The following is a 45,217-nucleotide window of genomic DNA, read 5'->3' on the forward strand; positions in this document are numbered from 1 at the left end:
GGCCGGGACTTGAAGGAGTGGCTGGCGTTCTGCAATGAGCGCGACCTGGACCCGCTCTCTGCACGGCGGGGGCATGGTGACGCCTACGGCCGATGCCGCGGGGCCCGGCCGGCCGGACGGCCCCGGGCCCCGGCCCCGGGCCCCGTCCGGCTGCCGCGGCTCAGCCCTGGAGCCTGGCGAGGGCGGCGCGGATCCGGTCCATCGAGCGCTCCCGGCCGAGCGCCTCGACCGACTCGAACAGCGGCAGGCCGACGGTCCGGCCGGTGACGGCCACCCGGACCGGGGCCTGGGCCTTGCCGAGCTTGAGGCCGTGCTCGGCCCCGACCTCCTCCAGCGCGGTCTTGAGCGACTCGGGGTCCATGTTGACCTTCTCCAGCCGGGCGAGGTAGCCGGTGAGGATCTCCGCGGCGGAGGTCTTCATGGCCTTGTCCCACGACGCCTGGTCGAAGACGGGCTCGTCCAGGAAGAGGAAGTCGACGTTCGCCGTGATCTCGGACAGGACCGCGATGCGGGTCTGGGCGAGCTCGGCGACCTTGGCGAAGGTCTCGCGGTCCCAGCTCGGGTCCAGCCACGGCTCGCAGCGGGCGATGAAGGTCGCCAGCGGCAGCGCCCGGATGTATTCGCCGTTGAACGCGCGGAGCTTCTTCTCGTCGAAGAAGGCCGGGGACGGGTTGACGTCCGACAGCTTGAACAGCGGCACCATCTCCGACCAGGGCATGATCTCCCGGTCGTCACCCGGGCCCCAGCCGAGCAGCATCAGGTAGTTGACCATGGCCTCGGCCAGGTAGCCCTCCTCGCGGTAGGACTCCAGGGCGACCTTGTCGCGGCGCTTGGACAGCTTCTGGCGCTTCTCGTTGACGATCACCGGCACGTGCGCCCAGGTGGGCGGGGTGACGCCGAGCGCCTCCCAGAGCAACTGCTGCTTGGGCGTGTTGGACAGGTGCTCCTCGGCGCGGACCACGTGGCTGATCCGCATCTCGATGTCGTCGACCACGTTGGCCAGCACGAACAGCGGGGAGCCGTCGGCGCGGGCGACGACGAAGTCCTCCATCGCGTTGTTGGGGAACTCGACCGTGCCGCGGACCAGGTCCTCGACCACGGTGACGCCGTCGTCGGGGGTGCGGAAGCGGACCGCGCCCTCGGCCAGGCCCCGGTCACGGCAGAAGCCGTCGTAGCCCTTGTGCTCCGAGCCGGTGCGGGCCTTCACCTCGTCGCGGGTGCAGGTGCAGAAGTAGGCGCGGCCGCCGGCGACCAGCTTGGCGACCGCCTCGCGGTGCTGCTCCTCGTAGGCCGACTGGAAGTAGGGGCCCTCGAAGAACGGGCTGTCGCCGTTGATGCCGATCCACGCCAGCGCGGAGATGATGCCCTCGGTCCACTCGGGCCGGTTGCGGGCGGCGTCGGTGTCCTCGATGCGGAGCACGAACGTGCCGCCGGACTGCTCGGCCAGCGCCCAGTTGAACAGCGCCGAACGGGCGCCGCCCACGTGGAACATGCCGGTGGGGGAGGGAGCGAAACGAACCCTAATCACGGGAGACCACCCGGTTGGTGAGAGTGCCGATTCCTTCGATGCCGACGCTGACCTCGTCGCCGATGTCCAGCGGACCGACCCCCTCGGGAGTCCCGGTGAGGATGACGTCGCCGGGGATCAGGGTCATGACCGCGCTCACGTGGGCGATCAGCGTCGGGATGTCGTACATGAGCTTGGAGGTGCGCGAGCTCTGCTTGATCTCGCCGTTCACCGTCGTGGTGATGCCCAGGTCGCCCGGGTCGAGCTCGGTCTGGATCCACGGGCCGAGCGGGCAGAAGGTGTCGAAGCCCTTGGCGCGGGTGAACTGGACGTCCTTCTTCTGCAGGTCCCGGGCCGTGACGTCGTTGGCACAGGTGTAGCCGAAGATGACCTCGTGGGCCCGCTCCGCGGGGACCTCCCGGCAGAGCCTGCCGATGACCACCGCCAGCTCGCCCTCGAAGTCGACCCGCCGCGACAGCCCCGTCGGGTAGGCGATGGCCTCCCCCGAACCGATCACCGAGGTGGACGGCTTCAGGAAGACCAGCGGCTCGTCGGGGACGTCGCCGCCCATCTCGCGGGCGTGGTCGGCGTAGTTTCTGCCGATCGCGACGACCTTGCTGGGCAGCATGGGCGCGACCAGCTTGACCTGCGAGAGCGAGTGACGCTCACCGGTGAACTGGATCGGGCCGAAGGGATGGCCGGAGATCGCGGAGACGAACTCCTCGCCGGGCCCGCCCTCGACCACGCCGAATCCGACACCCTCACCTGTGGAGAACCTCGCTATACGCACACGACAAGGCTAGTCGGGCCCGAGGTCCCGCCGGACCGCCGCCCGGCGCCGGGCCGCGGCGTGTCCGCCGTACGGCGCGCAGGCCGTCGTCCACCTTCACGGGTAACCCTGGGGCGGGTCAGCCTCGGTACACCTCATCAAACGGACTTCTCGCACATATCCATGATTCCCCCAGAAAAAGGTATGTCCTGGTTGCTGTTCTTATGGGGGGTATTACGCCCAGTAAGCAACTTCGGGGAAGAACTCGATCTTCCCCCGGGGGAAGGAATCGACGTGACCGAAGCCAACCCGGTGAGCACGCCGTCAAGGGGCGACGAGAGCACGGTGCCGCGGGCCCGGACCGACAGTCCTGGGGGCCGAGGGGATCTGATGACCCCCAGGGGCAACACGAGCATCGACAGCGGGGTCGTCGCGAAGATCGCGGGCATGGCCGCCCGCGAGGTCGCGGGTGTCTACGACATGGGCGCCGGCACCGCACGGGCGCTCGGCGCGGTCCGCGGCATCGTGGGCGGCGACAGGAGCGTCACACAGGGCGTGTCGGTCGAGGTGGGCGAGCGGCAGGCGGCGGTCGACCTCGACCTGGTGGTCGAGTACGGCGTGGCCATCCCCGACGTCGCCGCCGCCGTACGCCGCAACGTGATCACGGCTGTCGAGCGCATGACGGGTCTTGAGGTGACCGAGGTCAACATCAGGGTCGACGACGTCCACATGCCCGGCCAGGAGAAGGAAGGTGACAAGGGCAGGGCGGAGGAGGCCGAGCCGGGACCGCGCGTCCAGTGAGCGACCTCGCCCACGAGATAGCCGACGCCGTACGGCGCTGCCCCGACGTCGCCGACCTGTCGAGCGGCCCGTTCGGGACCGTGGCGACCTACCTGCCCGGCGAGCGGGTGTCCGGCGTCGCCGTACGCGACCACGAGGTGGAGGTCGCCATCGTCGTCCAGATGGGACGGCCCCTCCCGGAGATCGCACAAGAGGTGCGGACGGCGCTCGCCCCTCTGGTGGGCGACCGTCCGGTGAACGTCTATATCGGAGGTATTCGATGAACCGGTTCCCCATGTGGAGCATGGTCGGCATGCTCGTCGGCGTCGCCCTGGGCTTCGCGGCGGCCTTCGGCGGTCTCGGCGCGTTTCTCCTGGTGCTCGTCCTGGGCGCCGTCGGACTCCTCATCGGCCGCATCGTCGAGAGCGGCGAGATCGACCTGTCCCGGCTGGGCATGAGGCGGCAATGACCACCCCGGTCGGACACCGCGCCGCGCCCTCCGAGGCCCCCGCCGACGTGCGCGGTCTCCCCGCGCAGCGGCCGGGCGGCACCTCGCCCGGCGACGCGGCCCGGTCCGCCGCGCCGGCCCGGCGGGTCCGGCCGACCGTACCGGCCGAGCGGCGCGGCAGGACAGACATCCCGGAGCGGGTAGTCTCGCGCATCGCGGCCCGCGCGGCCGGGGAGGTGGCGCGGGTGCGCGAGGTCCGCGAGCGGGGGCCGCTGACCTTCACCGGACGCACCCGCGCCACCGTGGACGGGGACCTCACGGTGCTGAGGCTGGAGGTGTCGGTGGAGTACCCCGCGCCGCTCCGGCAGATCACCGAGGCGGTCCGGCGGCACGTCGCCGACCGGGTCGCCCTGCTGACCGGCCTGCACATCGGCCACATCGACATCGCCGTGACCGGCGTGGTGCCGCCTCCTCCGGAGGACGGCCCGTGACGGCCACCCCCGGTGCGCCCGGACCCGCCTCCGGGCCGGGCCCCGCACCGCGGCCACCTGCCGCACCCGGCGCGGAGCTCACGGAACAGGCCCCACCGCCCCCGCCCGCCGGGATCCAGCGGAACCGGGCGGCCGACCGGGCGGCGAGCCGCGCCTTCCGTCCGCGCCGGGTGGTCCCCGCCGTGATCACCGCGGCCCTGATGACCGTGGTCGGCGTCCTGGTCGCGGTGGAGACGGTCTCCGCGCTCCTCGGCCGCCCGGTGCGCTGGGTGCCCTACGACAGGATGCTGAGCTGGGCGTCCTCGACACCGTGGAACGACCCGCGGGTGATGGTGGGGGCGAGCGTGGTCACCGCGCTGGGGCTGCTGCTGGTGCTGCTCGCGCTCGTGCCCGGACAGCCCAGGCTCATCCCCGCCCGGACCGGCGACCCCGACCTGATCATCGGCATGCGGCGCCACGGCTTCACCCGCGCCCTGGCCCACGCGGCCCGGCGGGTGCAGGGGATCGATCGCGCCCACGTGAGACTGCGCGGCCGGACCGCGCAGGTGACGGTGGACAGTCACATGTGGGACGTCACCGGGCTGGCGGAGGCCGTACGGCTGGCCGTCACCGAGCGGATCACCGCGCTCGCCCCGGTCGACGACTACGCCGTACGCGTGAACCTGCGAGGAAAGTGACCGCCATGGACAGGAAGACCGCGAGGGGCAACCGGCTGGGACTGCTCGTCATGGGGCTGCTGCTGACGGCCCTCGGCGCCCTCACGGTCGCCCGCGGCGCGGGCGCGCTCCCGCGGTCCCTGGCGGCCGCCCGCGAGCCGCTCCTCGGCGCCCCGGTGCGCGAGGCGTTCACCCGCCACGGCCCGTGGCCGTGGTGGGCGCTCGCCGCCGGTGGGATCGTGCTCGCCCTCCTCGGCCTGCGCTGGCTGCTGGTCCAGGGCCGGCACACCAGGCTGGGCGGCATCCGCCTGGCCAGCGGTCCCGGGGGTGTCACCGACATAGACGCCGGCAGCGTGTCCGACGCGCTGGCCGCCGACGTCAGCGCCCACCCCGCGATCCTCGGCGCCAGCGCCACCATGGTCGGCACGCAGGCGAACCCGGCGGTAAGGCTGCGCGTGGTGGCCGACGAGAACCTCCCGATGAGCGCGATCCGCGAACAGTTGGACGGGGTGGCCGTCCCGCGCATGCGCCAGGCGCTGGAGACCGAGCACATCCCGGCCGTCGCCCAGGTGAGCCTGGAGGAACCGCCGCGGGCCCGCAGGACCGTCGCCTGACCGGACGGCGCCCTCCCCGAAGTCTCCGGCGGCGCTCACGGTGCGCCTCCGGCCGGTGGGGCAGGATGGTCTCATGAGCGTTGTCAAGATCAATGTGCTGACCGTCCCCGCCGAGCAGCGCGAGGAGCTCGAACGCCGCTTCTCCGGGCGGGCCGGGATGGTGGAGTCGGCCGACGGCTTCGAGTGGTTCGAACTGCTCCGGCCGGTGGAGGGCACCGAGCAGTATCTCGTCTACACCCGCTGGAGGTCCGAGGAGGACTTCACCCGGTGGACGGAGAGCCAGGCCTTCCAGCGGGGTCACACCCAGGCCGCCGCGGCCCCGGGCGCGCAGGGCCACGGCCACGCCGAGGCCCAGGCTCAGGGTCACGGCCAGGAGCCCGGCCAGGGTCACGGCCACGGCCAGGGCCCGGCCGCGACCGCGGCCACGCTCTGGTCGTTCGAGGTGGTGCAGAGCACCGGCCCCAAGGACGGCTCCTGACCAGGTGATCCGCCCCGGCCCACCCGGGGCGCCACCGTCTCCACGGCGGTCGTCACGAGGGGGGTGACGGCCGGCTTGGACAGGGCGGGCGTCAGCGGTCCAGCACGTTCGCCCGGATGCGGTCGGCGACGCCGCTGCGGACGAACCCGCCGGCCAGGCTGTCCGGCTTGCGCGCGGCCTGGTCCCTGAAGCACGCGATGAACTCCTCGCCGAGCCCCAGCCGCGGGTAGCGCTCCAGCACCTCGGCCCGGAGCTCGGCCGGGAAGTCCTCCGGCCGGCGGCCGGAGATGTCCAGCGCGGTCGACAGCTCCAGCAGGTGGCCCTCGGGGTCCTGGGAGACATCCACCTTGTCCCACATGTGCCGCACGATCACCTCGGAGGCGCGCACCCGCCGCTCGACGGGCCATCCGGCCCCGGCGCCGAAGACCCACGCGAGGTGCCCACCGGCCTCCTCGAACGGCACGGTGTGGCTGTCGAACTCCTTGACCAGTCCGATGTCGTGCAGCATCGACGAGACGTACAGCAGCTCGGTGTCGAATGCGATGTCGTTCATCGCCGCGTAGGCCGCCGCCCACAGGTAGGACCGCACCGAGTGGTTCAGCAGGGCCGGCGAGCAGTAGGCGGTGGCGACCTCCAGCGCGCCGCGGGTGGCGGAGGTGTCGGGGATCACGATGTCGGCGAATCTCATGGGTCCAGCCTGCACCACCGCGGGCACGGCCCGTGAGTGGCCGGAAAGCCAGCCGTCGATAGGATCGCGCCATGGGGTTCAGGACGATCGCGGTGCTGCTGTTCGACGAGATTCCGCTGTTCGAGGCGTCGGTGCCGATCGCGGTCTTCGGGGAGCGGCGGGTCTCGCTGCCGGAGTTCGACGTGCGCGCGGTGTCCGCCGAGGGCGGTCCGGTCCGCTCCGACATCGGCATCGCCCTCGCCGCTCCCCACGGCCTGGAGGCCGTGGACGAGGCGGATCTGGTGGTCGTGCCGACCTGGCGGCGCCCGCTCGGCCGTCCGCCCGCGCAGGAGGCGCTGGAGGCGCTGCGCCGGGCCCACGGGCGCGGGGCGACGGTGGTCGGGCTCTGCCTCGGCACGTTCGTCCTGGCCGCCGCCGGCCTGCTGGACGGGCGCACGGCCACGACGCACTGGCGCTACGCCCCGCTGCTCGCCTCGGCCCATCCGCGGATCCGGGTCAAGCCCGATGTGCTCTACGTGGACGAGGGCGACATCCTGACCTCCGCGGGCAGCGCGGGCGGCATCGATCTCTGCCTGCACCTCGTCCGCCGGACGTACGGCTCGCGGACGGCCAACGACATCGCCCGGAGCCTGGTGGTGCCGCCGCACCGGGCCGGCGGCCAGGCACAGTACATCGACCACCCGGTGCCGCCGCCCTCCGACGGCGACCCGCTCGGCGAGACCCTCGACTGGGCCCTGCGCCACCTGGACCAGGAGCTCACCGTGGACGCGCTGTCCGCCCGGGCCCTGATGAGCCGCCGCACCTTCGACCGGCGCTTCCGCCAGGTCACCGGGACCACGCCCACCCAGTGGCTGCTGCACCAGCGGGTCCTGCACGCCCAGCGGCTGCTGGAGACGACGCGGGAGCCGGTCGAGCGGGTGGCCCGCAGTGTGGGGTTCGCCTCGGCGGTGGCCCTGCGGCCCCACTTCCGCCGCCAGGTCGGGGTCTCCCCCACCGCCTATCGGGAGACCTTCGGCGACCCCGGCACGGCGCCCGCGGCGGCGCCCGCGGAGGAGCGACGGGCCGCCCGCGGACTGGCCTGATCGTCGCGGTGGATGGCCGGAAGGGCTATCACCCCGGCACGGCCCGCCCGGCCATGATGAGGGACATGAAGCGAGCACTGATCGTCATCGACGTCCAGAACGAATATTTCACCGGCAACCTGCCCATCGCCTACCCTCCGCGTGAGGAGAGCCTGGCCAACATCCTCACCGCCATGGACACCGCGCGCGAGCACGGCGTCCCGGTGATCGTGGTCAGGCACTCCGCGCCCGCCGAGTCCCCGCTGTTCGCCACCGGCAGCCACTCCTGGGAGCTGCACGAGGAGGTGGCGCGCAAGCCGTACGACCACCTGATGGACAAGACGATGGCCTCGTCCTTCGCCAGGACCGACCTGGCCGGGTGGCTGGACGCCCAGGGAGTCGACACGCTGACCGTCGCCGGATACATGACCCAGAACTGCGACGAGTCGACCGCCCGCGACGCCTTCCACCGGGGCATGGCCGTGGAGTTCCTGTCGGACGCGACCGGCACGCTCGCCCTGTCGAACCGGGCCGGCCGCGTGACGGCCGAGGATCTGCACAACAACGTGCTGGTGGTGATGGGCTCCAACTTCGCCTCGGTGGCCACCACCGCCGAATGGGCCGACGCGGTCAAGTCCGACACCCCCCTGCCCCGCCCGAGCATCTGGGCCAGCACCCGGCCCACAGCGGAGTGACCGTACCCGCGAGGGTGCGCCGGTGGCTGGACCGAGGAGCGAGGGAAGCCACCGGTCACCAGCACCCGAGCCGCGACGCGCAGCGTCGCGAACGGGCAGGCGTCGCCGTCGAAGACGCCTTAAACGCCGGGCTCGCATCTAGTTGCTAACGATGTGCCGGAAGAGGCTCACCCAGCTTGACCGGTTTGGTGGGATTCGGTCAGCATGATCCGCCCTCTTCGTCTGGCCTGGAAGGAACTGGCGTGCGCCGCCGCACCAAAGCACTCACTCTCTCCCTCGCCCTTCTCATGATCTGCGGCGCGGTGGCCGGCACAGCCGAGGCCTCGGACAAGGTCAAACGCACGAGCGAGTGCCAGGGCGACTGGTTACCGGCGACCCCGACGGCGCCGGACATCATGAACGGCGAGCTGGAGTTCCTGAACCTGTCCCCGGTGAAGGTGGGCAAGGACGTCAACTGGCGTACCGACCCCTACCGCAACCGCTCGTGGAGCATGGTCTTCCACTCGCTGCGCTGGATGGGCCGCCTGGTCGCCGACTACGAGACGACCGGGCAGACGGCCTATCTGACCCGCGCCACGGAGATCGCCAAGGACTGGGTGGCGGACAACCCCCGCCGGGGCGGCGCCAAGGCCAGCCCGTACGCCTGGCAGGAGCACCCGATCGCGCTGCGCGCCCCCGCGCTGGTCTGCCTCAGCAAGCACGTCAGCGCGTCCTGGCTGACCAGGAGCCTGGCCGAGCACGCCAAGATGCTGTCCGACCCGAGCCTGTACGAGAAGGGCCACAACCACGGCATCGACCAGGACATCGCGCTGCTGGGCATCGGCTGCCGCTACGGCAACAGGGCGTGGTCCGGTCTGGCCGTCAGGCGGCTGACCGAGACGGTGAAGCTGGACGTCGACTCCCAGGGGGCGCTGCGCGAGCAGGCCCCGCGCTACGCGATCTACGTCCACGAGCGCCTCAAGGTCGCGATGGACGGGATCAAGGAGTGCGGCCGGAAGGTGCCCGCCGAGATCAGCCGGCGCTGGGAGTCGCTGGAGGACTTCATCTCCCACTCGACCCAGCCCAACGGGTTCATGGTCCCGATCGGGGACGGCGGCGCGGATGTGCGGCCGGTCGGGTACGACCACTCGAAGAAGACCGTGCGGGTGTTCGGCAACGGCTACGTCTACGGGCGCACCGCCTGGGACAAGCCCGAGTCGGCGTTCTACTCCATCCGCTTCGGCCCCGGCCTGAAGTATCACGGCCACGAGGACCACCTCGGCGTGACCTACTACGCCCAGGGCCGTGACGTCCTGGTCGACGTCGGCTTCCACTCCTACGAGAACAGCGGCTACCGCCGCTGGACGATGTCCCCGGAGGCGCACAACACGCCGTCCGTCGTCGGCGCCCGGTTCCGGGGCAGGACTGCCACCGCTCTGAGCAGGTCCTCGATCGGGGAGGACCGGCAGAGCTACCGGCTGACCGACAGGGCCTACGGCGTGCCCAGGACCCGCTCGGTGCTGGTCAACCACGGAGACGACGTGATGGCCGTGCTGGACACGGTCCCCAAGGGCTCCCGGGTCCGCAACCTCTGGCACTTCGCCCCCGGGCTGTCCACCGTGTCGGACACCGGCGGCCGGATCGTGTTCAAGGACAAGAGCGGCTGGAAGGCGACGCTGGTCCAGGTGTCGATGCCGTCCTGCAAGCCGGTGAGCGGGCTGCAGGTCGTCCGCGGCCAGCAGAACCCCTACCAGGGCTGGGTCTCCCCCGCCTACCTGCAGAAGCAGGCCGCCCCGGCGGTCGTCTCCCCCGCCTCCGCGGGCGCGCTGCTCACCGTCGTGGTGCCGGGCACCGACAAGCCCTCGCTCTCCTGCTCCGGCGGCAAGGTGAGCCTGAAGACGTCCGAGGGCTCGGTCAGCTTCAAGGTCAGCGGCGCCGACCTCTCCTGAGCGCCGCTCCGTCGGGCCCCGGGCCCGACGGAGCCCGAGGCGGGGCCGGGCCGTCCCGGCTCCGCATCTGCTCGGCACCTGCTCGGCGCAGACCCGCCCCGCCGGGGTAGGGCCGGGCCCGCCCTGCGGGGCGCCGGCCGGGCCGGGCCGTACCCCACAGGGCCCGGATCAGTCCGCGGCGTGGCCGGCCCGGACCAGGCCGTAGGTGACGGCCTGCTCCAGGGCCTGCCAGGACGCCTCGATGATGTTCTCGTCGACGCCGACGGTGGCCCACTCGCCGGTCGCGTCGCTGGAGGTGATGAGCACGCGCGTTATCGCGTCGGTGCCGTGGGTGCCCTCCAGGATCCGCACCTTGAAGTCGATCAGCTCGACCTCGGCCAGCTCGGGGTAGAGCTTCTCCAGCCCCAGCCGCACGGCCTTGTCCAGGGCGTTGACCGGGCCGTTGCCCTCTCCGGTGGCCACGATGCGCTCGCCCTTGGCGTGCAGCTTGACCGTGGCCTCGCTGACCAGCTCGCCGCCGCGGGTCCGCTCGACGATCACCCGCCAGGACTCCACCGTGAAGTGGCGCCGGCGCTCGCCCGCCACGGTGTCGCGCAGCAGCAGCTCGAAGGAGGCGTCGGCGGCCTCGAAGGTGTAGCCCTTGGACTCCATGTCCTTGACCCGCTCCACCAGGTCGCGCGAGATCTCCGGCGACAGCTCGTAGCCCAGCTCGCGGCCCTTGAGCTCGACGGAGGCGCGGCCGGCCATGTCGGAGACGAGCATGCGCATGTCGTTGCCGACCCGGGCCGGGTCGATGTGCTGGTAGAGGTTGGGGTCCACCTTGATGGCGCTGGCGTGCAGCCCCGCCTTGTGCGCGAAGGCGGAGACGCCCACGTAGGGGGCGTGGGAGTTCGGGGTGACGTTGGTGACCTCGGTGATCGCGTGCGCGATCCGGGTCATGTCGGCCAGCGCCTCCTGCGGGACGAGGTCGAAGCCCCGCTTGAGCTGGAGGTTGGCCACGACGGTGAAGAGGTTGGCGTTGCCGGACCGCTCGCCGTAGCCGTTGGCGCAGCCCTGCACGTGGGTGGCGCCCGCCTTCACCGCGGCCAGGGTGTTGGCCACCGCGCAGCCGGTGTCGTCGTGGCAGTGGATGCCGACCCGGGCGGAGGTCTGCACGGCCGCGTGGACGACCTCGGCGAGCTCGTCGGGGAGCATGCCGCCGTTGGTGTCGCACAGGGCGATGACCGAGGCCCCCGCCTCGGCGGCGGTGCGCAGGACCTCCAGCGCGTAGGCTGGGTTGGACTTGTAGCCGTCGAAGAAGTGCTCGGCGTCGAGGAAGACCCGCTGTCCCTCCGCACGGAGGTGGGAGACCGTGTCGCGGATCATCGCGAGGTTCTCCTGGAGAGTCGTGCGGAGGGCCAGCTCCACGTGCCGGTCGTGGCTCTTGGCGACAAGGGTCACGACCGGCGCGCCGGATTCGCGCAGAGCGGCCACCAACGGGTCGTCGGCTGCCTTCACACCGGCCCGGCGGGTCGCGCCGAACGCGGCGAGCTGCGCGTGCTTCAGGTCGAGCTCTGTTTGGGCCCGCCTGAAGAACTCTGTGTCCTTGGGGTTGGCGCCCGGCCAGCCCCCTTCGATGAAGCCGACGCCCAGGCCGTCCAGGTGGCGGGCGATGGCCAGCTTGTCGACCACCGTGAGGTTGAGCCCCTCCTGCTGGGCGCCGTCACGGAGTGTGGTGTCGTACACGTGGAAGCGGTCGTCGGCCATGTCAGTCTCCTTCGCGGTTCGATGATTCGCCGCGCGCTCATCCGGCTCCGAAAAACAAAAAAACCCCTCACGGACGTGAGAGGTCTGCGCGCTGGCGGTGTCCCTTTTCAGCCAGCGCGCCTGCCGATAATGAGCAGACCGTAGAACATGATGCTCTGGAGTCTGCCACACGCTGACACCATTTGACACATCGATCTCACGATCCGAGATGCACGGTCCGCCGACACGGGCTCGGACCTCAGCCGCGAACCGGCCGCCGGTGGCGACAATGGCCCCATGAAGGCGACTTATCTCGACCCTGCCGTCGGGCAGTATCTGCTCGCGCACACCACCCGGCCCGACGACGTTCTCGACGCGCTCGCCGTGGAGACCCGCGAGGCCACCGGCGACAGCGCGGTCATGCAGCTCTCCCCCGACCAGGGGCCGTTCCTCACCATGATCACCCAGCTCAGCCGCGCCGGGAACGTGGTGGAGGTGGGCACCTTCACCGGCTACTCGTCCATCTGCCTGGCCCGGGGCCTGGCTCCGGGCGGCAGGTTGACCTGCTTCGACCTCAGCGAGGAGTGGACGGCGATCGCCCAGCGCTACTGGGACAAGGCCGGGGTCGCCGACCGCGTGGAGCTGAGGATCGGCCCGGCCGCCGAGCGCCTGGAGGAGCTGCCCGGCGGGCAGAGCGTGGACCTGGCGTTCATCGACGCCGACAAGGCCGGCTACCCCGTCTACTACGAGATCCTGCTGTCCCGCCTCGCCCCGGGCGGCCTGATCCTCGCCGACAACACCCTGTGGAGCGGGAGGGTCGCCGACCCCACCGCCGACGACGACGACACCCGGGCCATCCGCGAGTTCAACGACATGGTCATGGCCGACGGCCGGGTGACCTCGCTGATGCTCCCCATCGCCGACGGGCTCACCATGATTCGAAAGCACTGACGAGGAGTTCCCCGAATCCCGGGCGGGCGCAAATCTTTACGGTTACTTTGAGTCGCGTGTCAAACACGTTGCGCCCACCCGCGCGGAGGGGAAGATTGAGACCATGGGACTGCTCATGGACAGACCTGTCACATACCAGATCACCGATCAGACGGAGGTCGAACGCCTCTATCTCGAACTCGTCGATCGATTCGAGAAGCATCGGATCGAGATCATCGACGGCCGGATCGTGGTGAGGGAGTTGCCTACGCTCACCCACGCCCGAATCATCTACCGGCTGCTGCTCCAGCTCATCTCGGTCGCCACCGAGCAGGGGCTGGAGCTCCTTCAGGAAGCCAAGATCTTCCTGAACGCCCAGGCGGATCGCTATGAGCCGGATCTCATCGCCGTTCCGGCCAAGGCACGGCAGTGGGATCCCAACCACGTATACGCGGACTCCACTTTCCTGGTCGTCGAGGTGGTGTCTCCGAGCAGCGTCAAAGATGATCACGTCATCAAGCCTCGGAACTGCGCCCGGGCGGGGGTTCCGCTCTACCTGGTCATCGACGCACTCGACGACAAGGTCAGATTGCTCAGCCGTCCGAGCGAGGACGGATACACCCACGAGGTCTCCGTGAAACTCGGCGACCCGTTCGACCTGCCCGCGCCGTGGAACCTCACGATCGACACGGGCAGGCTGATCGAGATGTGAGTCACGCGAGGAGAGCCCGGCCAGGTGGGAGGCCGGGCTCTTCTCGTGTCCGGGTCAGCAGATCTTGTGGACCCAGCCGTGGGCGTCGGGGCGGGAACCGTACTGGATGCCGACCAGCTCCTCGCGGATCCTGGCGGTGACGGGGCCCTGGGTGCCGTCGCCGACCGTCCAGGCGCGGTCGGCGCCCTTGACCGAGCCGACGGGGGTCACGACCGCCGCGGTGCCGCAGGCGAAGACCTCGGTGAGCTCGCCGGACTCGCAGCCCGCCTGCCACTCCTCGATCGACAGGCGCCCCTCCTCGGCGGTCAGGCCCAGCTCGGAGGCGAGGGCGAGGATCGAGTCGCGGGTGATGCCGGGCAGGAGCGTGCCGGTGAGGGCCGGGGTGAGCAGGCGGTCGCCGTAGACGAAGAACAGGTTCATCCCGCCCATCTCCTCGACGTAGCGGTGCTCGGCCGCGTCGAGCCAGACCACCTGGTCACAGCCCTGCTCGACGGCCTGACGCTGGGCGACGAAGGCCGCCGCGTAGTTGCCGCCGCACTTGGCGAAGCCGGTGCCGCCGGGGGCGGCGCGGGTGTATTCGGTGGACAGCCAGACCGAGACGGCCTTGCTGCCGCCGAAGTAGGCGGCCGCCGGGGAGGCGATCACCATGTAGCGGTAGGACCGGGACGGGTAGTTGACGCCGAGCGCGGCCTGCGTGGCGATCATGAAGGGGCGCAGGTAGAGGCTGTGCCCCGGGGTGGTGGGGACCCACTCGCGATCGGTCTGGACGAGGAGCTCCAGCGACTCGACGAACGCCTCCTCGGGCAGCTCCGGCATGGCCATCCGCACCGCCGACTGGTTGAAGCGGGCGGCGTTGGCGTAGGGCCGGAAGGACGCGATCGCGCCGCTCTCCTGGCGGTAGGCCTTCAGGCCCTCGAAGAGCTCCTGGGCGTAGTGGAAGACCGCGGTCGCCGGGTCCAGGCTCAGCGGGCCGTACGGCGTGAGCCGCGCGTCGTGCCAGCCCTCCCCCTCGGTGTAGTCGATCGAGATCATGTGATCGGTGAATGCCTGCCCGAACCCGGGGCTCGCCAGTACCTGCTCACGCTCGGCTGCGGTGCGAGCGTGGTCGGAGAGCTGCACGTCGAAGCTGAGCTTCTGAGCGGTGGTCATGGCGGAGATCCTTCTCTTGAGGCGGTCTGCCCTTGGATCCATTCTGCGATGGACCCAGGTAACGGGAAACTACTGCATCTGTGTCGAAAACCGGCACTGCCGGGATAAACAAAGACGCGCCTGACAGCTCTTGTGAGCCGCCAGACGCGTCTGGGTGGGGGAGGCGGCTCTGTCAGCCGGCTACTCGGGCGGTGATGTCGTCACCGATCTCGTGAGTGGTCCGGCCGGTCCAGCCGGTGAGCCGCTCGACCAGGTCGTCGGCGACGGCCTGCTCGACCTTGGCGGCCTCGTCGGCCAGCCCGAGGTGGTCCAGGAGCATGGCGACCGACAGGATCGTGGCGGTCGGGTCGGCCTTGCCCTGGCCCGCGATGTCGGGGGCGCTGCCGTGGACCGGCTCGAACATGCTCGGCGCGGTCCGGTCGGGGTTGATGTTGCCGCTGGCCGCCAGGCCGATGCCGCCGGCGACGGCGGCGCCGATGTCGGTGATGATGTCGCCGAAGAGGTTGTCGGTGACGATCACGTCGAACCGCTCCGGCTGGGTGACGAAGAACATCGAGGCCGCGTCGACGTGGCAGTAGTCGGTCTGGACGTCGGGGTATTCCAGGCCGACCCGGTCGAACGTGCGGGCCCAGAGGTCACCGGCGTAGGTGAGCACGTTGGTCTTGTGGACCAGCGTCAGCTTCTTGCGGGGACGACCGAGCGCCTTGTCGAAGGCGTAGCGGACGACGCGCTCGACGCCGAAGGCGGTGTTCAGCGACTCCTGGGTGGCGACCTCGTGCGGGGTGCCGCGGCGCAGCACGCCGCCCGCGCCCGCGTAGAGGCTCTCGGTGCCCTCACGGACGACGACCATGTCGATGTCCTCGGGGCGGGCCTTGCCCAGCGGGGTCTCGACGCCGGGGAAGAGCTTGACCGGACGGAGGTTGACGTAGTGGTCGAGCTCGAAGCGGAGCCTGAGCAGCAGGTCGCGCTCCAGGATGCCCGGCGGCACGCTGGGGTCGCCGATCGCGCCGAGCAGGATCGCGTCGTATCCGCGCAGCTCGTCCAGGACCGCGTCGGGAAGGGTCTCACCGGTCCGGTGGTAGCGCTTGGCGCCGAGATCGTAGGTGACGGTCTCCACCTTCGTGCCGACCGCTTCGAGCACCTTCAGGCCCTCGGTGACGACCTCGACTCCGATCCCGTCCCCGGGGATGACTGCCAGACGAATGTTGCGCGAATCCATGCAGGCACCTTACCGGTCCGTCTCGGTAATCGAACACCGATCTCACCCATCGGACATTTTCGCGCGTACGGGACCTCATGATCCACAGCTGTCCTGGCTCTTATGATCCCTTTGTCCGCTTTTGCGACGTATTGACCCTTTCGTTAAGTTTCGTTATGGTCCTCTGCATTCGAACCGATGCCTAATCCGCCGGGCCGTCCCCCCTTCGGCCTGCGCGGAGCCGGGGAACCACTTCCGGGACCCACGGCCGCCCAGGACTCCGCGCTTCGCCTGGCGGAGCCATGTCCTGAGCCGCCTTCACGGATCCCTTGGGGCGAATCAGCGCTTCGCGCGCCGTAGGGCGGCCTCCACGCCCGAGCCCGACAGCTAACCCGGCCGGCCCTATGGAAGGAACCATCCTGTCCGGCAAGATTCACCCCCGCGTCCTGTCCCTGCTCGTCGCCGGCGCCGCCGTGCTCGCGACCCCGTCCCTCGCGCTGGCCGACTCCCCCAAGGCCGACTCTCCCAAGGCCGACGCCCCCGCCCCCGTCACCGCCACCGCGCCGCTCACCGGGCCCAAGCTCAAGGAGATCGTCACCAAGGATGCTCCCGTGCCCGCCTGGAAGAAGGCCGTGAAGTGGGCCATGTCCAAGCGCGGCACGCCTTACGTCTGGGGCGGCACCGGCAACGGCGGCTTCGACTGCTCCGGCCTGATGCTCCGCGCCTACGGCGCCGCCGGGATCAAGCTGCCCCGCGTGGCCGCCGACCAGTACGCGGCGTTCTCCAAGAAGGTCTCCTGGAAGAACCTCAAGCCCGGCGACCTCGTCTTCTTCCACAATCTCGGGCACGTCGGCATGATCACCAAGCCGGGTTACATGGTCCACGCCCCGCAGACCGGCGACGTGGTCAAGGAGGAGAAGCTCAACTCCTGGCGTCGCAGCACGTTCGTCGGCGGCGTCCGCCCCGACCGCGCGGGCGTGAAGCTCGCCGCCGAACAGGCCAAGCTCGCGGCCCAGCCCGCCCCCACGATGCTCCAGGCCACCCCCTGATCCCCGGAGGGCGCCGGTCACCCGGACCGGCGCCCCGCGGGTCGGGATGAGAGCCCTACCCGGCTAGCGGGTGGGAGCGCCCCCGTTGTCGCGGCGGTCCAGGGCGGTCTGGAGCGCGTCGGCGGCCTCGTCTTCGGCGTCTTCGGGACGGTTCCAGGGATACATGTCGTACATGGCGATTCTCATCTCGGTCGCATGCGGGCAGGGAGAGATGGTCCGGACTCCGGTCACGGATCGGACCGGGCCTGAGTGCCGCGGGTCCGGATCGCGGACCGGCGGCGCGGGGCCGGCGTGCGCCGCCACACCGCGGCGGGCTGCCGGCCTGCCCTGTCAGGCCCCGCCGCGGCAGGTAATGAGTGCGAGAACCTGGCGCATTTCCTGCCAGGTTACCTGCCCGTACGGACACCGTCCCGCACTCCGTACACACTTCTCACATGCTGAGACGCACAACGGCTGCCGCCCCCGGCTTCCCGGGGACGGCAGCCGTCGCCGTGCGCGCTAGTCGGCCAGGTCGACCGAGCGACCGCTGTCGGCGCCGATCTCGGCGCCGATCACGTCGAGCACGTCGGCCGGGATGGCGGAGTCGACGGTCAGCGCGATGAGGGCCTTGCCGCCCTTCGCGTCCCGGGCCACCTGCATCGAGGCGATGTTGATGCTGTGGTCGCCGAGGATGCGGCCGACGACGCCGACGATGCCGGGGCGGTCGGTGTAGGTGAAGAACGACAGGTGGTCGGTCGGCTCGATCTCCATCTGGTAGCCGTTGACCTCGACGATCTTGGTGATCTGACGCGGGCCCGACAGGGTGCCCGAGACCGAGACCGTGCGGCCGTCGGCCAGCACGCCGCGGACGGTGACGACGTTGCGCCAGTCGGGGCTCTCGGAGCTGGTGACCAGCTCGACGGTCACGCCGCGGTCCTTGGCCAGGAGCGGGGCGTTGACGTAGGTGACCGAGTCTTCGACCACGTCGGTGAAGATGCCCTTGAGCGCCGCCAGCTCCAGCACGCGGACGTCCTGGGAGGCGATCTCACCGCGGACCTCGACGTCAAGCCTGGTGGCGACCTCGCCCGCGAGGGCGGTGAAGACCCGGCCGAGCTTCTCGGCCAGCGGCAGGCCCGGCTTGACGTCCTCGGCGACGACGCCGCCCTGGACGTTGACCGCGTCCGGCACGAACTCCCCGGCGAGGGCGAGCTTCACGCTGCGCGCGACCTGGGTGCCGGCCTTCTCCTGGGCCTCGTGGGTGGAGGCGCCCAGGTGCGGGGTGACGACGACCTGGTCCAGCTCGAACAGCGGGCTGTCGGTGACCGGCTCCTTGGGGAAGACGTCGATGCCGGCGCCGGCGACGCGGCCTTCCTTGATCGCCGAGTAGAGCGCGTTCTCGTCGATGATGCCGCCGCGGGCGACGTTGATCAGGCGCACCGACGGCTTGACCGTGTGGAGCTCCTTGTCACCGATGAGCCCGATCGTCTCCTTGGACTTGGGCAGGTGCACGGTGATGAAGTCGGCCTCGCGCAGGGCCTCCTCCAGCGAGACCAGGCGGACGCCCATCTGCGCGGCGCGGGCCGGCTGCAGGTAGGGGTCGTAGGCGATCAGCTCGACGCCGAACGGCTGCAGGCGCTGGGCGACGAGCTGGCCGATCTTGCCGAGGCCCAGGATGGCGACGACCTTCTCGTCGAGCTCCACACCGGTGTACTTCGAGCGCTTCCACTCGCCGCCCTTGAGCGCCAGGTGCGCCTGGGCGACGTTGCGGGCGGAGGCGAGGATCAACGCGACGGTGTGCTCGGCGGCGCTGGTGATGTTGGAGGTGGGCGCGTTGACGACCATGACGCCGGCCTTGGTGGCGGCCTCCACGTCCACGTTGTCCAGGCCGACGCCGGCCCGGGCGACGACCCGGAGCTTGGGGGCGGCCGCGATGGCCTCGGCGTCTACCTGCGTGGCACTGCGCACGATGAGCGCGTCCACGTCGGCGAGGGCGGGCAGGAACTGGGCGCGGTCGGCGCCGTCGGTGTGGCGGACTTCGAAGTCCGCGCCCAGGACCGCGAGACCGGCCTCGGAGAGTTCCTCTGCGACCAGTACGACGGGCTTGTTCACAGGCTAGATCCTTAGAGACGTGGCGGCTGCTGCACGGACCTCACGTATTCTATCGGCGCTTGTGAACGCGTTCACGAGTGTCCCGCGATCCGAGACGGTCACCTGGGGTACCCACCCCCGGAGCATCCATGCGTGGAAAATTCAACTTGGTATTGCTCCAGAGAAAAGTTCACGATTACCCTCATAAGCCGTGGTCCCCTACCTATCGTTCCTCATATGAGCATCGGGAACCCCGCCCTCGGCGATGTGCTCGCGCAGCACGGCGGCCCGCACCGGCTGCTGGCGGCGCTTGCCGAATGGGGACTCCTGGTTGCCGTGCGGCCGGACCGCTCCGTCGTGCTCGGCACGACGCAGGCGGGTGACCGGGTGCTGCTCGGATACACCTCGGCGAGCACCTACGCACGGCACCGTGGCAACCACTCGCTGTCGGCCTGCGACGCCGACACCATCCTCGACATCCAGCGCGTCACCGGTGTGCGGGAAATCGTGATCGACGCCGCGGGCCCGGCGGCCGCCGCCGTGCCCATCGAGGATCTCCAGCGCTACCTGCAGTCGACCCGCACCGGCCCCACGCCGGCGCTGTCGGGCGTGGCCCTGACGGCATACGCGACCGGGGCGATGGCCACGGTCTCGCGCCCGCAGAACCCCCCGGCGGCCCGCCGGCCGGAGTACCCGGTGGCACGCCCGCCGGAGACCCCGGTCGCCCGCCAGCCGGAGTATCCGGTCGCGCGCCCGCCGGAGGCCCCGGTGGCACGCCCGCAGCGGGCCTCCGTGCCGGCCGCGCCCGCCCAGCCGTGGATCCCCGCGCCCCGCCCCCACCTGTCGGGGCCGATGCAGATGGTGGACCCCGGCTACCGGCGGTGCGAGCACCCGATCCTGCCCGCGCTGCGCGTGGCGATCTCGCACGTGCTCGCCGACTACCCGCTCGTCCACCACGTGTGGATCTCCGAGGCCCGCACCTCCTCCGGCGCCCCGGGGATCATGCTGCACGTCAAGGTGCACATGTCGGCCGCCGAGGACGTGGTCCGGGACATCCACCGCGGGGTCCGCGCCCGGCTGCCGCAGCTCGCGGCGAGCGAGGCGCCGATCCTCATGGCCCGGGTCGCCGACGCGCGCAGCGAGCAGCGGATGGTCGAGATCGGCGCCCACGTGGTCTGCGCCGACGTCACCGGCTGACAGAACCTCCGCGCGGGGACGGCCGTCCCACGACGGTGTGTCGGGAACGGCCGTGCGGACGGCCCGCCGTCCCCGACGGGGACCACCTCCGCCGCGGCGCCGGCCGGACGGGCCCGCCCGGGTCCGGCCGGCCGCGGCGACCGGCGGCCTTGCGCCGCCGCTATCCGGTACGGCGGGCCGGCGTCATCCTCGTCCGGGTGAACGCCCCCGCCAACAGCCCCGCCAGCATCGGCAGGCCGAGCACCACCGCGGCGAGGAAGAGCCAGGGGACCTCGATCGTCGGTCCCCCGCCCGACACGGGCAGGATGGCGGCGGTTCCCGTGAGGAGGCCGGCCGGCGTGCCGATCAGCACGCCGAGCCCCGCGATGAACCCGGCCTGCCCGGCGACGACCAGCCTGCGCGTCCCCGGCGGGGCTCCGACGGCGGCCATCGTCGCCAGGTCGGGCCGCATGTCGGCCGCCGCGAGCCCGGTGGCGGCGAACGTGCCGCCCAGCACCAGGACGAGCGCCGCCGCCAGGAGCAGCCACATCGTGAGGGTGTTGTCCTCCCGGAAGCCTTCACGAACATAAACACGGAAGTCGGCGATCCTCGCCCCGAGATCCCACTCCAGGCCCATCGCCTGTTGAGGCGTGAGCAGGCGGGAGGCCGGATCGATGTACAGGGCGCGGTGCTCCGTCTTCAGCCCGGCGGCCTGGACGGCGGCGACCGGCACCACCCCGACGGCATAGCGGGGATTCTCGGCCCTGGCCACGACGGCGGGGACCGTGAACCCACGGATCACCGGCTCCTTCCCGTAGTCCGGTTTCACGCTCAGGCGCAACCTACCGTCCCGCACCAGGCTCGCATCGAATACCACGGCCTTTCCCGAGACGAGCGCGGCCGACGCCACCGGATCCCGCCGCCCCTGGATGAGGGCGAGCAGCCGCTCGTCACCGATCGGCAGGTCCTGGAAGTCGAAACGCCATTCGTTATCGCGAACGGGCTGGGGGCTCAATCTGAGGGCAACGTCCTTGGCGTCTCTGGCCTGGAGACCCTCGATCAGCGGCACCCCCGGCAGCTTCCGTTCAGCGGCGGCCCGCAGCCTGGCCCATCCCGCGTCGTCGAGGTGTCGGGCCTCGATCGTCGTGGTCCCGGCGGGAACGGTCACCTGGAAGGCGTCCCGGCGCTCGGCGAACCGGCTGGTGCTCGCCATACCGGCGGCAGCGACCGCGGCCACGACGGTCATGACGGCGGCGACGGCGCAGGCCGTACGACCACGGTGACGGGAGGCGTCACGGGCTGCCAGCCGGAACGGGAGCGGAAGCCGGGCTGCCGCCCGGGCGGCCACCCTGACCAGCATGGGCGCCAGTGCGACCAGTCCGAGCTGGGCGAGGACGGCGGCGGCGAGCACCCAGACGTAGCTGACTCTGACGGCGAACACGGCGGCCGCGACCCCGGCGACGAGCAGGACCAGGCCAAGCAGGGGAAGGCCGGCCCGGTCGCGCACCGCGCCCGCACGCCCGCCGAGCACCGCCGCCACGTCCTGCCGGGCCGCCTGTACGGCGGGCACCACCGCGGCGGCGGTCCCGCTGGCCGCGCCGAGGAGCGCGACGGCCACGACGGGCGTCCAGGGGATCTCCAAAGGGCCGACCCCGCCGATCAGCCGGCCCGCCTCCAGCGCCGCCGACAGTGACGCCAGGCCGACGCCGAGGGCCAGGCCGAGCACCGCCGCACCACCGCCGAGGACGACGCCGTCGGCGAGGACGATCATACGTAGGTGTCCCGCGGAGCCTCCTTGCGCGGCGACGAGCGCGAGCTCGCGGCGGCGGCGGCGCAGGCCGACCGCGAAGGCGGGGCCGGCGAGCAGCACCACCTCCAGAACGATCATGACCACGGCGAGCCCGACCAGCACCGTCTCGTCCACGTCGAACGATGGGGCGTAGGCATCGCGGCTCTCGGTATGGGAGGGGGGATTCTCGATGACGGCACGGGACTGGACCAGCAGTCCGACGGCGTTCAACCGCCGGACGCCGTCCCACGTGACCGGCCCTGCGGTGTCGGCCAGCCAGCCGGAGCCGGAGCCGTCCCGCTTGTCGAACAGCAGGGTGCCGGGCAGACCCACGATCTCCGCGCTGTCGGTCTGGTGCGGATGCTCGATCACTCCGACGACCCGCAGCGGCCTCCCCTCCCGCGTGATGGCCAACGGCGCACCGAGGAGAGCTCCCCTCTCCAGCATCGCGGGGGTCACCGCGATCTCCTGGACCGAGGCCGGGAAACGGCCTTCCACCAGGTGATACATACCCGTCGTCAAGGGATCTCGCAGGTCTAGTTCGTGCGCTTCCACGCGGTTGCGCATGACCGGGCTACGGAAGTCGACGGTGCCGTCGTTCGCCGGGAGGAGCCGGGCTCCGGGGCCGAGAAGCTTCGCCAGCTCGGCCGGTGTCCACGGTTGCGTGGAGGCGGGGCCGGCGCCGGATTGGCAGCATTGGCCCTGGAGGTCCTGGTGCAGCCTGCCGCGGGTCGGTGTCGTCCGGAGACGGGCGTCGGCCGCCCCGATGTCCGCCGTGAGGCGCTCCCGCGGAGTGAGGTCCTCGGTCGCGGAAAAGGTCAGCAGTGCGGTGATGACAAGGACGGGCAGGCCGACCATCACCATGATCAGGGTGCTGCGGCCCCTGGCGCGCCAGGCGTCCCTGCGGGAGATCCGCAGCGCGGCGAGGAGGGCGCTCATGCCGTCCTCCCGTCCCGCGGACCGCGGGTCGCCGCCGTGTCCCGCGCGTCCGTCCGCTCGCTCATCGGGCGCTCTCCAGGGGGACGGCGGTGGAGTCGGTGATCTCGCCGTCGCGCAGGAAGACCACCCGGTCGGCCCAGGCGGCGTAGCGCGGCTCGTGGGTGACCAGCAGCGCGGTGGCCCCCGCGTCGCAGCGGGTGCGCAGGAGCTGGAGGATGTCGTCGCCGGTCGGGGTGTCCAGCGCGCCGGTGGGCTCGTCGGCCAGGATCAGCCGGCGCTCGCCGACCAGGGCGCGGGCGATGGCGACCCGCTGGCGCTGACCGCCGGACAGCTCGTCGGGGAAGCGGTCGGCGACGTCGGCGAGACCGACCTCGGCGAGTGCCTCCGTCGCCTCGCGGCGGGCCTGCCCGGCCCTGATGCCGTCCAGCTCGCGCGGGAGCATGACGTTCTCCACAGCGGTCAGTGACGGGATCAGGTTGAGGTCTTGAAAGACGTAGCCGACATGACGGCGGCGGAGCCCGGCGATTTCCTTGACCGCCAGGCTGGACAGCGGCGTGCCCTCCAGGACGACTTCGCCCGAGGTGGGCAGGTCGAGCCCGCCGGCGAGGTTGAGCAGGGTGGACTTGCCGGAGCCGGAGGGCCCCATCACCGCCACCAGCTCTCCGGCGGCGACGTCCAGGCTGACGTCTCGCAGCGCCGTCACGGCCTGCGGTCCGTCACCGTGCACGCGGCTGACGCCCGCGAGCCGTACGACCGGGTCGAAACTCATCTCTGCTTCTCCTGCGTCTGGGGGGAGGCCGTGAGCACGGCCTCGCAGTGGTCGAGCCAGCGCTGCTCGGCCTCGGCTTGGAAGATCATCGAGTCGAGCACCAGCCGCTGCGCGGCTCCCTCGGCGCTCGCGCGCTTGGCGCGGGTGAGCTCCTGCAGCGTGCGCATGGTGGCACCGCGCTGGGCCTGGATGACGGGCCGCACGTCGGCGGCGGCGGTGACCGCCATCGCGAGCTTGATGACCAGCTCGTCCCGGGGCCGGTCGGCCTGGGCGACGGGGGTGCTGAACCATCGCTCCATCTCGGTCCGACCGGCCTCGGTGATCGTGTAGACGACCCGACCCTGGTCGTCCTGCTCGCCAGGGGTCACCAGACCGTCGCGTTCCATGCGCGAGAGCGTCGTATAGACCTGGCCGATGTTGAGCGGCCAGGTCGCCCCTGTGGACGCCTCGAACTCGGCACGCAACTGGTAGCCGTAGCGGGGCCCCTGGCTCAGCAGGGCGAGCAGCCCTTGTCGGATCGCCATGAATACTGAGTATGCATACTCAGTATGGTCACGGCAAGCGAGGCAAGAGATCCGCATATTCTGGACAGGCTCCGCTCCTGGGGCTGATACTCGGGAGATGAGCTCGCCGACGCCCCCGTCCCGCGCGTCCGATGGGGACCGCGACCGTGCGATCAACGAGCTCCGCGACCGCGCCGTCGAGGGCCATCTCTCGCACGAGACCTTCCTCGGCCGTGTCGACATGGCACTGCGCGCGCGCAGCCAGGGGGAGCTCGACAGCCTGGTGGCCGACCTGCCACAGCGGGGCCGGTTCCGCCGCATGGTGACCGAGATCGTCTCCTCGGCCTCCGACTTCACCAAACGCGTGGAGTCGGCCTGGCGGCGTCCCCGGCTGCCCCGGCTCGCGCTGCCCGGCGACAGCCGCACCCGCTACGTGGTCGGCCGTGGCTCGGCCTGCGACCTGGTCCTGGCCGACCTGACCGTCTCGCGGGTGCACGCCGAGCTCCGCCGCGACGACGACGGCTGGATCGTCGTCGACCTCGGCTCGCTCAACGGCACCCGGCTGAACGACTGGCGCCTGGTCGGGCCGGCGAAGGTCCGCCCGGGAGACGTCCTCTCCTTCGGCGACTGCATGTTCCTGGTGATCACACCCCAGCTGATCTGAGCGTCTCCGCGGTGAGGGAGTAGCGCGCCGTCAGCAGGACGCTGGCCCCGGCCGCGAGCGCGGGCAGCAGCGTGCCACCGTACAGCGCGGCCATGACCGCCGCCTCGGGCTGCGCCACCGGCGTGCCGGGGTCCGACTCCACGAACCCGGCCGCGCCGAGCAGCCAGCCGAGCACCAGGGCACCGAGCGCGAAGACCACGGTCTCGCAGGCCGTCCAGAGGCCGGTGAACACCCCGGCGCGGCGCTTGCCGGTGGCCAGCGCGTCATGGGCGATCACGTCCGACAGCATGGAGAACTGCAGCAGCTGGAGCCCCGCGTAGCCGACGCCCACGACGAGCACGCACACGTGCGCGTAGACCGGCCCGAGCTCCCCGGCGAACGCCATCCCGACCGTGCCCGCCGTGAACAGCGCCGCCGCGAGGATCATCGCCCCGCGCTTGTCGTAGCGCCTGGACAGCCGGACCCACGCCGGCATCGTGACCAGCAGCGGCCCGACGACGCACAGGAAGAGCGTGGTGGTCGCCCCGGGATCGCCCAGGACGTAGGTGGCCAGGTACGGCGCGCCCGCCAGCAGGGTGCCCGCGGCGAACATCTGGGCGCAGCTCAGGCCGAGCAGCACCATGAACGGCCGACTGGAGCGGGCCGCCGCGAACTGGGCGCGGATGGACGCCTCCGCCTCCATCCTGGCGACCATCGGCGCGCGGGCCGTGCCCGCGAAGGAGGTGAGCATGGAGACCATCAGCACCGCCCCGACGACCAGGCCCATGAGCCGGTAGCCGGCGGCCTCGGTGCCGGCGATCGCCGGCGCGACGGCCCCGGACAGCAGGATCGCCAGGCCGACGAAGACCATCTTCCACTGCAGCAGCGCCGAGCGCTCGTGGTAGTCGTCGGTCATCTCGGCGGCCATCGCCTTGTAGGGCACCTCGTAGAAGGCGTAGGCCGTCGCGGTGAGGAAGTAGCAGACGGCGACGTACAGCGCGGCCGGAGTGCCGGTGAGCGGCGGGCCGGCGAACGTCAGCGCGAACGCCACGGGCAGGGTGAGCGCGCCCAGGAGCATCCACGGGCGGCGCGCGCCCATCCGGGAGACCGTCCGGTCGGAGCGCTGGCCCACCCAGGGATTGATGAGCATGTCCCACACCTTGGGGAGGAAGACCACGATGCCGGCCAGCCACGCGGGGACCGCCAGCACGTTGGTCATGTAGAACAACAGCAGCAATCCCGGGACCGTGGAGAACGTCGCGGTGGAGACTGAGCCGATGCCGTAGCCGATGCGGACCCCGCGCGACACGGTGACGACGGCGGGAGCGGGCTCCGATGTGACCATGGCCACATTCAATCGCAGCAAGCGACCGCTCGGCAGTCCGAAAGATACGAATATTTCCGTATTGTCACCCAGCCCGCGATTCCCGATGATCTCCGCAAACCCCCTTAGGCCCCGGGAGAAACCGTGCGCCCCTCACGACGGACCACAATCTCTGTCTCCACCCTCCTTCTCGCCAGTCTCGCCTGGGCCTCGGCCCCGGCGAGCGCGCTCGAACCCGCCTCCGGCGTCACCGATCTGGTCAAGGACATCGACCAGATCCTCAGCGACGCCCGGCTGACCCCCGCACGGGCGGGAGTGGTGGTCAAGAGCGCCGCCTCCGGCGAGGAGCTCTACGCCCTGGACTCGGGCAAGATCCTCACCCCCGCCTCCAACGCCAAGCTGGTGACCTCGGCCGCCGCGGTCGAGACCCTCGGCCTGGACTACCGCTTCACCACGAGCGTGCTGTCCAGCGGCCGCCGGGCCGGCTCGGCCCTCGCCGGGAACCTCTACCTCCGGGGCACCGGCGATCCGACCCTCCTGGCCGCCGACTACGACGCGCTGGCCGCCCGCGTCGCCGCCTCGGGGATCAAGGTGGTCACCGGCAAGCTGGTCGCCGACGACACCTGGTTCGACTCGGTACGGCTCGGCACCGACTGGGCCTGGGACGACGAGCCGTACTACTACGCGGCGCAGATCTCCGCGCTGACCGCCTCGCCGAACACCGACTACGACGCCGGGAGCGTCATCGTCTCGGTCGCCCCCGGGGACGCCGCGGGCGGGCCCGCCAAGGTCTCCACCACTCCCGAGACCGACTACCTGAAGATCGACAACCGGGCGACGACCGGGACCGAGACCGACGTGCTGGTCGAGCGGCAGCACAGCACCAACACCGTGGTGATCACCGGGACCGTCGCGGAGAAGTACGACGAGTGGGTCGCCGTCGACGACCCCACCGGATACGCCGCCTCGCTCTTCCGCAAGGCACTGGCCAAGCACGGCGTGCGGGTGCTGGGATCCACCGCCCGCGAGGCGGCTCCGCAGGGAGCCGCCACCGTGGTCTCGCACGAGTCGATGCCGCTCAGCGAGCTGCTCGTGCCGTTCATGAAGCTCAGCAACAACATGCACGCCGAGATCCTGACCAAGGCCATCGGCCGCAAGGTCTCCGGGGCCGGCACCTGGAGCGCCGGGCTCGCCGCCATCACCTCCTTCGCCCGGGCCAACGGCATGCCGACGCTGCGCATGCGGGACGGCTCCGGCCTGTCCCGGGTGGACGGTCTCACCCCCGGCGGCGTCACCGGCCTGCTGATCGCGCTGCGCGCCAAGCCCTGGTTCTCCACCTGGTACGGCTCGCTGCCGATCGCCGGTGACCCCGACCGGATGGTCGGCGGCACGCTCCGGAGCCGGATGCGCGGCACCCCGGCCGCTGGCAACGTCCACGCCAAGACCGGTTCGCTGACCGGTGTCACGTCCCTGTCCGGCTACGTGACCAGCGCGGACAACGAGCCCCTGGTCTTCTCCGTCATGCTCAACCAGTTCCTGTCCGGCTCCCCCAAGGACATCGAGGACAAGATCGCCATCCGCCTCGCCCAGTTCAGTCGGACCGCCCCGGCCGACGTGGCGAGCGTTCAGCTCCGCCAGGCTCCGCAGGAGTCGGCCGACGTCGAGTGCTCCTGGCTCAAGCCCGTCGGCTGCTGAGCCGCCGGCCGCCTCCCCGCCGCCGCGTGGCGGCGGGGAGGCGGTAGGTGGGAACGGCCCCAGACGCTTCTCATGCCACTCCGGTTTACCTGGAACTCACAATTAATATCCGGAATTTAGTGACAAGGGGGATGTGTCACCGACAGAATGCGGAGCCATCCAGCGTCCACCCCACTGGAGGAACCGATATGCGCAGACCGCTAGGGGTACTCGCGTGCCTCGGGAGCCTGGCGGCACTCAGCACGCCGGTCACGGCCCACGCCGCGACGGCGTCGCAGACCGCATGCCGCGTGTACGCGGCCGCTCCCTACGTCACAGCCGCCGGGAAGATCCAGGCGTCGGCCGCGCGGCTCGGCTGCGGCGACACCGCACTGGTCCGCATCCGCGTCAAGCGCGCCGAGGCCGGCCCCGACCCGGTCGTCAGAAGCGCCTCCCGCAGGGGCGGCAACGGACGGGTCACCGTCGCGCTGCCGTGCGCCCCCGGCGTCTACTACGCGGTCGTCACCGACTACCGCGGCCACTCGGGCACCTCCAAGGCCGCCAGGCTGTCCTGCTCCCCCACGGTCACGCCGTCCCCCACGGTCACCCCCACCCCCATCCCCACGGCGACCTCCTCGCCCAAGCCTTCGGCGACCCCCACCCCCACGACTCCCCCGCCGGCCGGCACCGTGGGGACGGCCGAGGAGAACGAGGTCGTGCGGCTGACCAACGCCGAGCGGGCGAAGGGCGGCTGCCAGCCGCTCAAGCACGACGCGCAGCTCCGCAAGGCCGCCTACGGCCACTCGGCCGACATGGCGGAGCAGGGCTACTTCAGCCACACCTCCAAGGACGGCCGCAGCTTCATGGACCGCATCCGAGGGGCCGGCTTCACCGGCGGGTCGGGCTGGGCGGAGAACATCGCCATGGGCCAGCCGACCCCGGCCGCCGTGGTCGGCTCCTGGATGAACAGCTCAGGCCACAAGGCCAACATCATGAACTGCAAGTACACCCTCATCGGTGTCGGCGCGGCCAAGAACGCCAAGGGCCAGATCTACTGGACCCAGGTCTTCGCCGCCGAGTAGGGCCCCGGCCCCCGCCGGAGACGGCAGCGACAGCGACAGCGACAGCGACAGCGACGAGAACGGCGACGCCCCCGTGACGGATGACCGTCACGGGGGCGTCGCCGTACGGGCGGGCCCGTTCACCCACGGGCCGCCGGCGGCTCGGTGCTACTTGAGCCAGCTCATCATCGGGCGGAGCTTGGCGCCGGTCTTCTCGATCGGGTGCTGGGCCAGCTCGTCGCGGTAGGCGGTGAACTTCTTCTGGCCGCCGTCGAACTCGTCCACCAGCTCCTTGGCGAACTCGCCGGACTGGATCTCGGCGAGGATGCGCTGCATCTCCTTCTTGGTCTCCGGCGTCACGACGCGCGGGCCACGGGAGTAGCCGCCGTACTCGGCGGTGTCGGAGACCGACCAGTACATCTTGTGGATGCCGCCCTCGTACATCAGGTCGACGATCAGCTTCATCTCGTGGAGGCACTCGAAGTAGGCGACCTCGGGCTGGTAGCCGGCCTCGATCAGGGTCTCGAAACCGGCCTTGATCAGCTCGGACACGCCACCGCAGAGGACGGCCTGCTCACCGAACAGGTCGGTCTCGGTCTCCTCGGTGAAGGTCGTCTTCAGCGCGCCGGCGCGGGTGCCGCCGATGCCCTTGGCGTAGGACAGCGCGAGGTCCCAGGCGCTGCCGCTGGCGTCCTTCTCCACCGCGACGAGACACGGCACGCCGCGGCCCGCGGTGTACTGGCGGCGGACGAGGTGGCCGGGGCCCTTGGGGGCGACCATCGCGACGTCGACGCCCTCGGGGGCCTCGATGAGGCCGTAGCGGATGTTGAGGCCGTGGCCGAAGAAGAGGGCGTCGCCCTCGACGAGGTTCGGGGCCACGTGCTCGGCGTAGAGGTGCCGCTGGATGTGGTCCGGCGCCAGGATCATGGTCAGGTCGGCCTCTTCGACGGCCTCCGACGGGGTGACCACCCGCAGGCCGTCGGCCTCGGCCTTCTCCCGGCTCTTGGAGCCCTCCGGCAGGCCGACCCGGACGTCGACGCCGGAGTCGCGCAGGGACAGGGCGTGGGCGTGGCCCTGGCTGCCGTACCCCAGGACGGCCACGTGCCTACCCTGGATGATCGACAGGTCGGCCTGGTCGTCGTAGAAGATCTCAGTCACTTGCTTAACCTTTCAGGTTTCTCTGCTTACGCGGTCCGGTCCAGGGCCCGGAGCGAACGGTCGGTTATGGAACGGGCTCCGCGGCCGATGGCCACCATGCCCGACTGGACGAGCTCCTTGATGCCGAACGGCTCCAGGAGCTTGATGAAGGCCTGCAGCTTGTCCGGCGTGCCGGTGACCTCTATGGTCACCGCGTCAGGGGCGACGTCAACACACCGCGCGCGGAAGAGGTTGACCAGTTCCAGCACGCTGGAGCGGGTCTCGGAGTCGGCCCGCACCTTGATCAGCGTGAGCTCGCGCTGCACGGCCTGCGCCGGGTCGAGCTCCACGATCTTCAGCACGTTGATCAGCTTGTTGAGCTGCTTGGTGACCTGCTCCAACGGCAGGTCCTCGACGTTGACCACGATGGTCATCCGCGAGATGTCCTCGTGCTCGGTCGGCCCGACCGCCAGCGAGTCGATGTTGAACCCCCGGCGGCTGAACAGCGACGCGACGCGCGCGAGCACGCCGGGCTTGTTCTCCACCAGCACGGAGAGCGTGTGCCTGCTCATGCCTTCCTCCTCGCCTGACGGCCCGCCCGCGCGTCCGCCGGGCAGCCGCGCCCGCCTGCCGGTCCGCTTCGATCACTCACCGCTAGTCCTCGCTGTCCCAGACCGGCGCCATGTCGCGCGCGAACTTGATGTCGTCGTTGCTGGTCCCGGCCGCCACCATCGGCCAGACCATGGCGTCCTGGTGGACCACGAAGTCGACCACGACGGGCACGTCGTTGATCTCCATCGCCTTCTTGATGGTCGCGTCCACGTCCTCCGGCCGCTCGCACCGCAGGCCGACGCAGCCGTAGGCCTCGGCCAGCTTCACGAAGTCGGGGATCCGGCGGACCGTCTGCAGGTCGGTGTTGGAGTAGCGCTGGTTGTAGAACAGCGTCTGCCACTGCCGGACCATGCCGAGGTTGCCGTTGTTGATGATCGCGACCTTGATCGGCACGCCCTCGATGGTGCAGGTGGCCAGCTCCTGGTTGGTCATCTGGAAGCAGCCGTCGCCGTCGATGGCCCAGACCGTGGTGTCGGGGCTGCCCATCTTTGCACCCATCGCCGCCGGGAGCGAGAAGCCCATCGTGCCGGCGCCGCCGGAGTTGATGAAGGTGCCCGGGTTCTCGTAGCCGATGAACTGGGCGGCCCACATCTGGTGCTGGCCGACGCCCGCGGTGTAGATGGCGTCCGGCCCGACGATCGCGCTCAGCCGCTCCATGACGTATTGCGGGGCCAGGGAGCCGTCCTCGAACTCGTCATAGCCCAGCGGGTAGGTCTCCCGGTAGGCGTCGAGCTGGGTCCACCACTCGCTGTAGTCGCCCTTGCGGTCCTCGTTGCGCACCGCGGTGATCAGCTCGGAGAGGACCTCCTTGCAGTCGCCCACGATCGGGACGTCCGCGTGCCGGTTCTTGGAGATCTCCGCCGGGTCGATGTCGGCGTGCACGATCTTGGCGTGCGGGGCGAAGGTGGACAGCTCACCGGTGACGCGGTCGTCGAAGCGGACGCCGAGCCCGATGATCAGGTCGGAGCGCTGCAGCGCCCCGACCGCCGGCACCGAGCCGTGCATGCCCGGCATGCCCAGGTGCTGGCGGTGGCTGTCGGGGAAGGTGCCGCGCGCCATGAGCGTGGTGACCACGGGGATGCCGGTCAGCTCGGCGAACTCCATCAGCTCCGCCGCCGCCCGCGCCTTGTGGACGCCGCCGCCGACGTAGAGCACGGGCCGCCTGGCGTCGGCGATCAGCTTGGCCGCCTCCCGGATCTGCTTGGAGTGCGGCCGGGTCACCGGGCGGTAGCCCGGCAGCTGCATCACCGGCGGCCACTGGAAGACCGTCTTGGAGGTGAGCGCGTCCTTGGAGATGTCGACCAGCACCGGTCCCGGGCGCCCCGTCGCGGCGATGTGGAACGCCTCGGCGATGGTCCTGGCGATGTCGGCCGGGTCGGTGACCAGGAAGTTGTGCTTGGTGATCGGCATGGTGATGCCGGAGATGTCGGCTTCCTGGAACGCGTCGGTGCCGATGGCGTTACTGGGCACCTGGCCGGTGATCGCGACGATCGGGACCGAGTCCATGTAGGCGTCGGCGATCGGGGTGACCAGGTTGGTCGCGCCCGGGCCGCTGGTGGCCATGCAGACCCCGACCCTGCCGGTGGCCTGCGCGTAGCCCTGCGCCGCGTGGCCGGCCCCCTGCTCGTGCCGGACGAGCACGTGCCGGACCTTGGCCGAGTCGTAAAGGGGATCGTAGGCGGGGAGAATCGCGCCGCCCGGGATCCCGAACACGGTGTCGACCCCGACGTGCTCCAGCGCTCTGACGAGGGCCTGGGCTCCTGTCATCTGTTCGGTCATCGGCTCGTTCCTTGTATGGCTCAGCAAGTTTGGCGGCATAAAAAATGCCCCATTCCGCCTGGAACGGCGGAGCTGGGGCGGCGCGCAGGTCGAAGTGCTTCGCTATCGGCCTGCGCGCCGGCGAAGTACTACGAGAATCCCACTGTGATGCATGGCTCCACCATGGCCGACAGAGTGTGTCTGCGTCAAATTCATGGGACAGGAGTCTCAAAGTCCGAGATGGCGGACACGGGGCGGACGCCCTCCTCGCCGGGCTCCGCAGTGGCGGGACGGCCGGGGGGTGAGCAAGGACACACCCGTCACCGGCCGCGCCACGCGGCCGGACACCCTGCGGGGACCGGCCGGGAGCGCCGCGCGGGAACAGCCCGACGCCGCGCGAAACCAGCCGGCCGGGCCACGTGGGACGGCCCTGGCCGGTCAGACGCCGCTGTGCAGGCTGGACAGGCTGGTGCGCATGAGCGAGTCGACCCCGCGGGCGGCCATCGGCCGCGCCACCAGGAAGCCCTGCCCCCGGGTGCAGCCCATCTCGCGCAGCAGCTCCAGCTGCTCGGGGCGCTCGATGCCCTCGGCGACCACGATCAGCCCCAGATCGTGGCCGAGCCGTACGATCGTGCGGGTCAGCAGCGTCAGCGTCTCGTCGCGGCCGAGCCCGGACACGAACGACGGATCGATCTTGATCATGTCCACCGGGAGCTGCCTCAGGAACGCCAGTGAGGCGTAGCCGGTGCCGAAGTCGTCGATGGCCAGCCGTACTCCGAGCCGGCGCAGCTCCGACAGCCGGGTGATGGTCTCCTCGGCGTCTTCGACCAGCATCTCCTCGATGACCTCAAGGGTCAGCGCGCTGGGCGGCAGGCCGCTCTCGGCTAGCGCCGACTCGACGGTCTCCACGAAGCGCGGCGCCATGATCTGCCGGGCCGACAGGTTGAGCGACAGCCCGATGTCCCAGGAGGACGCGCGCCAGGCGGCCACCTCCCGGCAGGCCTCACGCAGGATCCACTCGCTCAGCGGGACGATCAGGCCGGTGTCCTCGGCCGGGCCGAGGAACTGCTCGGGCGGCACGAACGCGCTCCCCCGCCACCAGCGCACCAGCGCCTCGACGGCGGTGACGCGCGAGGTGGCCAGGTCCACCACCGGCTGGTACTCGATGGCGAACTGGTTCTCCAGCAGCGCCCGCTGCAGGTCGGCGGCGAGCTCCAGGCGGCGCACCACGTCGGCGTGCATGTGCGCGGCGAACACCTCGACCCGGCGTCCGCCGAGGTCCTTGGCCCTGGCCATCGCCACGTCGGCGTTGCGGATCAGGTCGGCCGAGGACACGTCGTCGTCGGCGAAGGCCACCCCGACGCTCGCGGTCAGCGCCACGTCGCGGTCGGCGACCCGGAACGGTTCGGAGGAGACCGTGCGGACCAGCCGCTCGGCCAGGTCCACCGCCGTCTGGGCGTCCACCGCGGCCTCCAGCAGCACCGCGAACTCGTCGCCGCCCCAGCGGGCCAGGGTGTCGTCGGCCCGTACGGCGGCGCGGAGCCTGCGGGCGGCCTGACCGAGCAGGTAGTCGCCGCTGGCGTGGCCGACCGAGTCGTTGACCGCCGTGAAGCCGTCCAGGTCCAGGAACACCACGACGGCGCTGCTCGCGCCGGGACGGACCAGCACCTCGCGGGTGCGCTCCTCGAAGTAGGCCCGGTTCGGCAGGCCGGTGACGCCGTCGTGGAAGGTCAGGTGGGCGACCTGGTTGCGCAGCGCCTCCTGGTCGCTGACGTCACGGGTGGTGACCAGCAGCAGGTCCTCGCCGCGCACGTGCCGGGTGGCGACCGACTCGGTGGGCCGCCAGGTGCCGTCGGCGGCCCGGACCCGGCAGGCGATCATGCAGGTGCCCGGCGCCTCGACCGGCTCCTCGTCCAGGCTCATCGCGCGCAGCGCCACCTGGATGCCGGGCGCGTCCTCGGGGTGGATGTAGTCGAAGACCGTCCGGCCGACCAGCTCCTCCGGGCGGTAGCCGTAGGTGATCTCGACGCCCTCGCCGATCTCCCGCACCACGCCGTCGTAGTCGCACAGCAGGACCACGTCGCCGGTGCTCTCGGCCAGGTCCTGGAGCTGCCGCTCGCCGAGGTCCACCAGGCGCCGCATCCGGCCCGTCTCCAGCAGCACCACGAACATGCGCACCACCAGGACGCCGACGATCGACGCCGCCACGACGGCCAGGACCACGACCGGCCCCTGCACCCGGCCGCCGAGCACGCGCAGGAGCACAACCACGGTGGCCAGCGCGACGAGGATCAGCGGCAGGGCCGCGATCAGCGAGGAGGCGGCGGGGCCGACGGACGGCCGCCGGTCGTTGTCGGGGTCCATGGCGCGTGCCGTGCGCCGGCTCCACGGGACCGCCGCGAGCAGCAGGAAGGCCGCCGGCGCCGGCCACACCCCGAGCGGCGACGGGGCGTCGCCCACCCGGGCCAGCGCGGTGACCGTCTCGGCCGCCGTGATGGCCCCCAGCACGGCCAGCGCCGCCAGGCCCATCGGCCAGGCCGAGCGCCGGACCGGCACCACCACCGGGCCCACGGCACAGGCGAGGATCAGGCACACCAGCGGCGGGGCGACGGTGACCGCGAAGGTGCCCGCGTCGTCGGCGTGGCGGTAGGCCGGGCCCAGCAGGAGGACCCAGCCGATCACGAAGAGCGAGGCGGCGCACATGTAGGAGTCGGCGAGGTCGCGCAGCAGCGCGCGCCCGTGCGACGGCCGGGTGGCCGACAGGCCGGTGCCGACGGTGAGCATCGCCGTGCCGACGAGGACCACCAGGTCGGCGAAGGTCACGACGAAGGGCGTGCCGTCCGCGAGCGGCCGCACCCCGATCCCGACCAGCCAGGTGACCGAGCCACCGGCCAGCCAGCGCCAGGCCGGCGCCCTGCGCCGGTCGGCGCCCCGCACGACCGCGACGGACAGCGAGACGGCGGCGATCGCGGCGGCGACGACACCCGCCACCGCGCCGACGATCACGGCCGGAGCACCACTGAGAAGGGCGGCAACGAGCCCCACCGCGCCGGTCGCGGCGGCGGCGGTCAGCGCTACCCGGGGGTCACGCCAGCGGATCAATGTCGTCTGCCCATCAGTGTCGGTTCGTCTCGCTTCCGCGACGGCACACGGCCAGTGTGTGCTCTCCGGCCGGTACGGGTGGTGACAACGCCGCAGTCGTCACCGATCTGATAACCATGCGAGCGATCAGGATCGCAGTTAATCACCGTACGCACCGGAGGTCACGAGGCAGCCACGGTCCGGATTCCTTTCCCGGTCGGTACGGACAGCGGTCAGTAAATACCTGGTAGGAACGGGCCAAGAACGTTACAGATCACAGTCAGTATGAGCCGGTAATCAGGTTTTTGAGCGGTTCGCCCGCCAGATATCGCAGGAGCTGGGAGCGGAGGAGCCTCAGCAGGCGCCGCCCGGACGCCGGGGTGCTGCCCGCGACGTGCGGGGTGATGAACACCCCCGGCGCCGTCCACAGCGGATGCCCCGGGGGCAGCGGCTCGGGATCGGTGACGTCGAGCGCGGCCATGATCCGGCCCTTCTCCAGCTCGGTGACGAGCGCGCCGGTGTCCACCACCCCGCCCCTGGCCGCGTTCACCAGCACGGCGCCGTCCTTCATCGCCGCCAGGAAGTCCGCGTCCACCAGCCCGGCGGTCGCGGGGGTGGAGGGGACCAGCAGCACCACCACGTCCGCCCGGGGCAGCAGCTCCGGCAGCTCGTCCTGGCCGTGCACCTGCCCCCGCGCGGTCCTCGCCACCCGGATGACGTCCACCTCGAAACCGTCCAGCCGCCGCTCCAGCGCCTCGCCGATCGAGCCGTAGCCGACGATCAGCACCGTGGAGTCGGCCAGCACGCCGGTGTGGCGGTAGGTCCACTCGCCCTCCCGCTGGGCGGCGGCGAAGCCGGGGAACTCCCGCAGCACGGCGATCATGGCTCCCACCGCCCACTCCGCCGTCCCGGCGTCGTGCACGCCCCGCGCGTTGCACAGCACCGTGCCCTCCGGCAGGTGCGGCCGGTAGGCGTCCACCCCCGCCGTGACGGTCTGCAGCAGACGCAGCCGGGACATCCGGCCGAGCAGCTCCGGCACCCGCGCCACCGTCAGCAGCGGCGGGATCCAGACCTCCACCTCCTCGGCCCCGTCGGGGACCGGCCCGGTGCCGTCGTAGACGACGCACTCCACATCGGGTAGATCGCTCAGGACGTCGGCGGCGGCTTCGGAGGGCACCCAGATCTTCATGGCTGCATTATCCAAGGGAAAGTCCTGGAACCTCCCGCCGTACACAGCGGTATGAATGAAGGAGGAGGTTCGCATGTCCCGGATGGCACAGCTGGCTCCCATCCCGGCCTCGGCCCTGGTGGCGGCTCTGGTGGCGGCGCTGTCGGCAGGATGCTCGGCGCCCTCTGCCGGGTCCGCCGACACGGCGCGGGCCCCGGCCGCCACCGTGACCGGCGCTCCCCCCGGCCGGCCGCGCACCCTGGTGGAGGATCTGGCCGTGCCCTGGGGGGTGGCGTTCCTGCCCGGCGGCGACGCCCTGGTGGCCGAGCGCGACACCGCCCGGCTGCTGCGGGTCACCGCGGCCGGGAGGACCACCGAGGTCGGCACGGTCGACGGCGTCCGCCCCGACGGCGAGGGCGGCCTGCTGGGCGTGGCGGTCTCCCCCACCTTCGAGAAGGACCGCCTGGTCTTCCTCTACTTCACCTCCGCCCGGGACAACCGGATCGTGCGCTACCGCTACGACCGGGGCCTGACCGGCGCCACCGTGATCCTCGACGGCATCCCCAAGGGCGCCATCCACAACGGCGGCCGGCTGGCCTTCGGCCCCGACGGATATCTCTACGCCACCACCGGCGAGACCGGGGACAGGGCCCTGGCCCAGGCCCTCGGCTCGCTGGCCGGCAAGGTCCTGCGCATGACACCGGACGGCAGGCCCGCCCCCGGCAACCCGTTCGGGAACGTCATCTGGAGCTACGGTCACCGCAACGTCCAGGGCCTGGCCTGGGACCCGTCCGGCCGCCTGTACGCCAGCGAGTTCGGGTCCGACGCGTTCGACGAGATCAACCTCATCAGGAAGGGCGGCAACTACGGCTGGCCGGAGGTCGAGGGCGTCGGCGGCGGCTCCCGCTACGTCGACCCGGTCGTCACCTGGAGCACCGACGAGGCGTCCCCCTCCGGCATGGCCTACGCGGACGGCTCCCTCTGGGTCGGCGCCCTGCGCGGCGCCAGGCTCTGGCAGGTCCCCCTCGCCGCCGACGGCACGGCCGGGACCCCCGTAGCCAGGTTCGAGGGCCGGTACGGCAGGCTCCGCGCGGTCGCCGCCGCACCCGGCGGCCTTCTGTGGATCGGCACCAGCAACAAGGACGGCCGCGGCACCCCCCGCCCGGGAGACGACCGCCTTCTCGTCGTGACGCCGTAGCGTCCGCGGGGCCGGGCCGCGCGTGCCCGCACGCACGGCCGGCGGGCCCCGGGAGCGCGTGCGTGAACCGCCGCGCGCGGCCGGCGGGCCGCGGGACTACTCGTCCTGGCCGTCCTGGGCGGGGGTGTCGGCCTGGTCGTCCTGGGTGGGGGTGGCGGCGGGGACGCACTTGAGGTCGGTCTCGGGCTTGTAGACGGTCTTCTCCGTCTCCCGCTTGACCTCCTTGCCGTCCTGCTTGAAGATCCGGGTCACGTCGATCGTGAAGCCCTGCTGGCCGGCCATCGGGATGCACCCGGGGCCGCTGTCGGTCGCGCTCTTGAACGGGGTGAGGTCGTAGCGCTCGGAGGAGATCGACTCGATGTCGTAGCGCTTGGTGCTCCAGAAGGCGACCGTGACCCCGGTGTCGGTGTAGGAGGTCTTCACCAGCACGCCGTACTTGGAGTCGTTCTTCCAGCGGAAGTCCGGCGCGGGCCAGGAGACCGTGGACTCGCGGCCGGCCGGGTAGCGGGAGATGTAGAACTCGTGCGCCACGTGCTGGACGTCTTCGAAACCGCCGAAGAACACCGCGTTGTACATGGTGGTGACGAACTGGGAGATGCCGCCGCCCACCGAGTCGACCAGCCGGCCGCCCTGGATCATCGGCGCCGGGACGAAGCCCCGGGCCGTGTCGCGCTGGCCGATGACGCCGTTGAGCGAGAAGGTCTCGCCGGGCTTGACCAGGTAGCCGTCCAGGAGCTTGGCGATCGTGCGGATGTTGGTCACCCGGGGCAGGCAGCAGTCGTACGGGGTGGTGAACTCGCTGACCTTCTCCTTGATGCCGAGCTTGCGCGCCTCGGCCTCGGAGATGCGGGGCTGGACGGTCGTGAGGGTGACGGGGACGGTCCGGCTGCCGCCCTCGGCGACCAGCCGCGCCACGTCCTCGGCGAGCCTGCCGTCGTCGATCCCCTTGCCGCTGCGGCCGGGGACCAGCTCGGGCCTGGCGCCGACGATCCGGAAGGTGGGCTCCCGGGGGGCCAGGGCCGGGTCGACGAGCTTGCCCTCCACGGTCGCGACCGCGTTCGTGGCGTCGAACACCGGCCGCATGCCGCCGGAGTTGTCGGGCTCGAAGGACAGGTGGGCGGCGAGGGTCTCCACCGGGAGCTGGGCCCGCCTGCCCGCGTGGGTCAGGGTGAGCGGGCCGGACAGGGCCTTGTCCGCGTCGGCGGCGGTCTCCTTGACGACCTCGGCCGTCACCCTGGGCTTGATCACCGAGACGGGCAGCTCGACCTCGCCGGCCGGCCCCAGGAAGGCTTTCCCGATGGCCCGGGCCGCGGCCTCCCGCTCCAGCTCACGGCCGTCGCGGGGGGTCACCGCGACCGGTTTGACGCCCTCGAAGGTGACCGCGCCCTCGCGGACCTTGAGGTCGATCTTCTTGGCCAGGGCCGTGACGGTGCTCTGCATCCGCTCGGGGTCGACGGAGACCTTGGGGCTCAGCTCGGTGGTGCCGGTCAGTGCCCGCCAGACCTCCATCGGGGTGGGGAAGCCGCTGGAGACCTGGTCGATGGTGGCGACGACGTCGAACTCCAGCCCGGCCTTCCCGGGATCGATGGAGTATTTCCTGCCCGCCGCCCGCAGGATCATCTGCTCGCCCGCCTCGCCGGGCAGCCGGTCCCTGAGCTTGTCGGCCGCCTCGGTCGCGGTCAGGCCGCCGATGTCGACGCCGTGGACGCGGGTGCCGGGCAGCATCTTGCCGGACATCACGACGGCGGGCACGGCGTAGGCGAGGCCGGCCAGCAGCAGCAGGAGCGTGACGGCGACGGCGATTCTGCGGCCCCGGCGACGGCGTGGCGGATCCTCGTAACGGGGCGAATCCGGCTGCCGGGCCTCTCCGTCACCGCCGGGCGGGGGCTCCTCGCGCGGGGACCGCTGCGGGAGGGGCCGCTCGGGCGGGGTGGCCATCTGCCAGGGCTGGGGCGGCGCGGCCGCGGGCGGCAGCCCGGCCGGCCCGGTGCCGGGCCCGGGGGGCCGGCCGAACCCGGAGGGTCCCCCGGGCCGGTCGCCTCCGGAGGGGCCGAAGATGTCGGGCGAGACGCCCGGCGGGAGCCGCGACCCGCCCTTGGGCCGCTCGCCGGGAGGCTGGCCGGGATCGCGGGCGCCCGGCCGGACCGGGCGCGAGGGGAGGGGCACCGCCGCGAACGGGTCCGTCGGTGGGTCTATCGACGCTCCGGCGTTCCGCACGGCCTCCGGTACCTCCTGCTGCTCTGCGATTTTTACCGGTGTCAACCCTAAACCAGATCCATCGGCCGAGGCCCGAAAAGCAGTAACGAATCAGCCCGTCCACCGGTAACGGTGCTCGGGCCGCCCGGCGGTGCCGTATTTCGGCCTCAGCTCGGCCTGGCCCGCCGCGCACAGATACTCCAGGTAGCGGCGGGCGCTGACCCTGGACAGCCCGGTGAGCGCCGCCGCCTCGGCCGCCGACACGTCGGTGCCGGTCTCCCTGAGCGCGTCGGCGACCAGACCGCAGGTGGTGGCCGACAGTCCCTTGGGCAGCGGCGGCGGCCCTCCCCTGGCCGCGCCGAAGAACCGGTCCACCTCGTCCTGGCGGACCTCGGACCCGACGGCGGCCAGTTGCCTGCGGGTGACGGCGTACTGGCCGAGGCGCTCGGTGAGCGCCCCGGCGGTGAAGGGCTTGATCAGGTAGTTCACCGCGCCGCCGCGCATGGCCGCGCGGACCGTGTCCACGTCGCGCGCGGCGGTGATCACCAGGACGTCGACCGGGTGGGACACGCCCCTGAGCGTCGTGAGGACGTCGAGTCCGGACATGTCCGGCAGGTAGATGTCCAGCAGCACCAGGTCGGGGCGGTGCTCGGCGACCGCCGCGACCGCCGCCCTGCCGGTGTGCACGGCGTCGACCACCGTGAACCCGGGCACCCGGGCCACGTAGCCGCTGTGGATCCTGGCCACCATGAAGTCGTCGTCCACGACGAGCACGCGGATCATCGCGGCGCCCCCCGGTCCGCGGTCCCACCGGGCCCACCGGTCCGCCCGGTCGGCCCGGTCGGCCCGGCCCGCCCGTTGTCCCCCCGCCCGGCCGCCCGCGGCGGGGTCCCGGCCGGCCCGTCGTCCCCCCGCCCGGTCCGCCCGTCGCCTCCCCGCCCAACCGGTCCGGCCGCCCGCGGCGGGGCCCCGGCCGGGTCCTCGCGCCGGGGCAGCAGGGCCGTGAAGACGGCGCCGTCGGCGTTGTGCACCCGCACCCAGCCGCCCCGGCGCGAACACGCCTGGCGGGTCAGGGCCAGGCCGAGACCGCGCGGGCCCGCGTGTGCGATTTTGGTGGTGAAGCCCTCGCGGAAGACCTCCTCGGCCAGGCCGGGAGTGATCCCCGGCCCGGAGTCGCCGACCCGGACGTGCAGGCCGTCGGTCTCGGCGCGGACCGAGACCTCGACCGTGCCGCCGACCTCCTCCAGCGCGTCGAGGGCGTTGGCCACCAGGTTGCCCACCACCAGCACCGCGTCGTGGGGGTCGCCGAGCATGCCCTCCTCCACCCGGGAGTCCTCGGCGAGCACCAGGGACGCGCCCCGCTCGGCCGCCTCGGCCGACTTGGCCAGCAGCAGCGCGGCCAGGGTCGGGTCGGCGACCTTCTCCCGGATGCCGGACGCGTACCGGCCGTAGGCCTCGGAGGTCTGGGTGATGTAGTTGACGGCCGTCTCGTGCTCGCCGAGCTCCAGCAGGCCGACCACGGTGTGCATCCGGTTGGCGAACTCGTGGGCCTGGGCGCGCAGCGCGTCGGTCGTGCTGCTGGCCTGGTCGAGCTCGCGCGCCAGCCGTACCAGCTCGGTCCGGTCGCGCAGGGTGACCACCCAGCCGCTGGGCTGCTCGCGGACCGCCACCGGGGTCCGGTTGAGCACGAGCACCCGGTCGCGGTGGAGCACCACCCGGTCGTCGCCGGGGTCCGCGCCGTCCAGCACGTCCCGCATCCGGTCCGACAGGGGCATCTCGCGCAGCTCCCGCCCGACGTCGTGGGCCGAGAGACCGAGCAGGTCGCGGGCCGCGTCGTTGACCAGCGTCACCCTGCCCTGGAGGTCGAGGGCCAGCACACCCTCCTTCACGCCGTGCAGCACGCCCTCGCGCTGTTCGAGCAGGGCGGCGATCTCCCGGGGCTCCAGTCCGAAGGTCTGGCGGCGGACCCGCCGGGCGATCAGCCCCGCGGCCGCCGATCCGGCGAGGAGCACGGCGAGCACGGTCCACAGCAGCGGCGGCAGCGCCGAGCCGAGCTCCTCGGCGACGGTGTCCTGGAGCACCCCGACCGAGGCCAGGCCGATGACCCGGCCGGAGGAGTCGAAGATCGGCGCCTTGCCGCGCACGGAGCGGCCGAGGGTGCCGGTCTGGATGCCGGTCCAGGTCCGGCCGCTGGTCAGGATCTCCGAGCCGTCGGTGGACAGCCGCTTGCCGATCAGGGCCGTGTTGGGGTGCGCGTAGCGGATCTGCTCCCGGTTGGCGATCACCACGTAGTCGGCGCCGGTGGCCGCCTGCACCCCCGCCGCGATCGGCTGCAGGCTCACCTCCGGCCGGGGCCGGGTGAACGCCTCGCGGACCTGGGGCAGCCCGGCGACGGACTCGGCGATCGCCAGCGCGCGCTGCTGGTACTGCCGGTCGAGCTGGCTGCGGGTGTGTTCCATCCAGACGCCCGCCGTTCCGCCCACCGCGAGGAAAACGATCACCGTCTGCAGCATGAACAGCTGGGTGCCGAGGGAGGCGTTGAGAATGCGTCGCACGAGTGAACTCCCTGGTCAGGGACCATGAAAGCAGCTGGAGATAACAGCGCGGTCGCGGCGGCCGTGACCGGCGCGACCAATACGACCGATACGACGGCAAGCTCGCAAAGGATCGACACCGTTATCTGGGACGCTCAGCATCCTCACCACGCTTTTCTTCAAGCTGTTTGGAGTTGACCATGCGTCTTCGGAGACTCGCCGCCCTGGCGGCCCTGTCCCTCGCCGCCCTCACCGCGTGCGGCTCGGGGGCGGGCTCGGGCTCCAGCGTCGGCACGCTGAAAATCATGGCCCCGGCCTCGCCCGGCGGCGGCTGGGACCAGACCTCCCGCACCGCGGAGCAGGCCATCACCTCGGCGGACCCGTCCCGCAAGGTGGAGGTCTACAACGTCCCCGGGGCGGGCGGCACCATCGGCCTGGCCCAGCTCGCCGGGGAGAAGGGCAACGGCAACCTGCTGATGACCATGGGCCTGGTCATGCTCGGCGCGGTGGAGCAGAACAGGTCGAAGGTCACGCTGGCCGAGACCACGCCCATCGCGAAGCTGACCGAGGAGTACGAGATCATCGTGGTCCCGGCCGCCTCGCCGTACAAGTCGCTGGCCGACCTGGTGACGGCGTGGAAGGCCGGACCGGCGAAGATCGCGATCGCGGGCGGCTCCGCCGGCGGCACCGACCACATCGTGGCGGGCCTGATGGCCAAGGCCGCCGGGATCGACCCCAAGCAGGTCAACTACATCGCCCACTCCGGCGGCGGCGAGGCGCTCAACGCGCTGCTGGGCAACAAGGTCGCGATGGGCGTCTCCGGCATCGGCGAGTTCGCCGAACACGTGAAGTCCGGCAAGCTCCGGGCCCTCGGCGTGACCTCGCCGGCCCGCCTCGACAGCGTCGACGCGCCCACCCTGAAGGAGGGCGGCCTGGACGTCGAGCTGGCCAACTGGCGCGGGTTCGTGGCCCCGCCCGGACTGGACGACGCCGCCAAGAAGACCCTGACCGACCTGGTCACCAAGATGCACGACTCGCAGGCGTGGAAGGACGCGGTGGCCAAGAACGGCTGGATCGACTCCTTCCAGACCGGCCGGCAGTTCGCCGACTACCTCGCGGCCGAGCAGGCCAAGGTCAAGACCATCATCGCGGAAATGGGACTCGTCTCCTGATGTACTCCACCGAAGATCCGGCCGGCGCCACCGAGCGTGGCGCCGCCCCGGCGCACTCATGGCGGCGGCCCGAGCTCGTCCTGGCGCTGATCGTCCTCGGGCTGGGCGCGTTCGTGATCCTGGGGACCGCGGACGTCAGCGCCGCGGGCTCCTCGCTCGGGCTGGGGCCCCGGTTCTTCCCGGTCCTCGTCGGCTCGGCGCTGCTGCTGATCGGGCTGTGCTACGTGATCGACGTGATCCGGGGCGGCCACGGCGACCCCGAGGAGAGCGAGGACGTCGACGCCGGCGCCCGGGCGGACTGGCGGACGGTCGCGCTGGTGAGCGTGATCTTCCTGGCCTTCGCCGGGCTGCTGGACCTGCTCGGCTGGATCATCGCGGGGGCGCTGCTCTTCTTCGGCCTCTCCGTGGTGCTCGGGGCCACCCGGCGCCTGCACGCGGGTGTGATCGCGATCGTGCTGTCCACGGTCACCTACCTGGCCTTCGTCAAGGGCCTGGGCGTGACGCTGCCCGCGGGGCTGCTGTCGGGGGTGGTCTAGGTGGAGTCGTTCCAGCTCCTGATGGAGGGGTTCGCGACCGCGCTGACCCCGGTCAACCTGCTCTACGCGCTGGTCGGGGTCACCCTCGGCACGCTGGTCGGCGTGCTCCCCGGCATCGGCCCGGCCATGACGGTGGCGCTGCTGCTGCCGATCACCTTCACCGTCCCCCCGGCCAGCGCGTTCATCATGTTCGCCGGCATCTACTACGGCGGCATGTACGGCGGGTCGACCACCTCGATCCTGCTCAACACGCCCGGTGAGAGCTCCTCGATGATCACCGCGCTCGAGGGCAACAAGATGGCCAAGCGCGGCCGGGCCGCCCAGGCGCTGGCCACCGCCGCGATCGGCTCCTTCGTCGCGGGCACGATCGCCACCGGGCTGCTGGTCGTCGCGGCCCCGCTGGTGGTGGACTTCGCGATCTCCTTCGGCCCCGAGGACTACTTCGCGCTGGCCGTCCTGGCCTTCACCGCGGTGTCGTCGGTGCTGTCGCGCTCGGTCGTGCGCGGGCTGGCCTCGCTGGGGCTCGGCCTGGTCATCGGGCTGATCGGCATCGACCAGCAGACCGGTCAGGCGCGGCTGACCCTGGGCGTGCCGCAGCTGCTCGACGGCATCGACGTGGTGATCGTCGCGGTCGGCCTGTTCGCGCTGGGCGAGGTGCTCTACGTCGCCTCCCGGCTGCGGCACAGCGAGCCGGAGGTCATCCCGGTGGGCCGGGCCTTCCTCGGCCGCTCCGACTGGTCGAGGTCCTGGCGGCCGTGGCTGCGCGGCACCGCGCTCGGCTTCCCCTTCGGGGCGCTGCCGGGCGGCGGCGCGGAGATCCCCACCTTCCTGTCGTACTCGATCGAGAAGCGCCTGGCCCGCGGGACCGCCCGCGAGGAGTACGGCAAGGGCGCCATCGAGGGCGTCGCACGAGTCGCCCGGCCCAATGGACGAGCGCCTCCTTCGGGGAGCCTTGGGAGAGGATCGTGGTGACCGAGCGCAGGAGCTCGCCGGTCGTCGGGT

40 protein-coding genes, 1 pseudogene and 1 riboswitch are annotated in these 45,217 nt (G+C 71.5%); of the genes and pseudogenes, 21 read left to right on the forward strand and 20 right to left on the reverse strand.

Features of this window, described 5'->3' with window-relative positions; all coding sequences use genetic code 11:
* Positions 1–160 precede the first annotated feature (160 nt).
* Both gltX and ACWDS7_RS12245 read right to left on the reverse strand, forming a co-directional pair.
* Positions 161–1,492, reverse strand: a complete 1,332-nt coding sequence (gene gltX / locus ACWDS7_RS12240) for a glutamate--tRNA ligase (RefSeq protein WP_306875548.1) — start codon at positions 1,490–1,492, stop codon at positions 161–163.
* A gap of 28 nt (positions 1,493–1,520) precedes the next feature.
* Positions 1,521–2,297 carry a fumarylacetoacetate hydrolase family protein gene (locus tag ACWDS7_RS12245; protein ID WP_306864987.1) on the reverse strand — a complete coding sequence of 259 codons (777 nt, stop codon included), beginning with the start codon at positions 2,295–2,297 and terminating at the stop codon, positions 1,521–1,523.
* A gap of 369 nt (positions 2,298–2,666) precedes the next feature.
* Between ACWDS7_RS12245 and ACWDS7_RS12250 the strand changes: the two genes are divergently transcribed.
* The 7 genes from ACWDS7_RS12250 (at position 2,667) to ACWDS7_RS12280 (ending at position 5,743) form a co-directional block, all read left to right on the forward strand.
* A complete protein-coding gene (locus ACWDS7_RS12250; protein WP_306875545.1) occupies positions 2,667–3,077 on the forward strand; it encodes an Asp23/Gls24 family envelope stress response protein in 411 nt (136 codons plus the stop codon).
* A complete protein-coding gene (locus tag ACWDS7_RS12255; RefSeq protein WP_306864984.1) occupies positions 3,074–3,340 on the forward strand; it encodes an Asp23/Gls24 family envelope stress response protein in 267 nt (88 codons plus the stop codon). The genes ACWDS7_RS12250 and ACWDS7_RS12255 overlap by 4 nt, the downstream gene beginning before the upstream one ends.
* Positions 3,337–3,525: a hypothetical protein gene (locus ACWDS7_RS12260; protein ID WP_451929313.1), complete on the forward strand. Its 189-nt coding sequence runs from the start codon at positions 3,337–3,339 to the stop codon at positions 3,523–3,525. Before ACWDS7_RS12255 ends, ACWDS7_RS12260 begins: the two co-directional genes overlap by 4 nt.
* Positions 3,522–3,995 (forward strand): Asp23/Gls24 family envelope stress response protein, encoded by a 474-nt coding sequence (locus ACWDS7_RS12265; RefSeq protein WP_451929314.1) that lies wholly within the window; start codon positions 3,522–3,524, stop codon positions 3,993–3,995. Before ACWDS7_RS12260 ends, ACWDS7_RS12265 begins: the two co-directional genes overlap by 4 nt.
* Positions 3,992–4,672: a DUF6286 domain-containing protein gene (locus ACWDS7_RS12270; RefSeq protein ID WP_451929315.1), complete on the forward strand. Its 681-nt coding sequence runs from the start codon at positions 3,992–3,994 to the stop codon at positions 4,670–4,672. Before ACWDS7_RS12265 ends, ACWDS7_RS12270 begins: the two co-directional genes overlap by 4 nt.
* Before the next feature lie 5 nt (positions 4,673–4,677).
* A complete protein-coding gene (locus ACWDS7_RS12275; protein ID WP_451929316.1) occupies positions 4,678–5,265 on the forward strand; it encodes a hypothetical protein in 588 nt (195 codons plus the stop codon).
* A gap of 73 nt (positions 5,266–5,338) precedes the next feature.
* Positions 5,339–5,743: an antibiotic biosynthesis monooxygenase family protein gene (locus ACWDS7_RS12280; RefSeq protein WP_451929317.1), complete on the forward strand. Its 405-nt coding sequence runs from the start codon at positions 5,339–5,341 to the stop codon at positions 5,741–5,743.
* A gap of 91 nt (positions 5,744–5,834) precedes the next feature.
* Here the strand turns inward: ACWDS7_RS12280 and ACWDS7_RS12285 are convergent, their stop codons facing one another.
* Entirely contained in the window at positions 5,835–6,431 is a 597-nt protein-coding gene (locus tag ACWDS7_RS12285) for a cyanamide hydratase (RefSeq protein ID WP_451929318.1), read from the reverse strand.
* Between the two features lie 71 nt (positions 6,432–6,502).
* On the opposite strand from ACWDS7_RS12285, the gene ACWDS7_RS12290 reads away from it, so the two are divergent.
* From ACWDS7_RS12290 to ACWDS7_RS12300, 3 genes are all read left to right on the forward strand, one after another.
* Entirely contained in the window at positions 6,503–7,513 is a 1,011-nt protein-coding gene (locus ACWDS7_RS12290) for a helix-turn-helix domain-containing protein (RefSeq protein ID WP_451929319.1), read from the forward strand.
* Between the two features lie 65 nt (positions 7,514–7,578).
* Complete coding sequence (locus ACWDS7_RS12295) at positions 7,579–8,187, forward strand: cysteine hydrolase family protein (RefSeq protein WP_451929320.1); 609 nt, start codon at positions 7,579–7,581, stop codon at positions 8,185–8,187.
* A 242-nt stretch (positions 8,188–8,429) separates the two neighbouring features.
* Positions 8,430–10,115 carry a heparinase II/III domain-containing protein gene (locus ACWDS7_RS12300; protein WP_451929321.1) on the forward strand — a complete coding sequence of 562 codons (1,686 nt, stop codon included), beginning with the start codon at positions 8,430–8,432 and terminating at the stop codon, positions 10,113–10,115.
* A 168-nt stretch (positions 10,116–10,283) separates the two neighbouring features.
* On the opposite strand, the gene cimA is transcribed toward ACWDS7_RS12300, so the two are convergent.
* Positions 10,284–11,861, reverse strand: coding sequence for a citramalate synthase (gene cimA / locus ACWDS7_RS12305; RefSeq protein WP_451929322.1), 1,578 nt, complete (start codon positions 11,859–11,861; stop codon positions 10,284–10,286).
* Positions 11,862–12,137: 276 nt separating this feature from the next.
* Here cimA and ACWDS7_RS12310 point away from each other — a divergent pair, with 276 nt between their 5' ends.
* Positions 12,138–12,791, forward strand: a complete 654-nt coding sequence (locus ACWDS7_RS12310; protein ID WP_306864958.1) for an O-methyltransferase — start codon at positions 12,138–12,140, stop codon at positions 12,789–12,791.
* 115 nt (positions 12,792–12,906) lie between these two features.
* Entirely contained in the window at positions 12,907–13,482 is a 576-nt protein-coding gene (locus tag ACWDS7_RS12315) for a Uma2 family endonuclease (protein WP_451929323.1), read from the forward strand.
* Positions 13,483–13,536: 54 nt separating this feature from the next.
* On the opposite strand, the gene ACWDS7_RS12320 is transcribed toward ACWDS7_RS12315, so the two are convergent.
* Positions 13,537–14,631: a branched-chain amino acid aminotransferase gene (locus ACWDS7_RS12320; RefSeq protein WP_306864953.1), complete on the reverse strand. Its 1,095-nt coding sequence runs from the start codon at positions 14,629–14,631 to the stop codon at positions 13,537–13,539.
* 172 nt (positions 14,632–14,803) lie between these two features.
* Positions 14,804–15,850, reverse strand: coding sequence for a 3-isopropylmalate dehydrogenase (locus ACWDS7_RS12325; RefSeq protein ID WP_451929324.1), 1,047 nt, complete (start codon positions 15,848–15,850; stop codon positions 14,804–14,806).
* A gap of 168 nt (positions 15,851–16,018) precedes the next feature.
* Positions 16,019–16,246, forward strand: a riboswitch (cyclic di-AMP (ydaO/yuaA leader).
* On the opposite strand from ACWDS7_RS12325, the gene ACWDS7_RS12330 reads away from it, so the two are divergent.
* A complete protein-coding gene (locus ACWDS7_RS12330; RefSeq protein WP_451929325.1) occupies positions 16,234–16,878 on the forward strand; it encodes a C40 family peptidase in 645 nt (214 codons plus the stop codon). It overlaps the preceding riboswitch by 13 nt.
* Positions 16,879–16,941: 63 nt before the next feature.
* Here the strand turns inward: ACWDS7_RS12330 and ACWDS7_RS12335 are convergent, their stop codons facing one another.
* Both ACWDS7_RS12335 and serA read right to left on the reverse strand, forming a co-directional pair.
* Positions 16,942–17,064, reverse strand: coding sequence for a hypothetical protein (locus ACWDS7_RS12335; RefSeq protein ID WP_306864946.1), 123 nt, complete (start codon positions 17,062–17,064; stop codon positions 16,942–16,944).
* 312 nt (positions 17,065–17,376) lie between these two features.
* Positions 17,377–18,966: a phosphoglycerate dehydrogenase gene (gene serA / locus ACWDS7_RS12340; protein WP_306864944.1), complete on the reverse strand. Its 1,590-nt coding sequence runs from the start codon at positions 18,964–18,966 to the stop codon at positions 17,377–17,379.
* 216 nt (positions 18,967–19,182) lie between these two features.
* On the opposite strand from serA, the gene ACWDS7_RS12345 reads away from it, so the two are divergent.
* Positions 19,183–20,142, forward strand: a complete 960-nt coding sequence (locus tag ACWDS7_RS12345; RefSeq protein WP_451929326.1) for a hypothetical protein — start codon at positions 19,183–19,185, stop codon at positions 20,140–20,142.
* 160 nt (positions 20,143–20,302) lie between these two features.
* On the opposite strand, the gene ACWDS7_RS12350 is transcribed toward ACWDS7_RS12345, so the two are convergent.
* The 3 genes from ACWDS7_RS12350 to ACWDS7_RS12360 form a co-directional block, all read right to left on the reverse strand.
* Positions 20,303–22,849: an FtsX-like permease family protein gene (locus tag ACWDS7_RS12350; RefSeq protein WP_451929327.1), complete on the reverse strand. Its 2,547-nt coding sequence runs from the start codon at positions 22,847–22,849 to the stop codon at positions 20,303–20,305.
* 61 nt (positions 22,850–22,910) lie between these two features.
* Positions 22,911–23,618 carry an ABC transporter ATP-binding protein gene (locus ACWDS7_RS12355; protein ID WP_451929328.1) on the reverse strand — a complete coding sequence of 236 codons (708 nt, stop codon included), beginning with the start codon at positions 23,616–23,618 and terminating at the stop codon, positions 22,911–22,913.
* Positions 23,615–24,142 carry a PadR family transcriptional regulator gene (locus ACWDS7_RS12360; protein ID WP_306864932.1) on the reverse strand — a complete coding sequence of 176 codons (528 nt, stop codon included), beginning with the start codon at positions 24,140–24,142 and terminating at the stop codon, positions 23,615–23,617. The genes ACWDS7_RS12355 and ACWDS7_RS12360 overlap by 4 nt, the downstream gene beginning before the upstream one ends.
* 97 nt (positions 24,143–24,239) lie before the next feature.
* On the opposite strand from ACWDS7_RS12360, the gene ACWDS7_RS12365 reads away from it, so the two are divergent.
* Entirely contained in the window at positions 24,240–24,785 is a 546-nt protein-coding gene (locus tag ACWDS7_RS12365) for a DUF1707 and FHA domain-containing protein (RefSeq protein WP_306864930.1), read from the forward strand.
* Here ACWDS7_RS12365 and ACWDS7_RS12370 read toward each other — a convergent pair.
* On the reverse strand, positions 24,766–26,109 hold the full coding sequence (locus ACWDS7_RS12370; protein WP_451929329.1) for an MFS transporter: 1,344 nt from the start codon (positions 26,107–26,109) through the stop codon (positions 24,766–24,768). The two genes, ACWDS7_RS12365 and ACWDS7_RS12370, sit on opposite strands and share 20 nt — an antisense overlap.
* Before the next feature lie 123 nt (positions 26,110–26,232).
* Here ACWDS7_RS12370 and dacB point away from each other — a divergent pair, with 123 nt between their 5' ends.
* Both dacB and ACWDS7_RS12380 read left to right on the forward strand, forming a co-directional pair.
* Positions 26,233–27,783 carry a D-alanyl-D-alanine carboxypeptidase/D-alanyl-D-alanine endopeptidase gene (dacB, locus tag ACWDS7_RS12375; protein ID WP_451929330.1) on the forward strand — a complete coding sequence of 517 codons (1,551 nt, stop codon included), beginning with the start codon at positions 26,233–26,235 and terminating at the stop codon, positions 27,781–27,783.
* A 188-nt stretch (positions 27,784–27,971) separates the two neighbouring features.
* On the forward strand, positions 27,972–28,844 hold the full coding sequence (locus ACWDS7_RS12380; protein ID WP_451929331.1) for a CAP domain-containing protein: 873 nt from the start codon (positions 27,972–27,974) through the stop codon (positions 28,842–28,844).
* A gap of 147 nt (positions 28,845–28,991) precedes the next feature.
* On the opposite strand, the gene ilvC is transcribed toward ACWDS7_RS12380, so the two are convergent.
* The 5 genes from ilvC to ACWDS7_RS12405 all read right to left on the reverse strand — a co-directional run bounded on the left by ilvC (position 28,992) and on the right by ACWDS7_RS12405 (position 36,600).
* Complete coding sequence (gene ilvC, locus ACWDS7_RS12385; protein ID WP_306875543.1) at positions 28,992–29,972, reverse strand: ketol-acid reductoisomerase; 981 nt, start codon at positions 29,970–29,972, stop codon at positions 28,992–28,994.
* Positions 29,973–30,007: 35 nt separating this feature from the next.
* Positions 30,008–30,532 carry an acetolactate synthase small subunit gene (ilvN, locus tag ACWDS7_RS12390; protein WP_306864917.1) on the reverse strand — a complete coding sequence of 175 codons (525 nt, stop codon included), beginning with the start codon at positions 30,530–30,532 and terminating at the stop codon, positions 30,008–30,010.
* Positions 30,533–30,614: 82 nt separating this feature from the next.
* Complete coding sequence (locus ACWDS7_RS12395) at positions 30,615–32,390, reverse strand: acetolactate synthase large subunit (protein ID WP_306864914.1); 1,776 nt, start codon at positions 32,388–32,390, stop codon at positions 30,615–30,617.
* 378 nt (positions 32,391–32,768) lie between these two features.
* Positions 32,769–35,429: a putative bifunctional diguanylate cyclase/phosphodiesterase gene (locus ACWDS7_RS12400; RefSeq protein ID WP_451929337.1), complete on the reverse strand. Its 2,661-nt coding sequence runs from the start codon at positions 35,427–35,429 to the stop codon at positions 32,769–32,771.
* Between the two features lie 262 nt (positions 35,430–35,691).
* Complete coding sequence (locus ACWDS7_RS12405; protein ID WP_306864910.1) at positions 35,692–36,600, reverse strand: 2-hydroxyacid dehydrogenase; 909 nt, start codon at positions 36,598–36,600, stop codon at positions 35,692–35,694.
* Positions 36,601–36,673: 73 nt separating this feature from the next.
* Here ACWDS7_RS12405 and ACWDS7_RS12410 point away from each other — a divergent pair, with 73 nt between their 5' ends.
* On the forward strand, positions 36,674–37,777 hold the full coding sequence (locus ACWDS7_RS12410; protein WP_451929332.1) for a PQQ-dependent sugar dehydrogenase: 1,104 nt from the start codon (positions 36,674–36,676) through the stop codon (positions 37,775–37,777).
* Positions 37,778–37,873: 96 nt separating this feature from the next.
* Here ACWDS7_RS12410 and ACWDS7_RS12415 read toward each other — a convergent pair whose 3' ends face one another.
* The 3 genes from ACWDS7_RS12415 to ACWDS7_RS12425 form a co-directional block, all read right to left on the reverse strand.
* Positions 37,874–39,994, reverse strand: a complete 2,121-nt coding sequence (locus tag ACWDS7_RS12415; protein ID WP_306864905.1) for a VanW family protein — start codon at positions 39,992–39,994, stop codon at positions 37,874–37,876.
* A gap of 90 nt (positions 39,995–40,084) precedes the next feature.
* Positions 40,085–40,756 carry a response regulator gene (locus tag ACWDS7_RS12420; RefSeq protein WP_451929333.1) on the reverse strand — a complete coding sequence of 224 codons (672 nt, stop codon included), beginning with the start codon at positions 40,754–40,756 and terminating at the stop codon, positions 40,085–40,087.
* A complete protein-coding gene (locus ACWDS7_RS12425; protein ID WP_451929334.1) occupies positions 40,753–42,528 on the reverse strand; it encodes an ATP-binding protein in 1,776 nt (591 codons plus the stop codon). Before ACWDS7_RS12425 ends, ACWDS7_RS12420 begins: the two co-directional genes overlap by 4 nt.
* Positions 42,529–42,707: 179 nt before the next feature.
* On the opposite strand from ACWDS7_RS12425, the gene ACWDS7_RS12430 reads away from it, so the two are divergent.
* From ACWDS7_RS12430 to ACWDS7_RS12440, 3 genes and pseudogenes are all read left to right on the forward strand, one after another.
* On the forward strand, positions 42,708–43,679 hold the full coding sequence (locus ACWDS7_RS12430) for a Bug family tripartite tricarboxylate transporter substrate binding protein (RefSeq protein ID WP_451929335.1): 972 nt from the start codon (positions 42,708–42,710) through the stop codon (positions 43,677–43,679).
* On the forward strand, positions 43,679–44,215 hold the full coding sequence (locus tag ACWDS7_RS12435) for a tripartite tricarboxylate transporter TctB family protein (RefSeq protein ID WP_451929336.1): 537 nt from the start codon (positions 43,679–43,681) through the stop codon (positions 44,213–44,215). The genes ACWDS7_RS12430 and ACWDS7_RS12435 overlap by 1 nt, the downstream gene beginning before the upstream one ends.
* Positions 44,216–45,124: pseudogene (locus ACWDS7_RS12440) on the forward strand (tripartite tricarboxylate transporter permease); the annotation flags it as partial.
* Positions 45,125–45,217: the final 93 nt, after the last annotated feature.

The organism is Streptosporangium sp. NPDC003464 (genome assembly GCF_053588315.1).

Excerpts from the sequence above, each read along its gene's own strand:
- cimA (WP_451929322.1), bottom strand. The coding sequence starts at position 11,861 with ATGGCCGACGACCGCTTCCACGTGTACGACACCACACTCCGTGACGGC.
- ACWDS7_RS12295 (WP_451929320.1), top strand. The coding sequence starts at position 7,579 with ATGAAGCGAGCACTGATCGTCATCGACGTCCAGAACGAATATTTCACC.
- ACWDS7_RS12280 (WP_451929317.1), top strand. The coding sequence starts at position 5,339 with ATGAGCGTTGTCAAGATCAATGTGCTGACCGTCCCCGCCGAGCAGCGC.
- ACWDS7_RS12265 (WP_451929314.1), top strand. The coding sequence starts at position 3,522 with ATGACCACCCCGGTCGGACACCGCGCCGCGCCCTCCGAGGCCCCCGCC.
- ACWDS7_RS12380 (WP_451929331.1), top strand. The coding sequence starts at position 27,972 with ATGCGCAGACCGCTAGGGGTACTCGCGTGCCTCGGGAGCCTGGCGGCA.
- ACWDS7_RS12335 (WP_306864946.1), bottom strand. The coding sequence starts at position 17,064 with ATGAGAATCGCCATGTACGACATGTATCCCTGGAACCGTCCCGAAGAC.
- ACWDS7_RS12395 (WP_306864914.1), bottom strand. The coding sequence starts at position 32,390 with ATGCCGCCAAACTTGCTGAGCCATACAAGGAACGAGCCGATGACCGAA.
- ACWDS7_RS12315 (WP_451929323.1), top strand. The coding sequence starts at position 12,907 with ATGGACAGACCTGTCACATACCAGATCACCGATCAGACGGAGGTCGAA.
- ACWDS7_RS12345 (WP_451929326.1), top strand. The coding sequence starts at position 19,183 with ATGAGCATCGGGAACCCCGCCCTCGGCGATGTGCTCGCGCAGCACGGC.
- gltX (WP_306875548.1), bottom strand. The coding sequence starts at position 1,492 with ATGTTCCACGTGGGCGGCGCCCGTTCGGCGCTGTTCAACTGGGCGCTG.
- ACWDS7_RS12310 (WP_306864958.1), top strand. The coding sequence starts at position 12,138 with ATGAAGGCGACTTATCTCGACCCTGCCGTCGGGCAGTATCTGCTCGCG.
- ACWDS7_RS12420 (WP_451929333.1), bottom strand. The coding sequence starts at position 40,756 with ATGATCCGCGTGCTCGTCGTGGACGACGACTTCATGGTGGCCAGGATC.
- ACWDS7_RS12260 (WP_451929313.1), top strand. The coding sequence starts at position 3,337 with ATGAACCGGTTCCCCATGTGGAGCATGGTCGGCATGCTCGTCGGCGTC.
- ACWDS7_RS12290 (WP_451929319.1), top strand. The coding sequence starts at position 6,503 with ATGGGGTTCAGGACGATCGCGGTGCTGCTGTTCGACGAGATTCCGCTG.
- ACWDS7_RS12405 (WP_306864910.1), bottom strand. The coding sequence starts at position 36,600 with ATGAAGATCTGGGTGCCCTCCGAAGCCGCCGCCGACGTCCTGAGCGAT.
- ACWDS7_RS12285 (WP_451929318.1), bottom strand. The coding sequence starts at position 6,431 with ATGAGATTCGCCGACATCGTGATCCCCGACACCTCCGCCACCCGCGGC.
- ACWDS7_RS12275 (WP_451929316.1), top strand. The coding sequence starts at position 4,678 with ATGGACAGGAAGACCGCGAGGGGCAACCGGCTGGGACTGCTCGTCATG.
- ACWDS7_RS12410 (WP_451929332.1), top strand. The coding sequence starts at position 36,674 with ATGTCCCGGATGGCACAGCTGGCTCCCATCCCGGCCTCGGCCCTGGTG.
- ACWDS7_RS12320 (WP_306864953.1), bottom strand. The coding sequence starts at position 14,631 with ATGACCACCGCTCAGAAGCTCAGCTTCGACGTGCAGCTCTCCGACCAC.
- ACWDS7_RS12355 (WP_451929328.1), bottom strand. The coding sequence starts at position 23,618 with ATGAGTTTCGACCCGGTCGTACGGCTCGCGGGCGTCAGCCGCGTGCAC.
- ACWDS7_RS12370 (WP_451929329.1), bottom strand. The coding sequence starts at position 26,109 with ATGGTCACATCGGAGCCCGCTCCCGCCGTCGTCACCGTGTCGCGCGGG.
- ACWDS7_RS12330 (WP_451929325.1), top strand. The coding sequence starts at position 16,234 with ATGGAAGGAACCATCCTGTCCGGCAAGATTCACCCCCGCGTCCTGTCC.
- ACWDS7_RS12430 (WP_451929335.1), top strand. The coding sequence starts at position 42,708 with ATGCGTCTTCGGAGACTCGCCGCCCTGGCGGCCCTGTCCCTCGCCGCC.
- ACWDS7_RS12435 (WP_451929336.1), top strand. The coding sequence starts at position 43,679 with ATGTACTCCACCGAAGATCCGGCCGGCGCCACCGAGCGTGGCGCCGCC.
- ACWDS7_RS12350 (WP_451929327.1), bottom strand. The coding sequence starts at position 22,849 with ATGAGCGCCCTCCTCGCCGCGCTGCGGATCTCCCGCAGGGACGCCTGG.
- ACWDS7_RS12250 (WP_306875545.1), top strand. The coding sequence starts at position 2,667 with ATGACCCCCAGGGGCAACACGAGCATCGACAGCGGGGTCGTCGCGAAG.
- ilvN (WP_306864917.1), bottom strand. The coding sequence starts at position 30,532 with ATGAGCAGGCACACGCTCTCCGTGCTGGTGGAGAACAAGCCCGGCGTG.
- ACWDS7_RS12325 (WP_451929324.1), bottom strand. The coding sequence starts at position 15,850 with ATGGATTCGCGCAACATTCGTCTGGCAGTCATCCCCGGGGACGGGATC.
- ACWDS7_RS12365 (WP_306864930.1), top strand. The coding sequence starts at position 24,240 with ATGAGCTCGCCGACGCCCCCGTCCCGCGCGTCCGATGGGGACCGCGAC.
- ACWDS7_RS12360 (WP_306864932.1), bottom strand. The coding sequence starts at position 24,142 with ATGGCGATCCGACAAGGGCTGCTCGCCCTGCTGAGCCAGGGGCCCCGC.